The sequence below is a fragment of the Aminobacter sp. DSM 101952 genome, from assembly GCF_001424795.1.
GTDB lineage: Bacteria > Pseudomonadota > Alphaproteobacteria > Rhizobiales > Rhizobiaceae > Aminobacter > Aminobacter aganoensis.
On record NZ_LMCL01000034.1, the window covers coordinates 110,483 to 166,312 of the forward strand.

The 55,830-nt window shown below is 64.8% G+C and carries 55 protein-coding genes and 1 tRNA gene (2 of these 56 only partly in view); 34 read left to right on the plus strand and 22 right to left on the minus strand.

The window, feature by feature from the left end:
• Together raiA and ptsN are read left to right on the plus strand one after the other, a co-directional pair.
• Positions 1-564 carry the 3' portion of a ribosome-associated translation inhibitor RaiA gene (gene raiA / locus ASC75_RS23470; protein WP_055981365.1) on the plus strand. Its footprint begins 21 nt before the window's first position, so 564 of the gene's 585 nt are visible here — the last part of the coding sequence; the start codon falls outside the window, past its left edge; the stop codon is at positions 562-564.
• A 65-nt stretch (positions 565-629) separates the two neighbouring features.
• Entirely contained in the window at positions 630-1,094 is a 465-nt protein-coding gene (ptsN, locus tag ASC75_RS23475) for a PTS IIA-like nitrogen regulatory protein PtsN (RefSeq protein ID WP_055981369.1), read from the plus strand.
• Between the two features lie 99 nt (positions 1,095-1,193).
• On the opposite strand, the gene ASC75_RS23480 is transcribed toward ptsN, so the two are convergent.
• Both ASC75_RS23480 and ASC75_RS23485 read right to left on the minus strand, forming a co-directional pair.
• Complete coding sequence (locus tag ASC75_RS23480) at positions 1,194-1,451, minus strand: DUF1150 family protein (protein WP_055981371.1); 258 nt, start codon at positions 1,449-1,451, stop codon at positions 1,194-1,196.
• 61 nt (positions 1,452-1,512) lie between these two features.
• The gene (locus ASC75_RS23485; RefSeq protein ID WP_055981374.1) at positions 1,513-1,938 is read right to left on the minus strand and encodes an Hsp20 family protein; all 426 of its coding nucleotides are present in this window, start codon (positions 1,936-1,938) and stop codon (positions 1,513-1,515) included.
• 131 nt (positions 1,939-2,069) lie between these two features.
• Between ASC75_RS23485 and ASC75_RS23490 the strand changes: the two genes are divergently transcribed.
• On the plus strand, positions 2,070-3,011 hold the full coding sequence (locus ASC75_RS23490) for a nucleoside hydrolase (protein WP_055981703.1): 942 nt from the start codon (positions 2,070-2,072) through the stop codon (positions 3,009-3,011).
• 83 nt (positions 3,012-3,094) lie between these two features.
• Here ASC75_RS23490 and ASC75_RS23495 read toward each other — a convergent pair whose 3' ends face one another.
• The 4 genes from ASC75_RS23495 to ASC75_RS23510 form a co-directional block, all read right to left on the minus strand.
• Positions 3,095-3,709 carry a LysE family translocator gene (locus tag ASC75_RS23495; protein ID WP_055981377.1) on the minus strand — a complete coding sequence of 205 codons (615 nt, stop codon included), beginning with the start codon at positions 3,707-3,709 and terminating at the stop codon, positions 3,095-3,097.
• A gap of 67 nt (positions 3,710-3,776) precedes the next feature.
• Entirely contained in the window at positions 3,777-4,676 is a 900-nt protein-coding gene (locus ASC75_RS23500; RefSeq protein WP_055981380.1) for a ribokinase, read from the minus strand.
• Positions 4,677-4,773: 97 nt separating this feature from the next.
• Complete coding sequence (locus ASC75_RS23505) at positions 4,774-5,667, minus strand: methylated-DNA--[protein]-cysteine S-methyltransferase (RefSeq protein WP_055981383.1); 894 nt, start codon at positions 5,665-5,667, stop codon at positions 4,774-4,776.
• A 62-nt stretch (positions 5,668-5,729) separates the two neighbouring features.
• A complete protein-coding gene (locus tag ASC75_RS23510) occupies positions 5,730-6,224 on the minus strand; it encodes a DUF2244 domain-containing protein (protein ID WP_055981386.1) in 495 nt (164 codons plus the stop codon).
• A 22-nt stretch (positions 6,225-6,246) separates the two neighbouring features.
• Between ASC75_RS23510 and nth the strand changes: the two genes are divergently transcribed.
• Complete coding sequence (gene nth, locus ASC75_RS23515; RefSeq protein ID WP_055981389.1) at positions 6,247-7,056, plus strand: endonuclease III; 810 nt, start codon at positions 6,247-6,249, stop codon at positions 7,054-7,056.
• Here nth and ASC75_RS23520 read toward each other — a convergent pair.
• The gene (locus tag ASC75_RS23520) at positions 7,050-7,490 is read right to left on the minus strand and encodes a DUF2214 family protein (protein WP_055981392.1); all 441 of its coding nucleotides are present in this window, start codon (positions 7,488-7,490) and stop codon (positions 7,050-7,052) included. The genes nth and ASC75_RS23520 overlap by 7 nt on opposite strands.
• A gap of 59 nt (positions 7,491-7,549) precedes the next feature.
• Between ASC75_RS23520 and ASC75_RS23525 the strand changes: the two genes are divergently transcribed.
• Together ASC75_RS23525 and ASC75_RS23530 are read left to right on the plus strand one after the other, a co-directional pair.
• Positions 7,550-7,840, plus strand: a complete 291-nt coding sequence (locus tag ASC75_RS23525; RefSeq protein WP_244487923.1) for a YdeI/OmpD-associated family protein — start codon at positions 7,550-7,552, stop codon at positions 7,838-7,840.
• Positions 7,841-7,927: 87 nt separating this feature from the next.
• Complete coding sequence (locus tag ASC75_RS23530) at positions 7,928-8,461, plus strand: GNAT family N-acetyltransferase (protein ID WP_055981395.1); 534 nt, start codon at positions 7,928-7,930, stop codon at positions 8,459-8,461.
• 13 nt (positions 8,462-8,474) lie between these two features.
• Here the strand turns inward: ASC75_RS23530 and ASC75_RS23535 are convergent, their stop codons facing one another.
• The 6 genes from ASC75_RS23535 to ASC75_RS23560 all read right to left on the minus strand — a co-directional run bounded on the left by ASC75_RS23535 (position 8,475) and on the right by ASC75_RS23560 (position 16,070).
• Complete coding sequence (locus ASC75_RS23535) at positions 8,475-9,047, minus strand: transglutaminase-like cysteine peptidase (protein WP_055981399.1); 573 nt, start codon at positions 9,045-9,047, stop codon at positions 8,475-8,477.
• Between the two features lie 166 nt (positions 9,048-9,213).
• Positions 9,214-9,846, minus strand: a complete 633-nt coding sequence (locus ASC75_RS23540; protein WP_055981402.1) for a ribbon-helix-helix domain-containing protein — start codon at positions 9,844-9,846, stop codon at positions 9,214-9,216.
• Complete coding sequence (locus ASC75_RS23545; RefSeq protein WP_055981405.1) at positions 9,836-11,125, minus strand: HlyD family type I secretion periplasmic adaptor subunit; 1,290 nt, start codon at positions 11,123-11,125, stop codon at positions 9,836-9,838. Before ASC75_RS23545 ends, ASC75_RS23540 begins: the two co-directional genes overlap by 11 nt.
• A 56-nt stretch (positions 11,126-11,181) precedes the next feature.
• Positions 11,182-13,317 (minus strand): type I secretion system permease/ATPase, encoded by a 2,136-nt coding sequence (locus ASC75_RS23550; RefSeq protein WP_055981408.1) that lies wholly within the window; start codon positions 13,315-13,317, stop codon positions 11,182-11,184.
• A gap of 32 nt (positions 13,318-13,349) precedes the next feature.
• Positions 13,350-14,738, minus strand: coding sequence for a TolC family protein (locus ASC75_RS23555; protein WP_162244955.1), 1,389 nt, complete (start codon positions 14,736-14,738; stop codon positions 13,350-13,352).
• Between the two features lie 402 nt (positions 14,739-15,140).
• The gene (locus ASC75_RS23560) at positions 15,141-16,070 is read right to left on the minus strand and encodes a transglutaminase-like cysteine peptidase (RefSeq protein ID WP_082496732.1); all 930 of its coding nucleotides are present in this window, start codon (positions 16,068-16,070) and stop codon (positions 15,141-15,143) included.
• A gap of 273 nt (positions 16,071-16,343) precedes the next feature.
• Here ASC75_RS23560 and ASC75_RS23565 point away from each other — a divergent pair, with 273 nt between their 5' ends.
• From ASC75_RS23565 to ASC75_RS23600, 8 genes are all read left to right on the plus strand, one after another.
• Complete coding sequence (locus ASC75_RS23565) at positions 16,344-17,030, plus strand: thermonuclease family protein (RefSeq protein ID WP_156381374.1); 687 nt, start codon at positions 16,344-16,346, stop codon at positions 17,028-17,030.
• Positions 17,031-17,185: 155 nt separating this feature from the next.
• Positions 17,186-17,974 (plus strand): GGDEF domain-containing protein, encoded by a 789-nt coding sequence (locus tag ASC75_RS23570; protein ID WP_055981413.1) that lies wholly within the window; start codon positions 17,186-17,188, stop codon positions 17,972-17,974.
• Between the two features lie 363 nt (positions 17,975-18,337).
• The gene (locus ASC75_RS23575; protein WP_156381375.1) at positions 18,338-19,459 is read left to right on the plus strand and encodes a hypothetical protein; all 1,122 of its coding nucleotides are present in this window, start codon (positions 18,338-18,340) and stop codon (positions 19,457-19,459) included.
• A gap of 240 nt (positions 19,460-19,699) precedes the next feature.
• Complete coding sequence (locus tag ASC75_RS23580) at positions 19,700-20,371, plus strand: amino acid ABC transporter permease (protein ID WP_055981417.1); 672 nt, start codon at positions 19,700-19,702, stop codon at positions 20,369-20,371.
• Positions 20,371-21,042: an amino acid ABC transporter permease gene (locus tag ASC75_RS23585; RefSeq protein WP_055981420.1), complete on the plus strand. Its 672-nt coding sequence runs from the start codon at positions 20,371-20,373 to the stop codon at positions 21,040-21,042. Before ASC75_RS23580 ends, ASC75_RS23585 begins: the two co-directional genes overlap by 1 nt.
• Positions 21,042-21,773, plus strand: coding sequence for an amino acid ABC transporter ATP-binding protein (locus tag ASC75_RS23590; RefSeq protein ID WP_055981424.1), 732 nt, complete (start codon positions 21,042-21,044; stop codon positions 21,771-21,773). The genes ASC75_RS23585 and ASC75_RS23590 overlap by 1 nt, the downstream gene beginning before the upstream one ends.
• 1 nt (position 21,774) lies before the next feature.
• Entirely contained in the window at positions 21,775-22,698 is a 924-nt protein-coding gene (locus ASC75_RS23595; RefSeq protein ID WP_055981432.1) for an isoaspartyl peptidase/L-asparaginase, read from the plus strand.
• A 20-nt stretch (positions 22,699-22,718) separates the two neighbouring features.
• A complete protein-coding gene (locus tag ASC75_RS23600) occupies positions 22,719-23,516 on the plus strand; it encodes a transporter substrate-binding domain-containing protein (protein WP_055981435.1) in 798 nt (265 codons plus the stop codon).
• 180 nt (positions 23,517-23,696) lie between these two features.
• Here the strand turns inward: ASC75_RS23600 and ASC75_RS23605 are convergent, their stop codons facing one another.
• Positions 23,697-24,695 carry a LacI family DNA-binding transcriptional regulator gene (locus ASC75_RS23605; RefSeq protein WP_055981438.1) on the minus strand — a complete coding sequence of 333 codons (999 nt, stop codon included), beginning with the start codon at positions 24,693-24,695 and terminating at the stop codon, positions 23,697-23,699.
• Positions 24,696-24,780: 85 nt separating this feature from the next.
• Between ASC75_RS23605 and ASC75_RS23610 the strand changes: the two genes are divergently transcribed.
• Both ASC75_RS23610 and ASC75_RS23615 read left to right on the plus strand, forming a co-directional pair.
• Positions 24,781-25,695, plus strand: coding sequence for an ROK family protein (locus tag ASC75_RS23610; RefSeq protein WP_055981441.1), 915 nt, complete (start codon positions 24,781-24,783; stop codon positions 25,693-25,695).
• 7 nt (positions 25,696-25,702) lie between these two features.
• Positions 25,703-26,434 carry a copper homeostasis protein CutC gene (locus ASC75_RS23615; RefSeq protein ID WP_055981444.1) on the plus strand — a complete coding sequence of 244 codons (732 nt, stop codon included), beginning with the start codon at positions 25,703-25,705 and terminating at the stop codon, positions 26,432-26,434.
• Here ASC75_RS23615 and ASC75_RS23620 read toward each other — a convergent pair.
• From ASC75_RS23620 to ASC75_RS23630, 3 genes are read right to left on the minus strand one after another with little or no spacing between them, the layout of a single operon-like run.
• Positions 26,431-27,987 carry a SpoVR family protein gene (locus tag ASC75_RS23620; RefSeq protein WP_055981447.1) on the minus strand — a complete coding sequence of 519 codons (1,557 nt, stop codon included), beginning with the start codon at positions 27,985-27,987 and terminating at the stop codon, positions 26,431-26,433. The genes ASC75_RS23615 and ASC75_RS23620 overlap by 4 nt on opposite strands.
• A gap of 9 nt (positions 27,988-27,996) precedes the next feature.
• Entirely contained in the window at positions 27,997-29,313 is a 1,317-nt protein-coding gene (locus tag ASC75_RS23625) for a YeaH/YhbH family protein (protein WP_055981450.1), read from the minus strand.
• Positions 29,314-29,325: 12 nt separating this feature from the next.
• On the minus strand, positions 29,326-31,275 hold the full coding sequence (locus ASC75_RS23630) for a PrkA family serine protein kinase (RefSeq protein WP_055981454.1): 1,950 nt from the start codon (positions 31,273-31,275) through the stop codon (positions 29,326-29,328).
• A 404-nt stretch (positions 31,276-31,679) separates the two neighbouring features.
• Here ASC75_RS23630 and ASC75_RS23635 point away from each other — a divergent pair, with 404 nt between their 5' ends.
• From ASC75_RS23635 to ASC75_RS23675, 9 genes are all read left to right on the plus strand, one after another.
• Entirely contained in the window at positions 31,680-32,117 is a 438-nt protein-coding gene (locus tag ASC75_RS23635; protein WP_055981716.1) for an OsmC family protein, read from the plus strand.
• 137 nt (positions 32,118-32,254) lie between these two features.
• Positions 32,255-33,205 carry a sugar-binding transcriptional regulator gene (locus tag ASC75_RS23640; protein WP_055981457.1) on the plus strand — a complete coding sequence of 317 codons (951 nt, stop codon included), beginning with the start codon at positions 32,255-32,257 and terminating at the stop codon, positions 33,203-33,205.
• Between the two features lie 201 nt (positions 33,206-33,406).
• A complete protein-coding gene (locus ASC75_RS23645) occupies positions 33,407-34,717 on the plus strand; it encodes a sugar ABC transporter substrate-binding protein (protein ID WP_055981460.1) in 1,311 nt (436 codons plus the stop codon).
• A 91-nt stretch (positions 34,718-34,808) separates the two neighbouring features.
• Positions 34,809-35,681 (plus strand): sugar ABC transporter permease, encoded by an 873-nt coding sequence (locus ASC75_RS23650; RefSeq protein WP_055981466.1) that lies wholly within the window; start codon positions 34,809-34,811, stop codon positions 35,679-35,681.
• 10 nt (positions 35,682-35,691) lie between these two features.
• Positions 35,692-36,516, plus strand: coding sequence for a carbohydrate ABC transporter permease (locus tag ASC75_RS23655; protein ID WP_055981469.1), 825 nt, complete (start codon positions 35,692-35,694; stop codon positions 36,514-36,516).
• Positions 36,517-36,536: 20 nt separating this feature from the next.
• On the plus strand, positions 36,537-37,535 hold the full coding sequence (locus ASC75_RS23660; protein ID WP_055981472.1) for an ABC transporter ATP-binding protein: 999 nt from the start codon (positions 36,537-36,539) through the stop codon (positions 37,533-37,535).
• Entirely contained in the window at positions 37,532-38,308 is a 777-nt protein-coding gene (locus tag ASC75_RS23665; RefSeq protein ID WP_055981474.1) for an L-iditol 2-dehydrogenase, read from the plus strand. Before ASC75_RS23660 ends, ASC75_RS23665 begins: the two co-directional genes overlap by 4 nt.
• Before the next feature lie 184 nt (positions 38,309-38,492).
• Positions 38,493-39,971: a mannitol dehydrogenase family protein gene (locus ASC75_RS23670; protein WP_055981477.1), complete on the plus strand. Its 1,479-nt coding sequence runs from the start codon at positions 38,493-38,495 to the stop codon at positions 39,969-39,971.
• 155 nt (positions 39,972-40,126) lie between these two features.
• On the plus strand, positions 40,127-41,698 hold the full coding sequence (locus ASC75_RS23675) for an FGGY-family carbohydrate kinase (protein WP_055981719.1): 1,572 nt from the start codon (positions 40,127-40,129) through the stop codon (positions 41,696-41,698).
• A 53-nt stretch (positions 41,699-41,751) separates the two neighbouring features.
• Here ASC75_RS23675 and ASC75_RS23680 read toward each other — a convergent pair whose 3' ends face one another.
• Together ASC75_RS23680 and ASC75_RS23685 are read right to left on the minus strand one after the other, a co-directional pair.
• The gene (locus ASC75_RS23680; RefSeq protein WP_055981480.1) at positions 41,752-42,336 is read right to left on the minus strand and encodes a hypothetical protein; all 585 of its coding nucleotides are present in this window, start codon (positions 42,334-42,336) and stop codon (positions 41,752-41,754) included.
• Positions 42,337-42,531: 195 nt separating this feature from the next.
• Positions 42,532-42,774: a DUF1344 domain-containing protein gene (locus ASC75_RS23685; protein ID WP_055981483.1), complete on the minus strand. Its 243-nt coding sequence runs from the start codon at positions 42,772-42,774 to the stop codon at positions 42,532-42,534.
• A gap of 520 nt (positions 42,775-43,294) precedes the next feature.
• On the opposite strand from ASC75_RS23685, the gene ASC75_RS23690 reads away from it, so the two are divergent.
• Both ASC75_RS23690 and ASC75_RS23695 read left to right on the plus strand, forming a co-directional pair.
• Entirely contained in the window at positions 43,295-44,530 is a 1,236-nt protein-coding gene (locus tag ASC75_RS23690) for an efflux RND transporter periplasmic adaptor subunit (RefSeq protein ID WP_055981486.1), read from the plus strand.
• The gene (locus ASC75_RS23695) at positions 44,527-47,721 is read left to right on the plus strand and encodes an efflux RND transporter permease subunit (protein WP_055981489.1); all 3,195 of its coding nucleotides are present in this window, start codon (positions 44,527-44,529) and stop codon (positions 47,719-47,721) included. The genes ASC75_RS23690 and ASC75_RS23695 overlap by 4 nt, the downstream gene beginning before the upstream one ends.
• A 3-nt stretch (positions 47,722-47,724) precedes the next feature.
• Here ASC75_RS23695 and ASC75_RS23700 read toward each other — a convergent pair whose 3' ends face one another.
• Positions 47,725-49,383 carry an FMN-binding glutamate synthase family protein gene (locus ASC75_RS23700; RefSeq protein WP_055981492.1) on the minus strand — a complete coding sequence of 553 codons (1,659 nt, stop codon included), beginning with the start codon at positions 49,381-49,383 and terminating at the stop codon, positions 47,725-47,727.
• A gap of 257 nt (positions 49,384-49,640) precedes the next feature.
• Positions 49,641-49,730 (minus strand) — tRNA-Ser (locus ASC75_RS23705).
• A 438-nt stretch (positions 49,731-50,168) separates the two neighbouring features.
• Here ASC75_RS23705 and ASC75_RS23710 point away from each other — a divergent pair.
• From ASC75_RS23710 to ASC75_RS23730, 5 genes are all read left to right on the plus strand, one after another.
• The gene (locus tag ASC75_RS23710) at positions 50,169-50,873 is read left to right on the plus strand and encodes a hypothetical protein (protein WP_055981495.1); all 705 of its coding nucleotides are present in this window, start codon (positions 50,169-50,171) and stop codon (positions 50,871-50,873) included.
• Positions 50,874-50,964: 91 nt separating this feature from the next.
• Positions 50,965-51,285: a hypothetical protein gene (locus ASC75_RS23715; protein WP_055981498.1), complete on the plus strand. Its 321-nt coding sequence runs from the start codon at positions 50,965-50,967 to the stop codon at positions 51,283-51,285.
• 59 nt (positions 51,286-51,344) lie between these two features.
• Complete coding sequence (gene msrA / locus ASC75_RS23720; RefSeq protein ID WP_055981501.1) at positions 51,345-52,010, plus strand: peptide-methionine (S)-S-oxide reductase MsrA; 666 nt, start codon at positions 51,345-51,347, stop codon at positions 52,008-52,010.
• A gap of 194 nt (positions 52,011-52,204) precedes the next feature.
• Entirely contained in the window at positions 52,205-53,194 is a 990-nt protein-coding gene (locus ASC75_RS23725; RefSeq protein ID WP_055981504.1) for a BMP family ABC transporter substrate-binding protein, read from the plus strand.
• A 102-nt stretch (positions 53,195-53,296) separates the two neighbouring features.
• A complete protein-coding gene (locus ASC75_RS23730; protein WP_055981507.1) occupies positions 53,297-53,668 on the plus strand; it encodes a VOC family protein in 372 nt (123 codons plus the stop codon).
• Positions 53,669-53,686: 18 nt separating this feature from the next.
• Here the strand turns inward: ASC75_RS23730 and ASC75_RS23735 are convergent, their stop codons facing one another.
• Positions 53,687-53,896 carry a SlyX family protein gene (locus ASC75_RS23735; protein ID WP_055981511.1) on the minus strand — a complete coding sequence of 70 codons (210 nt, stop codon included), beginning with the start codon at positions 53,894-53,896 and terminating at the stop codon, positions 53,687-53,689.
• A 163-nt stretch (positions 53,897-54,059) separates the two neighbouring features.
• Here ASC75_RS23735 and ASC75_RS23740 point away from each other — a divergent pair, with 163 nt between their 5' ends.
• Positions 54,060-55,592 carry an ABC transporter ATP-binding protein gene (locus ASC75_RS23740; RefSeq protein ID WP_055981514.1) on the plus strand — a complete coding sequence of 511 codons (1,533 nt, stop codon included), beginning with the start codon at positions 54,060-54,062 and terminating at the stop codon, positions 55,590-55,592.
• Positions 55,589-55,830: the 5' portion of an ABC transporter permease gene (locus ASC75_RS23745; protein ID WP_055981517.1), read on the plus strand. It continues 901 nt past the right edge of the window; only the first 242 of its 1,143 coding nucleotides appear in the window; the start codon lies at positions 55,589-55,591; the stop codon falls past the right edge of the window. The genes ASC75_RS23740 and ASC75_RS23745 overlap by 4 nt, the downstream gene beginning before the upstream one ends.

Consider the following 55,830-nt stretch of genomic DNA (forward strand, 5'->3'; position numbering starts at 1 on the left):
AAGCACATGGATGTTGGCGATGCGTTTCGTGCGCGCATCGAAGGACGTATCGGCGAAGCGATCGGTAAATATTTTGATCGTGGATTCTCCGGACACGTCAACGTCGTGAAGGCTGGCTCGCGCTACACCGCCGATTGCGTGGTGCGGCTCGATTCGGGCATGTCGTTGCAAGCGACCGGAGACGCCCAGGAACCGACTGCCGCGTTCGACGCGGCGGCCGACAAGCTCGAAACCCGCTTGAGGCGCTACAAGCGCCGGCTCAAGTCGCACAATCTGGGTGCAGGCAACGGCGAGTTGACCGATGTTGCCTACTCGGTGGTCGCAGCCCTCGTCGACGACGACGAGGATGTGCCCGAGGATTTCGCCCCCGCCATCGTCGCCGAATCGACGATGGTCCTGAAGACAATGTCGGTGGCTTCCGCGGTCATCGAGCTCGACACCAAGGACAGCCCGGTTGTGGTTTTCCGCAATGCCGGCAACGAGCATCTCAACATCGTCTACCGCCGGTCTGATGGAAACATCGGCTGGATAGATCCCTCGACCGCAAAGGTCGCCCAGGGATAGTCGCCGCCGACCGCATGTGGGGTTTTGGGGTAATGCGGCGGTGAGCACAGCAAGGGAATTTCAGCATGGATCTGAGTGATCTGATCGAGGTACCGGCAATCCTGCCGGCCTTGAAGGCGAACTCGAAGAAGCAGCTTTTGCAACTTCTCGCCGAAAGGGCCGCAGCGATTTCCGGCATCCCCGAGCGGGAGGTGTTCGACACCATCCTACAGCGCGAGCGTCTTGGCTCGACGGGTGTCGGCAATGGCATCGCCATCCCGCATGGAAAGCTCGCAGGGGTAAAGCGCATCACCGGCGTCTTTGCGCGCCTGGAAACGCCTGTCGACTTCGAGGCGTTGGACGACCAGCCGGTCGACCTCGTTTTCCTGCTCCTGGCCCCTGAAGGCGCCGGTGCCGACCATCTCAAGGCATTGTCGCGGATCGCGCGCGTGCTGCGCGATGCCGACACCGTTGCCAAGATTCGCGGCACGCGCGATGCGTCGGCCATCCACGCGCTTCTGTCGGAAACGCCTGCGTCGCACGCTGCCTGATTTCGATTGTTGGAAAAAAGCTTGGTAAGGGCCGCTTCGTGCGGCCCTTTTCCGTTTCGCCCGTCACCTCGGCCTGTGCAGCCGATGCCCTTTGCAGGGTCAGTGGATGGCGACGGTCGTCAGATCGTTTTCCATGGCGCCGGCAAGGGCGCGGTCACGGGCATCCGACAGCAGGATCGGCTCGCCATTGGCGGCAAACAGCGCCCACAGTTCGAGGCCGGGATCGATCTGCGTCAGGCCGGGGAAGCGGCCGAGCAGGTCGTCGCTGGACACCTTCCGGAGATAGGCGACGGAGCCTTCGCCGAGATGAGCGAGTTCACCCGTGGTCATGGTGTTTCTCTGGGCAGTATTGGGCATGGTAGCCTCCTTCTAGCCAGGATGCCGTCACGGCCATCCCGCATGAGAGCCATCGGCAGTGTCAGTCTGCTACCGATATGTTTATTTTCCGTACTAGGCGTTCGGCTTCCGGTCGGTCGAGATCGACCGACAGCAGGCCGTTCTTCAGATCGGCCGCGATCACCCGCATCCCGTCGGCCAGCACGAAGCAGCGTTGGAACTGCCTTGACGCAATGCCGCGATGCAGGAACTCGCGCTCCTTCTCGTCACCCTGTCGGCCACGCACGATGAGCTGGTTCTCTTCGACGGTGACTTCGAGATCGTTTTCGGCGAAACCGGCCACCGCGAGCGTGATCCGCAGCCTTTCGCCCCGTTCGTCGGCATCCCTGATGCGTTCGATGTTGTAGGGCGGATAGCTGTCGCCCGACTTGGCAAGGCGCTCCAGCGTCTTTTCCATCGTGTCGAAGCCCAGGAGAAGCGGGCTCGAGAAGGGCGTCATACGGCTCATGTTACAGCTTGTCCTCCGAGAGCGACATAATGCGGAAAAACCCGGATGGCATTTTCCCGACTGTTGTTGATATGGTCCGCCCCGTCGGCAACTTCAAGACTGCAAAAAAACCTGCCCAACAAGGAAAGAAAATGCCCGTACCGCGCAAGATCATCATCGACACCGACCCCGGTCAAGACGATGCCGTCGCCATTCTGCTGGCGCTCGGAAGCCCCGAATTCGATATCCTCGGAATTACCGCTGTTGCCGGCAACGTGCCGCTGAAGCTGACTGAAAAGAACGCCCGCAAGATCTGCGAACTCGCCGGCCGCCCCGACATCAAGGTCTATTCCGGCGCCATCCGCCCGCTGATCCGCGAACTCGTCACCGCCGAGGAAGTCCACGGCAAGACCGGCCTCAACGGCCCCGAACTGCCCGAACCCACCATGAAGCTCGAGGAGCAGCACGCCGTCGACTATCTGGTCGAGACGCTGATGCGCGAGGAAGCCGGCACCGTCACGCTGTGCCCGCTCGGCCCGCTGACCAACGTGGCGCTCGCCCTCATCCGCGAACCCAGGATCGCGCCGCGCATTAAGGAAATCGTCCTGATGGGCGGCGGCTTCTTCGAAGGCGGCAATGTCACGCCTTCGACCGAGTTTAACATCTATGTCGACCCGCACGCGGCCGACGTGGTGTTCCGCTCGGGTGTGCCGATCGTCATGATGCCGCTCGACGTCACCCACAAGGCGCTGACCACCACCAAGCGCATCGACGCCTTCCGCCAGCTTGGCACCAGGGTTGGCCTCGCCACCGCCCAGATGCTGGAGTTCTTCGAGCGCTATGACGAAGGCAAATACGGCACCGACGGCGGTCCGCTGCACGATCCGTGCGTCATTGCTTACCTTATCAAGCCCGAATTGTTCCAGGGTCGCCACTGCAACGTCACCGTCGAAACCGCTTCGGAGCTCACCATGGGCATGACTGTCGTCGACTGGTGGGGCGTCACCAAGCGGCCGAAGAATGCCATCGTCATGCGCGACATCGACCATGACGGCTTCTTCGCCCTGCTGGTCGAGCGTCTCGGCCGTCTGTAGTCACGTTTCCGCTCCGGACATGACGGGCGAAAGCAAAAGGGGCGGCGCGAGCCGCCCCTTTCATGTCCAACGGTGTCTTTGCCTTACTTGGCCCGCGAAAACGCCAGCCACACGCCGCCGCCGACCAGGAACGTGCCCGATATCCGGGTCATCAGCTTGAGGCGCCTGGCTGACAGGAACCTGCCGGCGCGGCCAGCCGCCACTGCATAGGTTGAATCCGACAGCGCGGCGAACACCATGGCGGTGATGCCCATGATGACGATCTGCCGGGCGTAGTTGGCGGTCGGGTCGATGAACTGAGGAATGAACGCGCCGAAGAAGATCAGCGTCTTTGGATTGCTGATGGCGACCAGGAATCCCTGCAGGAAGAAGCCGCCACGCGGGCGCTTCGGCGAACCGTCCGCTTCCAGCCTGCCGCTGGAACGGAACATCTGGATGCCGAGCCAGATCAGGTAGGCCGCGCCCAGCAGCCGCACCCACTCGAACCAGTGTCCCATCGTTTCGATCATCTGGTTGAGCCCGATGCCGACGATGGCGATCATGACGGCCACGCCGAGCTGCGTGCCGGCGACATTGGCAAGCCCGGCGCGGGTGCCGTGCCGGATGCTCGAGGCGATGATCAACGTGACGGTCGGCCCCGGTATCAGCACGATGACGATGCAGGCGACGACATAGGCGGCGTAAAGTTCGAGCGACATGTCCGTTCCTCCGGCGGTCGCCCGGCAGTAAGCACGCAGAATTTGCGCGTGTCCAGCGAAGGGAAGCTCAACCCTTGAGCGCGGCATCCACCTCGGCTGCGAGCGGGATCGCCGGCTGGGCGCCCGGCTTGAGGCAGGCGAGCGAACCGGCTGCCGCGGCGCGGCAAAGCGCGTCTTCGAGTCCAAGCCCGGCCGACAGGCCGGCGGCTAGATAGCCGCAGAAGGTGTCGCCGGCGCCGACCGTGTCGACCGGCGTGATCTTCAGCGCGTCGACACGGCTGAGGTCGTCGCCCTTGGCCGCCAGCACGCCGTCGCCGCCGAGCGTGACGATGACGGTCGCACCCGTTCGGCGGGCGAACTCGCTCATCCGGGCGGACCGTTCGCCGGCAGGAAGGTTCAGCGCGTCGGCATAGAGGTCGAATTCGGTTTCGTTGGCCACCACATAGTCGGCCTTGCCGACGAAGCTTGCGGCCTCCGCCCGGAAGGGGGCGGTGTTGAGCATGGTCACCGCGCCGGCCTTGCGCGCCGCATCGAGCGCTGCATCGACCGTGGACAGCGGGATTTCGTGCTGCAGCAGCACGACGTCGCCCTTCTTGAACTGCGCCTTGGCGAGGTCGCCCTGCACCACCGAGCCGTTGGCGCCGGGCACCACGGCGATCATGTTCTCGCCGTCGCCGCCGACCAGGATCAGGGCGATGCCGGTAGCTGCCTGGATTTCGGCGACGCCGCCGAGGTCGACGCCGCCCTCCTTGAGATAGGCTGTGGCCTCGCCGGCGAAGGCGTCCTTGCCGACCGCGCCGACCATCCGCACCTTGGCACCCGCACGCGCCGCCGCGAGCGCCTGGTTGGCACCCTTGCCGCCGGGCGCGGACTTGAACTCGTTGCCGGGAACCGTCTCGCCGGGACCGGGGAGGCGGCCGACGGTTGCGATGAGGTCGAGGTTGATGGATCCGACAACGGTAATCACGACAGTCTCCTGAAAACTCGGCGGAAACTATCCTGTGTCGCCGGCACTTGCCAGATGGCCGCGTGTCATTTGCCGGGCGAAAAGGCGATGTTCCGCCCTATCGCGCCACCTGGCCGGCCTCCCAGCCGAGGATCGCGCGCTTGCGCGTCAGGCCCCAGTGATAGCCGGTGAGCGCGCCGGATTTGCCGAGCGCGCGGTGACAGGGCACCACGAAGGAAAGCGGGTTGGCGCCGACGGCGGCACCCACGGCGCGGCTGGCTTTCGGCGCGCCGATCTCGGAGGCAATCGACGAGTAGGTGCAGGCCCGGCCCATCGGGATCTTGAGCAGGGCTTCCCAGACGCGGACCTGGAAATCGGTGCCGATCATCACCACCCTGAGCGGCTGGTCCTGGCGCCAGCGCGCCGGGTCGAAAATGCGGGCCGCGTAAGGTGCCGTGGCGCTCATGTCCTCGACATAGCTGGCGTTGGGCCAGCGGTCGGACATGTCGGCAAAGGCTTCCCGCTCTTCGCCGGCATCATTGAAGGACAGGCCGGCAAGGCCACGGTCTGTGACCATGACGAGCGCCACGCCGAAAGGCGAAATGTGGTAGCCGTAGCGGATGGTGAGCCCGGCGCCGCGCGTCTTGTAGTCGCCCGGCGACATCGCCTCGTGGGTGACGAACAGGTCGTGCAGGCGCCCCGGGCCGGACATGCCGAGTTCGAACGATGTTTCGAGCAGCGGCAGCCCCTCGTCCAGCAGCTTGCGTGCATGGTCGAGCGTCACTGCCTGCAGGAAGGCCTTCGGCGACAGGCCGGCCCAGCGGCTGAACAGCTTCTGCAGGCCGGTCGGCGTCTCGCCAACTTCGTCGGCCAATGCGTCGAGCGAAGGCTGGTCGCGATAGTCGAGGCTGATCTTTTCGATCACCCGGCGCACGGTCTCGTATTCGGCGCCGACGGGCGTGATGTCCTGCTGCAGGGTGGCGATGGGGCTCATTCTCGTCTGGGCGTTCATGGCGATGTCTCCTTGAACGCCAATATCGGCTGCCTCACCGGCAATTCCCACCCGATTCCTGCTCACCGCGTCCGTGCCGTGGCCAATGCGCGCGAAAATGCGGTGGCAAAGCTCTCGCGGTCGTCGGGATTGAGGAAACTGCCGATCGGCACGCTCTTTTCGCGCGACTCGACTGCCATGCCGGTGATGCCGATCTCGTCATGGCGGGACACGGCAAACCGTGCCCAGAACGGGTTGAAGTGGAAGCGCTCCGATTTGCCGGACGGCGCGGTCTTCAGGATGTCGAGGCTGGTGCGCGACACGCTCACCTCCTCGCGGGCAAGGGCGGCGCGGTAGTTGAGCCGGAAGGCGACGTAGATCGCGACCACGTCGAGGCCGAAGAAACCGAAGATCGGCCAGGCGCCGTGGCTGAGGAAGAAGACGCCGGTGACGATCCAGCCAAACAGCAACGCCCCCATAAGGATCATGAAGCCGGTGCGGCCGAGCGACCGGTGCGGCAGGAGCAGCGCCTTGAAGAAGGGCTCGTCAGCGGCAAAAGTGGCGTTTGTCTCGCTCATGCCGGTTAATTATAGAGAGGCGATGAAAAACCCCAAGCCCAAAGATAGCAGCAAGACTTCGACAGGTGGTCGCAGCACCGGCGCCGGCAAGAAGAAGCCGTCGGCCCGCCGCCCCCGTTCGCTCTATTCGGTGGATGAGGTCCGCGAGATCTTCCGCCGCTTCTCCGTCCAGCGGCCGGAGCCGAAGGGCGAACTCGAGCACGTCAACGCCTTCACCTTGCTGGTGGCGGTGGTGCTGTCGGCCCAGGCCACCGACGCCGGCGTCAACAAGGCGACGCGGGCGCTCTTCGCCATCGCCGATACGCCGCAGAAGATGCTGGCGCTGGGCGAGGAAGCGGTCGGCCAGCACGTCCGCACCATCGGCCTGTGGCGCAACAAGGCCAAGAACGTGATTGCGCTGTCGCAGGCCCTGATCCGCGACCATGGCGGCGAGGTGCCCGACGACCGCGACCAGCTCGTCGAGCTGCCGGGCGTCGGCCGCAAGACCGCCAACGTCGTGCTCAACATGGCCTTCGGCCGGCACACCATGGCGGTCGATACCCATATCCTGCGCATCGGCAACCGCATCGGGCTAGCGCCCGGCAAGACGCCCGACCAGGTCGAGGCGATGCTGGTGAAGATCATCCCCGACGAATTCATGCGCCATGCCCATCACTGGCTGATCCTGCATGGGCGCTACGTCTGCAAGGCGCGCAAGCCCGATTGCTGGCGCTGTGTCATCGCCGACATCTGCAAGTCGCCGGAAAAGAGCACGAGCGAGCCGGCGCCGCTGGTGCCTTTGGACGACATCGACCCGATCGAAGTCGCCGAAGCGGAGGTTACGGCTCAGTAACCGCGCGCCATCGTTGCGGCGAAGATCGGGATCAGCGCGAAAACGGCGACCTCCGCGGTGATGAAGCGGCGCACATGCGCGATCTCCGCGTCGGGCACGACATATGCCTCGCCACCTCCGGCCGTGCGCCAGCGGGCAATGCGTATCGTGGGGGCGACGGACAGCAGTCCCACTGCGGTGAATGCCGCCATCTTGGCCCAGAAGGTTGGGTTGTAGATGAAGAATTCCCAACCCTTGAGGCCGAAATAGACCCGCGCCGCACCGATGAGCACCAGCAGTCCGGCCAGGGCGCCATAGGCGGCGTCGACCCTGCCGAGCAGGGCGAGGCCACGCCGGCCGAGGCCGGGACGCACCAGGACGGCTTCCACGGCAATTACGCCGGCGAGGGTGAAGGCGAGCAGGTGGTGGACGATCGTGAGCAAGAGGTCGGTCATAGCTGCCTCGCGAAATCGTTTTCTGGGCGCCACGTTAGCAAAGCCAGGCCGATGTCGATATGACGGCGGTGATTGTCGCCGCATCGGTTGACGATCGGGCACATTGCCCGCAGATTCCGGCGATGGCCCTGACGCGCGACATCAACCCGATGCCGGACTGGATCCGCAGCGAACTCGTTTCGCGCGGGCTGCTTGCAGCCTATGAGGCGCGACCGGACTATCAGCGCAACGACTACCTCGGCTGGATCGGCCGCGCCAGTCGCGAAGAGACGCGCCACAAGCGGCTCGACCAGATGCTTGACGAACTCGAACGCGGCGGGGTCTATATGCGGATGGCCTGGAACGGCTAGCTGGCGGACATTGTCGGCGCTTTCTGGCCTGCTGCCTCGGCTGTCATCCGTGCTAGACCGGCGTCCTGTTTTCACGGAGCCTGATCGATGACCGTCTTTTCCCTTGCCGACATTCCCGTCATCGAGACCGAACGCACCATTTTGCGCGCGCATCGCATCGATGATTTCGACGCCTATGCCGCGATGTGGGCGGATCCCGTGGTCACGCGCTTCATCGCCAAGCCGCGCACGCGCGAGGAAAGCTGGCAGCGCTTCCTGCGCCATGCCGGCTCATGGTCGCTGCTCGGCTATGGTTTCTGGGCGATCGAGGACAAGGTGACCGGCCGCTTCATCGGCGAAGGCGGCTTCCACGACCTGAAGCGCGACATCGTGCCTTCGATCGAAGGCATTCCGGAAGCAGGCTGGGGTTTTGCCGCGGACATGCACGGCAAGGGCATTGCCAGCGAGGCGGTGGCGGCCTTTGTGCGCTGGGCCGACAGCCGCTTCGAGGGCCGCACGGTCTGCATCATCGATCCGCTCAATGGTGCTTCGCTGCGGGTCGCCGAAAAGCACGGCTACCGTGAAATCGGCCGCACCACCTATCACGGCGAGCCGACGATCCTGCTCGAACGCCAAGGCTGACGTTCGAAGGGGATCAGCCGCCGACCGCGGTCGACAGGATCGGCTTGGCAGTGCCGATGCGCTCCCAGCGGCTGCCGTTGCCTTGCGCCTGGCGGGCGAAATAGTCGTAGGGCGTGCTCGACCAGTCGCGGACCGAACTTGTCAGGTTGTCGAGGATGAGGTCGCCCTCGCTGGTGCGCACCGTCAGCACCGTATGGCCCTGGCCGCGATAGCGTGCGACCGTCAGCAGCAGCGCCGACGCCGGCCAGCCGCGCTTCAGCAGTTCGCGCTTCTTCAGGATCGCGAAGTCCTCGCAATCGCCATAGGCGACAGGCACGCGCCAGTCGTCGCCAACGTCGTTGCGTTCCTTGATGCGCGAGTTGACGGCGCGGTTGACCTGCTTGAGTTCCGACTTGAGGTCGGCCTGCAGCGCCACGACCTTGCTTCCGCCCGACGTGCTGCACAGGCCGGGTTCACGGCCGCAGAAGGAGGCGAAGGCGGGCGGCGCGAAGGCTTTGCCCCTGGTTTCCATGATGGTTCCGGCCTGGGCTGCCTGGATTCCGGCAAGCAAAGACGAGAATGCGATCAGCGCAATGAAGCGTTTCACAGCAGATATCCCCGATGTGTGGATTTCAGAATGACGTAAGGTGATTAATGAGGGGTTGCTAAAATAAAACGTCGGGAAAGGCGATAGCGGTTCGGCTGACAAATTGTTGCGGAGGTCGTTACAATTTGAACTATTCCGCCTCCGGATCGACGCTTTTGTCGCCAGCCTATCCGTTGACCACGAAGCAAAGCAGCAGTTCTGGCGTCCTTATCGGGGCACGGACGATGTTGAGTTGGCCACGGTAGCGTCGCTCGGCGGCGCTGATGACGAATCCGCTGGCGATAGGCACGCCGTCATTGGCATCGAGCTTGGCGAAGATGTCCGCGACGTTGAGATCGAGCGACAGCCGGAGATCGCGATGCGCGTCCTCGCCGAACCCGACGGGCAATTGCCTCCTGACCAGATGCTGGAAGGCGGGATTGAACGTCAGGATCTTCTTGGTCGACGACAGCGCGAAAGCAGGCGCCGGGCATGCGCCGAGAATGGCGTTGATCGTGCGTAGCGAGGCGAGCTTGCCGAGTGCCGCACCCTGGTCGGACATCCAGCGCAGGCAGGCCACGCGGATCGCCGAGGCCAGGTTCGCGGTATCGCCATTGGCCTGTGCGATCACCTCCACCATCTCGCCGATGGTCAGGTGGTTGTGTTCTGCGAGTTGCCGCAGCGTGTTCCAGAACAGGCGCTCGAGCCGGATGCCGCGGCGGGTGCCCAGGCGGACGACGACGCGAAAATCGGTGGTCAGATCGTCGGTCGAAAAGACGTGGATACCGTGGCTGTCGGGCTCGGTGGCGCTATCGTTCACGAAGCGCCTCGTCGCGTGCCTTGTTGATGGGCTTGAGCAGGTAGTTCAGGATGGTCTTTCGCCCGGTGATGATTTCCACGGTGCTGATCATACCGGGAATGATCGAGTAGGACTTGCCGTCCCTTTCCAGTGCCGAGCGGTCGGTCGAGACGCGGACCTGATAGTAGGGTTCGCCGGTGTTCTGGTCGACCAGGCTGTCGGCGGTGATGTTCTGCACCTTGCCGTCGAGGCCGCCGAAGACCGAGAAATCATAGGCCGAAACCTTGATCAGCGCCTTCTGGTCGGGGCGGATGAAGGCGACGTCGCGCGGCGAGACCCGCGCCTCGACCAGCAAGGTCTCGGATGTCGGCACGATGCCGGCGACCACGGCGCCGGGCTGCACGAACGCGCCGAGCGTGTTGACGTCGAGCGTGTTGACGATGCCGTCGACGGGCGAGCGGATGTCGGTGCGGGCAACGCGGTCGCTGGCGCCGCGGATGGTTTCATCGACGACCGAAAGCTCGGCCAGCGCCTGGGTCAGCTCGTCCAGGGCTTCCTGCTGCAGCTGCAGGCCGAACTCGTCGACCTGGAGCTTGGCTTCGACGATCGCGGCCTCGGTCCGCTTGATCGTCTCGTCGGCGAGGTTGAGCTGGCCGCGCATTTCCGTCTGCTCGCGGTCGACGCGGATCTGCTCGGTCTTGGCCATCAGGTTGCGCTTGACCATGGATGTGACCAGGGCTGCCTCGCGGTCGCTGACCTGCAGGCTTTCCGTCAGCCTGGTCACGTTGACCTTGGCCTCGTTGAGTTCCTTTTCGCGCTGGTCGAGCCGCGATTTCAGCACGTTGAGCTTGGTGTCGAAATTCTGCCGGCGCGCCACCAAGAGCTTCTGCTCGTTCTCGCAGATCTCGGGCGCGGTCTGCATCAGGTTTTCAGGGCAGGCCAGCGGTTCGCCGATCCGGCCTTCCTGTTCCTGCTTGAGGCGGGCGATGCGCGCGCCGAGCGTGCGCGCCTTGGCCTGCTGTTCGCCCAGGCTGGAGGTGCTGACGGTGTTGTCGAGCCGGACGATGAGGTCGTTCTTCTTGACCACCTGGCCGACCTTGACGGCGATTTCCTGGACCACGCCGGCCTCGCTCGCCTGCACGATCTGGGTCTTCGATGCCGGGATGACCTTGCCCTCGCCGCGCGCGATCTCGTCGACCTCGGCAAACGAGGCCCAGGCTACGAACGCCACGAACAATGCTGCGATGATCAGCACCGCGGCCGACGCGAAAAATGGCGGTCTGTCTTCTCTGGCTATCATGATGCCCCGTTATATTGAACGTGTTCAATATAATCATCCTGTCAAGCGGACTGCCTTCAGCTATTTGGCTTCTGCAGTGCCTGAATGACTTTTTCCTTGGGACCATCCGCAACTATACGGCCCTGTTCGACGACGATGAGGCGGTCGACGATTTCGAGCATACTGTAGCGGTGGGTCGATATGATCAGCGTGGTCTTGTCGTTGAACGCCGTCTTCAGCTGCCGTATCAGCTGGCGCTCGGACGCCAGGTCCATCGAGCCGGACGGTTCGTCGAGGAACACGATCTTGGGTTTCGTCATCAGCAGCCGGGCGATCGCCACGGCCTGCCTCTGGCCGCCCGACAGGTTGGTGCCGCGCTCCCCGACATTCATGTCGTAGCCGCGCGGATGGCGCGAGACGAACTCGTCGACGCCGGCCAGCTTTGCCGCGTCGATGATCTCTTCGTCGGTGGCCTCTGGCCGCGCCATCAAGAGGTTTTCCTTGATCGTGCCGGAAAACAGGTCGCCGGCCTGGGCGACGATGCCGACGGCGGCGCGCACCTCGGAAGGGTGGTACTGGCGGATGTCGATGCCGTCGAGCAGCAGCTCGCCGGTCGTCGGCAGGTAGAGCCGGCCGACGAGCCGCCCGAACGTCGTCTTGCCGGAGCCGATGCGCCCGATGATGCCGACGCGCTCGCCCGGTTTGATCGTCAGGTTCACCCCGGTCAGCACTTCGGTCTCGGTACCGGGATAGACGAAGCCGACATTGCGCATCGTCAGCGCGCCGACCCGGATCGGGCGGTTGACGAAGCCGACGGTGTCGGGCCGGTCTTCCGGCTGCTGCATGATGGTGTTCAGCACTTTCAGCGACAGCGTTGCCTGGCGGAAGCGCGATAGCGTCATGGCCAGCTGGCCGAGCGGTGCCACAGCGCGGCCCGACAGCATCACCGCCGCGATGATGGCGCCTGTCGAGATGGCGCCGCTGTCGAAGGCGTAGGCGCCAGCCACCACCAGTGCCACGGTCACCATCTGCTGGATGAATTGCGTCATGTTGGCCGCGGCCGCCGACAGCTCCTTGATCTTTTCGGAGGTGTTGGCGGCATTCTTGGAGTGCTCGCGCCACTTGCGCAGCAGGTAGGCTTCGGCGCGCAGCGACTTGATCGTCTCGATCGTCGAGATCGATTCGACCAGCAGCGACTGGCGCTGCGACGCCTCGTTCAGCGATGCCGCGACCCGCTTGCCGATGCGCTGCTGCGCCACCAGCCCGATGACGACGGCCGCGATGAAGGCGATGATCGGAATGACCACCAGCCAGCTTGCCACGGCGTAGATCACCAGCAGGAAGACGAAGACGAAGGCGGTGTCGATGAAGGTGCTGACCGTGTTGGAGGTGAAGAATTCGCGCACGAACTCATACTGCGTCACCCGGTTGGCATACTCGCCGGTCGAGGCGGGGCGCGAGCTGAGCGAGGTGTTCAGCACCTTCTCGAACAGCATGTAGGAGATGCGCAGGTCGGCCTTGCGTCCGGCATGGTCGATGAGCGCGGCGCGCGCCGTCTTCAGCAGCAGGTCGAACAGGATGGCGGTTGCCACGCCGATCGCCAGCACCCACAGCGACGAGATCGACTTGTTGGGCAGGATGCGGTCGTAGACGTTCATCGTGAAGATGGGCGAGGCGATCGCCAGCAGGTTGATGAAGATCGCCGCCAGCGCCACGCGCGAATAGGACCGCCAGAACGAGCCCAGCGTGCCGTACAGCCAGTGCGGCCGCTCGATCTTCGCCGCGGTGCCGACGGTCATGTCCTCGGCGGCATTTGCATAGGTGATGGAGAAGCCGACGCCGCCGGTGATCGGCACGCCCATCAGTTCGGCGCGCGAGATCGAGGTGCGGCCATCCTCCTGCGGTCCCGTCAGGAACTCCGCGCCTTCCCTCTGCTCCGCCAGGATGGCGATGGGCAGCCGGTTGGGCCGGAAGACGATGGCCGGCAGGTCGAAGCGGCCGCGCACGAAATCGCGATGCTCGAACTCTTGCGTTTCCAGGCCGATGCGCTCGGCCAGGTGGCGTATTTCCTGAACTTCGATCCTGGTCGCCGAGATCGGCACGCCGGAAAACAGCACGGTTTCGGCGCTGGGGCGGCCGAGATAGGCAGCCACCGCCGAAAAACAGGATTTGAACGCCTCGACCGGAGTCTGGATATGCGTCTGCTGGTTCATGACGGACGGGGGCTGCCGTCAGGCAGACACCCCTACTTCTTTCTGACCGGAGCGAGCAGGTCGAATGGCATGTCGTTGACTTGCTCCGACGGCGTCCGCGCATAGGTCTCGGTGTCGGCGGTCGCCGGCACGTTGAACTCGCTGCGGGCGTAGGCGGCAGCCTGCTTGGCCGGTGCGATGTTCATGGTCTTCAGCAACTGGCCCGTCGCGGCCAACAGCCGGTATTCGGCGAACAGCGACGCGAATGATGCGGTGTTTGCCAGCGTCTCGGTGTTGAAGCGCGTGTTCTGCGCGTCGAGCACGTCGAGAAGCGAACGCTGGCCGACCTTGAACTGCTCGCGATACGAGGTCACCAGCCTGTCATTGGCGACGGCCTGCTGGCGCAGCGTCTTGGCGAGGTCAGCCTGGCGGAAGCGGCGATCCCAGGAGATGCGCACGGCTTCTTCGATCTCGCGCTGCACCTGATGCATGGCAAGGCGCTGCTCGCTGACGCGGCGGATCTGTTCCTGCTCGTTGGCCTTGTCGATGCCGCCGCGATAGAGGTTCCAGCGCAGCACCAGGCGGGCCTGCAGGTCGTTGGTCTCGTCGGCCGAGCCGTCGATGTCGTTGCCGACGCGGGCGCGGCCTTCAGCCACCACTTCCGGGCCGTACTTGGCGCGCGCTGCATCGACCAGCGACGCCGCGGCGTCGATGTCGCTGCTGGCCATGTGGATGCGCGGATTGTTGCGGCGGGCGAGGCCGATCGCATCGTCGAGCGAGCGCGGCAGCGCCTTGGCCACCGAACCGGGCTTGGACGGGCTGACCAGCGGCTTGCCGACGGTCTTGAAGAAGCGGATCTTGGAGGCTTCCAGCTCTTCGGACGCCTCCTGCACGCGCGCCTTGGCGGCGAACAGGCGTTCTTCGGCCTGTTGGCGGTCGGCGTCGGTCAGGGCGCCGCCCTGGATGCCTTCGCGAATGTCGCCGAGGATCGACTGGTGGAAGCCGAGATTGCGCTTGGCTTCGCCCACGATCTGGGCCTGGAGCACGTATTCGAGATAATCCTGGACGACCGAAAGGCCGATGAATTCGGAGCGTTCGAGCACGCGGAAGGACGCGCCGTCGACGCGCGAGGCCTGCCGGGTGAGCTCGGCGCGGCGGGCGCCGTTGTCGAACAGCTTCTGGGTGACGACGACGCCGGCTTCAGACGGATAGAGCGCATCGTCTTCGATCGACAGGGCGCGGCGCGAGGGATTGTCGAGCCGGCGTACGCCGGTCGAGGCTTCCAGGTCCACGCTGGGGAGGTAGAGACCCTTTGCCTGCCGCAGTTCGAACTCGATCGCTTCGCGGTTCTCGATGGCCTGGCCGATCTCGGGATTGGATTCGACGGCCACCGCCATCGCTTCCTTCAGCGACAGCGCGCTTGCTCCGTTGCCCGACAGCATGGTCGCCGCCAACAACACCGCCAGCCGCTGCGCCAGGCGCCCAAAATTCAACTGCATCTAAACTCTCCCCACTCCATCCCGTGCATCTAAACTCTCCCCACTCCATCCCGACATTCGTCGCAGCCGGGATCCCAATCCGTACCCGCCGTGAGCAATTATCCAGCGGCGCATGAAAATCGACAGCTATTTGATAGTCCAGAACCTGAATCGGGGGGCATTGTGCTATTTGGTCAAAGCACTGATGCAAAAATACTACATTTCCGGCTGCAAAATTTGAATTTGTTAATGAACGTCGAGGTTGTGCACAGAGGGGCCGCGTGCCCGGCATGTCAGGCCAACCTGTAATTGTCCGGCAGGCGCGCGGGCGATTCCATGCTTCATCGTCTTTGGGCCGCCGGTCCACTATTGCCGCACCGGGCCTTCGCCGGGCGCGATCGTTGTGAAATCGTTGCCGACAGAGGCGATTTGCGCCGATCCTGACCGTGCGCCATGGATCCAGGCGCGGTCGGTGCTGAACGAATAGAGCGGGACGTAGCTCCTGTAGACGTCGTCGCCGGCCACGGTGTTGCTCAGATTGTCGAGGATGAAGTTTCCACTTTGGGTGGCAACCGACAGCACGGCATGAAACACGCCGCGGCCGGTGTCCTTGAGTACAACCAGGGACATGCTCCGGGCCGGCACGCCGGCCTCGATCAGTGCCGCCATCTTGAGGATGACATAGTCTTCGCAGTCACCGACGCCGCGCGACAGTATTTCCGCAGGCTTGGCCCAGTAATCCAGGTTGCCGTAGACTGCGTCGTCCTGACGGTAGGCGATCATCGTGTTGACGGCGCGGTTGACGCTGGCAAGCTTGTCCATGAACTTCTTGTCGCGGGCGCCCGTCGCGACGGCAGCAAACTCGGCGCCCCTCTTGCCGCAGTTCGCCTCGGCGCAGTCGTTGATCTTGCTGTAGACCTTGGCCCAGCGGCCTGCGACCGGGAAGTTGCGCATCGGAATGGCAACCGAGCCGAACACGCCTGGCACGATGGCAGCGGTCTTGATCGGATCGATGCCCGCGGGAACGTCATCCTTCTGCGAAGCGGTGCGCACCGCCAGGCTGTAGCCATCGAAGTTCGGGCCGAACTGGAAAGGTTCGCTTGTGGCGGCCGCTGCCGGCGGTTGCGGCAGCATCAGGCCGCCGAGGAGCTGCATGGCGCTTGGCTGGTTCAGTGTGGCCGCTTCGGCGTCGGAACCTTCGCTTGCATGGGCGCCGGGCAATGCGATGGCAAGAAGAGTTGCTGCCGCAAATATGTTCAATCCGAGCTTCGAAACGTTGGTCGATGTTGCTTTCATGTCGCCCACCTATTTTGGTGAAAGCTAGCAACATCGTCTCAAATTATCGGAAAGGAACAAAGGTAATCGGGAGATAATCTTCAATATACGCTTTAAATCGAATTTTATGCGAATTTTATACTTTGTCTCGGAAGGGCTGGCGCTGCGCCGCGATCCGTGGCCTTGTTGGCCCCGAGCGGAGGAGTGCGGGCAGCCTGGCATGGCAAGTGGCAGATCTGAATTCTGGATGGTCTGGTGCGGGCGAGGGCGGGTTCGATGACGCCGGCGCGGAAAATGCTGGTTCATGCCGGGGCGGCCCTGGGCATCGGCGCCGTCGCACTGACCATCATGGCGGCGAAAAGCGCCCATCGGCCGTCGCAGCCGATATTCGATCCCGTGTCGACCCAAGTGCGGGCGCTGCCGCCGCCTCGGCATCAGGGTGCGGCCGCCGCCGTGGCGCCGCCGAGCCCGGCCCGACCGATCTCGCCCGAGGTGGTCGCGCCTCCCGAGATCGCCAGGCTTGAATTGGAGCGTATCGAGGCAAGGCCGCCTCTCGGCGATCTCGGGCTTGCCCCGCCGCCCAAGCGAATCGAGCCGGACGACTGGGAGGGCACGCTGCTCTATCGTCCCGTGGTGACCTCCTCGGCCTCGTTCGAGGCGATGGGCTACACCATTCTCCTTTCCGGCACGAAAGCCATCGGCAGCGACCAGGATTGCGAGTTCGAAGGCATCTCCTGGCGTTGCGGCGAGCGCGCCATGCTTGCCTTCAGATATTGGCTGCGCGGACGCGCGCCCCTGTGCCAGGTATTGCCGCCGGCCGAACGTCAGCCGGTGGCGGCCGCCTGCAGGTTGGGAAAACAGGACGTCGGCGCCTGGCTCGTCTCCAATGGCTGGGCCCATGCGCTGCCCGGTGGTGGCTATGAAAAGGCCGAAGAGGTGGCGCGGAAGGCCGGCATGGGCATGTTCGGCCCACCGGATTGATCGGCATAAATCGACGCAGCAAGTGGCTTCGGCCTGTTCAAAAGCACTGGTTTCGCCTAGTTTCCGGCAGATCCGTCAAATTGTTCGTATTCACAGAGGGAATGTTTCATTCTCCCCGGATAGATCGATTCGACATGAGAGCGGAGGGATCTGGCGTGGACAATTCGGGTGCGGGGAATGCGGGTCGTGGCTGGGCGCCGGTCGCCCGCTATGCGTTGATGGGCTCGGCCGCATGCGCAGTGGTTGCGGCGGGCGCCGCGGCACTTTTGTTTCAGGGCCAGGGCGATCCCGTGTTCTGGCGTGGCGTCATTGGCGCCGGCGCCGTAGCCGGCCTGGTCGCCGCACCGCTGCTCGCCATCGTTGCCAATGAACGGCGCAAGTTCGGCGCGCTGAAGTCCGAGGTCAGCCGGCTGTCGTCGACCGACGCGCTCACCTCCTGCCTCAACAGCGGCGTCTTCGCCAATCTGATCGATGCTTTCCGCGGCAACTCGACGTCGGGCGGTCGCCGCCAGGGCGCCCTGCTCGTTGTGGAGATCGATGATTTCCGTGCCATCAACGCCAAGTTCGGCCATGCCTGGGGCGACGAAGTGCTGAAGAGCGTCGCCGGAACGATCAAGTCCTCGGTGCGCGCCGGCGACCTGGTCGGCCGCATCGGCGGCGAGGAATTCGGCATCTTCCTGCCCGGCACCAGTCGCGAGAACGCCGAGCGCGTTGCGGAGCGTATCCGCGGCACGGTCTCCGACACGGTGCTCGAGCCGGGTGCCCGGCAGTTGCCCCTGTCGGTCAGCGTCGGCGCGGTGCTGTTCGAGGACCAGGTCGAGTTCGATGATCTGTTCCGTCATGCCGACGACCGCCTCAGCGAGGCCAAGGCGCGCGGCCGCAACCGCATCGAGTTCGCCGACATGCCGGCGCAGCCGGAGGCACGGCCGGGCCTCGACTCCTGAGGCCCATGCGGCCTTGCAGGCCTATTTGCGAAACCGGTAGAATCTTAACGGTTCGCGCAAGAATTCCTGAAATCTCAGCATGTCCTGATGTACCTGCTTTTCATCTGGCGGGGCAGGTACGTGGAAAATCCTTCGGGCGAAACGCGGCAACTTCGGCGCCTGGCGGCGATGGCCATGTGTCATGGCTGGCGCGCCGAGGCGATGCCGGCCGGGGTGACCCTGCAGCTTGAGTCCGCCTCGCCAATGGCAATCGGCGCACCCAATGTCTCGGCCTGCAACAGTTGGTTGCTGGCGCATATATCGCCAGTCTCTAATCTGTGGTGGGGCTTGATTCGCACACCGAACGGAGAGGGAGAATACCCGGTGTTCACAAGCAGAAAGTTCCTCGTCAGCGCAGTCTCGGCATTCGCCATCAGCGTTTTGCCGATCACCTTCGATTCTTCGTCCATCGTCAATTTCGCCAAGGCCCATGCCAAGGGTGGCGATCATGGCGGTGGCAACGACAGGGGCGGTGGAAACGACAAGGGCGGCGGGAACGACAAGGGCGGTGGCGGCTCTGATCGCGGCAACAGCGGCGGCAAGGGCAAGGGTAAGGACGGCAACTCGTCGAAATCGGGTGGCAAGTCGGCCTCGTCGGGAAACCTGATGGACTCGCTGTTTGGTGGCGGCAACAAGCCTTCTGTCCAGAAGGCGAAGCCCGGTGCTGCGAAGAGCGCCAAGTCCAGGCAGAAATCGAAGACGCCCGAGGTTCTCACGGCGTCGGTCGGCAAGACCGCGAAGGAAAAGAACCTCAACGCACGGCTGGCCGGCCTCAATTCGCTCAATCGCAATTATCACGCCTATCTCAACTCCCAGTCGCCCAGGATGGCGCTCGTCCGCGAATTCGTGCTGCAGTCTGCGAAGGCCGACCTGGCGGGTGAAGCGCTGGCAGCAGCCACGGAAAAGGCGGCGCAATCGCAGTCGGCGTTGGATGCGGCCCTTGCCGCGATCGAGCCGTTTGACGGCAGCGCGCCGATCGCCGATCCGACCGCCGATGCGCTCCAGGCGCGACTGGACGAGCTGAACGGCATGGAGCCGCCGCTCGACGCAGCCGAGTTCGATGCCTTCAACGCCGAAAAGCAGGCTCTTTCGGATGCGCTGGCGGCTTCCGACCAGCTTGTTGCTGACGATCAGGCCGTGGCGGACGCCCAGGCGGCTGCCGACGCGGCAGCCGAAGGCACCACGGACGCGGACCTCAAGGAAGCCCTGATGGCGGCCGCCAACAAGAACCGCGTTGCCGAGTATGGCGACGACTACGTCAACGACGAGGTGATGGATTGGGCCAAGGGCGTCCTTGGTGTCGGTGACGCCTACGGCAAGATCGACCAGATCAAGGAAACCCTTCCGGTCGAAACGGCGGAAGCCGGGCCTGCGCCTGCTCCGGTGGTCGAGCCGGCGCCCGAGACCGCGCCGGCCGTCGTTCCCGTGGTGTTGCCGGCCAACTGATCGAGGCCGCGGGCCGGCAAACGGCCATGGCTGGCTTCAAGCGTTTTCAACCGCCGTCGGGTATCCCGGCGGCGGTTGTGTGTTGAAGTCCTTGCGGCGAGCCGTGCGCCAGCATGTTTGCACGCCGCCAGGACCGTTCGTCGGCATGAGAAAAACAGCCTGAAGTCCGTCGGCACCCGTTGACACGGGGGTGTCCGTTTTGCAGAGTGAAACCGGTTTCACTTTCCGGGAACGTGCCGCTTGAAGTTCGACCTGTCGATCCTCGCCAAGCATATCCCCTTCCTGATGGAAGGGGCCTGGCTGACGTTGCAGGCCTGCACGCTGGCCGTGATCGGTTCGCTGGTGCTCGGCCTGGCCGTCGGTGCCATGCGCACGTCGGCCTCGCCGCTGCTCAACAGGCTGGCGGCGGTCTATGTCGACATCTTCCGCAACATCCCGTTCATCGTGCAGCTGTTCTTCTTCTATTTCGGCCTGCCCGAGATCGGCATCTACATCGATGCCTTCACGACGGGCGTCGTTGCGCTTTCGATCGCCGGCGGCGCCTTCACCTCGGACGTCATCCGCTCGGGCATCTTGGCAATCGACCCGGGCGTCATCGAGGCAGCGCAGGTCAGTGGGCTGAAGAAGAGCACGATCTTCCGCAGGATCATCCTGCCGATTGCCCTGCGCGCCTCGATCCGGCCGCTCGGATCGGTGTTCATCAACCTGATCCTGACGTCCTCGATCCTGTCGACGATCACCCTCAACGAACTGACCGGTTCGGCCAAGATCGTGGCGTCGAACACGTTCAGGCCCTTTGAGGTCTATTTCGTCCTGCTCGTCGCCTACGCAGCACTGACCTATACGGTGTCGATCCTCATCGGCATGCTGCACCGCCATCTCAACCGTCACCAGGCGGAGGGGGCGGTCTGATGCGCTACGGGGATTTCACGCCGTTCGACATCGTGCTGCTGCTTCAGGGCCTCGGCGTCTCGCTGGCGCTGTTTGTCTCGACGACGCTGATTGGCCTGGTCATCGGCACGGCCTGGGCGGTGATCCGCTTCTATCGCGTGCCGGTGCTGGCCCAGATCGTCGCCTTCATCGCCGAGCTGCTCAAGAATTCGCCGGTTCTGGTGCAGCTGTTCCTGGTCTTCTTCGGCCTGCCGGCCTTCCTCAAGATCAACGTCACGCCGACCGAGGCCGCCGTCATCACGCTCTCGGGAAACAGCGCCGCCTTCATCTATGTCATCGCGGTGTCGGCCATCGAGTCGGTGGGGCGCGACCAGATCGAGGCGGCGCGGGTCTTCGGCCTCACCCGCTGGCAGATCCTGCGCCGGGTCATCGCGCCACAGGCGGCAGCCTTCGCCATTGGCCCGCTCACCGGGCTCCTGGTCAACCAACTGCAGGTGACCTCGCTGATCTCGGTCATCGGTGTCATGGACCTGACCAAGGTCGGCAATATCCTCAACCTGCGCACGCTCAAGCCGTTCATCGTCTGGACCGCCGTCGGCGCGCTCTATTACCTGACCGCAAAGCTGGTCGCCTACGCCGGAGGCCGTTTCGAGAAGCGGCTCAGGGCGCACACGGCATGGAGAGGCCTCTGATGATCAGCGTATCCGGCCTACGCAAATCCTTCGGCGCGGCAACCGTGCTCAATGGCGTCGATCTCGAAATCCGCCAGGGCGAGGTCGTCTCGGTTCTCGGCTCCAGCGGCTCGGGCAAGTCGACGCTCATCCGCTGCATCAACGGCCTGGAGAAGATCGACGCCGGCAAGATCACGGTCGACAATTTCGACGTCTCCAAGCCGCGCGAGCTTTCCGAGGCGCGCAAGCGCTCCGGCACCGTCTTCCAGCTCTTCAATCTCTATCCGCACATGACCGCGGTGCAGAACGTGGCACTTGCCCCCGTCGAGGTGTTGAAGGTGCCGCGCAAGCAGGCCGAGGCCGAGGCGCGCGAGCTGTTGAAGTCGGTCGGGTTGAGCGATCGGGCCGACGCCTATCCCTCGCAGCTCTCCGGCGGCCAGCGCCAGCGCGTCGGCATCTGCCGGGCATTGGCCATGAAGCCGAGCTACCTCCTGCTCGACGAGGTCACCAGCGCGCTCGACCCCGAGATGACCTCGGAGGTGCTGTCGATCCTGGCCAAGCTCGCCAAGGGCGGCACGACGATGGTGTTCGTCACCCACGAGATCGAATTCGCGCGCTCCATCTCGTCGCGCATCGCCTTCCTCGACAAGGGCCAGCTCATCGCCGACCTGCCGACCGAGCAGTTCTTCTCCGACAAGGGCATGGCGCTGCCGCGCGTGGCTCAATTCCTCTCCAAGATGCGTAAAGACTGAAATGATCCTGCTTGCCAATTCCGAGGCCTGGCCCGGCTTCTCCAAGAGCGTCGACCTTCTGAAGGCTGGCAGCCACGGCATCGACGCCATGGTCGCCGGCATCAGTGAGGTCGAGCGCGAGGTCAAGGTCCGTTCGGTCGGCTTCGGCGGTTGGCCGAACATGCTGGGCCGTATGGAATTCGACGCCGGCGTCATGGACGGCACGACGCGCGACGTGGGTTCGGTCGGCGCGGTGCCGGACACCATTCCGGTCGCCGCCCTTGCGCATGAGGTGATGAAGCGACTGCCGCATGTCATGCTGACCGGCGACGGCGCGCGCCGCTTCGCCACCGAGATCGGCTTTGGCGTCGACGAGACGCTCTACGAAGACAGCAAGCGTGTCTGGTGGAAGCGGCTCGAAAAGGAGCTTTCGCCGGATGAGCTGGCGAAATTCCCCGACGTTCCGCTGGCGCCGCTGAGCCGCACCATCACCGATCCCGAGCGGGTGCGCGACACCACCGTGTTCCTGTCCAAGGACAGTGCGGCCGGGCTCAACGTCGTCACCTCGACCTCGGGCTGGGCCTGGAAGTATCCGGGCCGCTTGGGCGACTCGCCCATCCCCGGCGCCGGCTTCTATGCCGACAGCCGCTTCGGCGCCGCCGCCTGCACCCATACCGGCGAGATGACCATGCGCTGCGGCACCGCCCGCACCATCGTGCTGGCCATGCGCCTCGGCCATTCGCTGGAGCAGGCCATCGCGCTTGCCATCGAGGAACTGCGCGAACTGAAAAGCGGGTTCCTCGCCGGCGTCGTCATCCATGCGCTGGATGCCAAGGGCAACCACAAGGTCGTCAGCCTGAATTGCGAAGAGCAGATCAAGTACTGGTTCTGGGACGAAAGCCTGCCCGAGCCGGAACATCGCTTCGCTGAACCATTCACATCCTAACAACCCGAGGGAGAGGGAAAATGAAGAACCTGATCACGAAACTGGCCGGCATGGCGCTTGCCATCGGCATGGCGGCCACGGGCGCTGCCCAGGCCGGCAAGATCGACGAGATCCGCGAGCGCGGAACCGTCCGCATCGGCGTGTCGCTCGGCGGCGAGCCGATCGGCTTCCGCGACGCCCAGAACAATCCCGTCGGCTATGACGTCGATGTCGCCACCATGCTCGCCGAAAAGCTCGGCGTGCCGGTCGAATTCGTCGACGTGTCGGGCGATGCCCGCATCTCGATGCTGGTCTCCGGCCAGATCGACATCGCCGTCGCCAACACCTCGGCGACGCTCGAGCGCGCCAAGTCGGTCGACTTCTCGATCCCCTACAACCGCGCCGGCCTGCGCATCATCGTCCAGAAGGACGCCGGCATCACCTCGCTCGAAGGCCTCGCCGGCAAGAAGATCGTCGTCGGCCGCGGCTCGACGGGCGAAACCTTCATCAAGACTGCGGCGCCTCAAGCCGAACTGGTCTACACCGACAACTTCTCGCCCGAAGGCGTGCTGCTGCTGCAGCAGAAGCGCGTCGACGCGGCCATCGAGGACTCCTCGCTGCTCGACTACCTTGCTACCAAGAACGAGAACCTGGTGACGCTGCCGGGCCTGCACTCCAACGACCCGATCGGCATCGCTGTCGCCAAGGGCGACGAGGGCTTCGTCCGCTGGATCGACATGTTCGTGTCGGACTACATCCAGAGCGGTGCCTACGAGACCAACTACAAGAAGTGGTGGGGCGAAACCGCCAATCCGCCTGCGCTCACCCCGCTCTGGTAAGGCATGCAACGGGGCGCGCTGCGCTGCCCCTCATCCGCCTGCCGGCACCTTCTCCCCGTGAAGAACGGGGAGAAGGACGAAGCGGCAACGCCGATGCCCCCCTCTCCCTGTCCTTCACGGGGAGAGGGTAAGGGTGAGGGGCGACTTAGTTCTTACCCGGCGAGTTCGACCATTTTCGCCCTACGACGTCGCCCGGGGCACGAAGAAGGTCGGCACCGTCACGTCGGCCTTGCCGTCGGCGAATTCGCCCGGACGGCTGAGGAAGCGCAGGATCTCGCCGACATAGGCTTTCTTGTCGTAGCCGATGGACGAGATCGGATAGGCTTCGAAGTCGGTCAGCGACAGATTGTCGAAGCCGTAGAGCCTGAAGCGCCTGGGTTGGTTTTGCGGGAAGCCGTCGCGATGAACGTCCATCACGCCCATCGCCATCGCGTCCGACGTGCAGAACACCGCGTCGACATCGGGCCAGTCGCCCGATTGCGCCATCTGCCGGCCGCTGGCGTAGGAATAGTCGCCGCGCAGCTCGGCAACGAGCCGGATGCCGTGCCGCTGCATCTCGGCCTTGTAGGCGGCGACGCGGATCTGCTCGACCGGCGAGGACACACGGCCGGTGACGAGGGCCGCAGTGGCGACCCCTTTGCCGGCGGCGTCGGCCACCGCTTCGGCGATGCCGATCGCCTCGTCGGGAACGACCGAAGGCGAGGAGCCGTCATGCATGCCGTTGAGCATCAGCACGTCGTCGCTGCGGAACATCTTGCGCACGCTTGCGGCGTCGGCAAAATCGGAGAACACCAGTGCTGCATCGACATGGTAGGCAACGCCGTTGCGCAGGAATTCCTCGATGCGCTCGACCGAGCCGACGCGCAGGAAGATGACCTGCTTTCCGATCGACTGGATCTCTCCGATCAGAAGGTCGAACAGGTCGAGGTCGGAGAAATCGTGGATGTGGTTGACGATGACCGCGATGAGATTGACCGTCTTGGTGGTCAGGCTGCGCGCCAGCAGATTGGGCTTGAAGCCGAGCTTCTCGGCTGCTTCGAGCACACGCGCCCGCTTGTCGGCCGACACCGGGCGGCTTTCGCTCGACAGCGCCCGCGAGGCGATGGCGCGCGACACGCCGGCAAGCTCGGCGACATCGGCGATGGTCGGCGACGTCCGTCGTTTGCGCGAACTGTCCATTGCTTCCTTTGCGCGGTATCGGTCATGAAATCCGGCGCGTCCGGCCGGATGCCCCGCCGCGGAATTTCTTTCGGGAACTGATTTGATGATTACCTGCTTCGACATTGGCGGTTCAACGATAAAAAGCGCACGCGCCCGTTCGGCCGGCGAAATCGAGATCATCGACAGGGTGGCGACGCCGCTCGACGACTTCGATGCCTTCGCCGCCGTCATCGCCGGGCGCGTCGCGGCGGACAGGGGCCGCACGAAAGGCGTGTCGATCTCGATCGCCGGCGTCGTCGACCCCGCTTCGGGCAGCCTGAAATGCGCCAACATCCCTTGCCTCGACGGCCGGCTGATCGAAGCCGACCTTGAGCGTGTCATCGGCCTGCCGGTCCGTATCGCCAACGACGCTGACTGCTTTGCATTGGCCGAGGCGACCAGTGGTGCCGGCAAGGGCCACCGCAACGTCTTCGGCGTCATCTTGGGCACCGGCGTCGGCGGCGGGCTGGTCATCGACGGCCGCATCGTTGCCGGTGCCGGCGGCTATGCCGGCGAGTGGGGCCATGGCAAGGCGCTGCAGACCGCGGTCGGCAAGCCGCCGGTCGAGGTCCCCCATTTCGCCTGCGGCTGCGGCCAGTCCGGCTGCGTCGACACCATCGGCGGCGCCCGCGGCATGGAGAAGCTGCATCACCGGCTCTGCGGCGAAGTGCTGTCGAGCACCGAGGTCATTGACCGCTGGCGCGCCGGCGAGGCCAGCGCCAGCCGCACCATCGACATCTATCTCGAACTGGTCAGCGTTCCCCTGGCGCTGACGCTCAACATCATCGGCTCGTCGGTCGTTCCGGTCGGCGGTGGCCTGTCCAACGTGCCCGAACTTATCGAAGCGCTCGACCGCGAGGTCCGCGGACGCACCCTGCGTCGCGCCGCCGGTCCGCTGGTGGTGAAGGCCGCGCTGACCACCGAGCCCGGCCTGCTCGGCGCCGCCGCCCTCGGCCTCCAGGAGATCGCCCGTGTCTGAAGCGACAATGCCTGAAAAGATCCTGCTCGAAGTCTGCGTCGACAGCCCCGAAGGCCTCGCCTCGGCGATTGCCGGCGGCGCGGACCGCATCGAACTTTGCGCCGCGCTGGAGACCGGCGGCCTGACCCCGTCGCCCGGCCTGATGGCGCTCGCCGCCAAGGCGCCGATCCCGGTCTATGCCATGATCCGTTCGCGACCCGGCGACTTCGTCTATGGCGACAGCGACATGGCGGCATTGCTTGCCGACATCGACGCCGTGCGCGCCTCGGGCCTCGAAGGCGTCGTGCTCGGCGCCAACCATGCCGATGGCAGCCTCGACCGCCAGGTTCTGGCCGGGCTGGCGACCCAGGCCAGGGGCCTGGGCATGACGCTGCACCGTGCCTTCGATCTCGCCGGACCGGACTTCGCAGGCGCCATCGACCTCGCCGTCGAACTCGGCTTCGAGCGCATCCTGACCTCGGGTGGGGAAACGACGGCGCTGAAGGGGCTCGACGCGCTTGCCGCCTGCTTTGCCCACGCCGGCGACCGCATTGCCATCATGCCGGGATCGGGCGTCAATCTCGAAACCCTCGCCGCCATCCAGGCGCGGCTGCCCTTCCGCCAGATCCACTCGTCTTGTTCGATGGCGGTCGACGCGCCCGCCGGCAAGGCGCGGGAACTCGGTTTCGTCGCGCCGCGGCCGAAGCGCACCGATGCCGGCGTCGTGGGCAGGATGAGGGCTGCACTGGACAGGCCCTAGGTCTTTTCGCCCAGGTCCTTGGTCGAGACTTCGTAGAGCGTCTTGTCGGTGGTGCCGTCGATGCCGACCATGCTGACCTCGTGGCCCCACAGGCGTTGGATATAGCGCAGCGTCTCGTTGCGCGTATCTTCCTGCAGCGTGGTGCCGTGGTGGACCGTGTGCTTGATGCGCAGCTTGCGGTCGCCCTTGAGATCGGCGTCGACCGCCTGGATGTCGGGCTGCGTCACCCCGACATCGTAATTGTCGGCGAGACGCGAGCGCACGCGTTCATAGCCGCGTTCGTCATGGATCGCCGTGACCTCGTAATAGGGGTCCGAGGCCTCTTCCTGCAGCGAGAACAGCCGCATGTCGCGGATCAGCGCCGGGCTCAGGAACTGCCGGATGAAGGACTCGTCGCGGTGCGTCGCCCATGCGTCGAGCAGCGTGCCGCACCAGTCGCCATTGCCGGCAAAATCCGGGAACCAGTCGCGATCCTCTGCCGTCGGCTCGGTGCAGATGCGCTGGATGTCGCGCATCATGTTGAAGCCCAGCGTGTAGGGGTTGAGGCCGCCGTAGCGCGGGTCGTCGAAGGAGGGCTGGAACACCACGTTGGAGTGGTTCTGCAGCACCTCCAGCATCGTGCCTTCGCTGATCTGACCCTTGTCGAACAGGCGGTTCATGATGGTGTAGTGGGTGAAGGTGGCGCAGCCTTCGTTCATCACCTTGGTCTGCCGCTGCGGGTAGAAATACTGCGCGATGACGCGGACGATGCGCAGGATCTCGCGCTGCCAGGATTTCAGCACCGGGCTGTATTTCTCCAGGAAATAGAGCAGGTTTTCCTCGGGGTATTCGATCGCCGACTGCCGCTCCGACATGTCGGTCTCGACGCCGCGCGGCGCCTCGGCCTCGGGCGCCTGCGGCAATGTCCGCCACAGGTCGCTGAAGGTGCGCTCCTCATGCTCCAGCCGCTCGCGGATGCGCGCCTGCTCGCGTTCGACCGACAGGCGCGGACGGCGGCGATAGCGGAACACCGCCTGCGGCATCAGCGAATGGGCGGCATCCAGGACGGCTTCCACTGCCGCCGGTCCGTAACGCTCCTCGCAGCGCGCAATGTAGCTCTTGGCGAACTCCATATAGGCGAGGATGGCGCCGGCATCGGTCCATTGCTGGAACAGATAGTTGTTCTTGAAGAAGTGGTTGTGGCCGAACGAGGCGTGCGCGATGACCAGCGTCTGCAGCGCCATGGTGTTCTCTTCCATGAGATAGGTGATGCAGGGATTGGAATTGATCACCAGCTCATAGGCGAGCCCCATGCGGCCTTTGCGGTAGAGGTTCGATTCGTGGACGAAATGCTTGCCGAAGGACCAGTGCTGGTACATCAGCGGCATGCCGATCGAGGAATAGGCGTCGAGCATCTGCTCGGATGAGATCACCTCGATCTGGTTGGGGTAGAAGTCGAGGCGAAGCTCGTCGACCGCGATCTCCTTGATCGCCTCATAGGCGCGCGACAGGTCGTCGAAGTTCCAGTCGGAACTGGTGAAGAGCAGTTGGGAGCTTTTGGCGCGATTCTCCACGTGGTGTCCTCATCCGCGTTTTGCCGGCGCTGGTGCCTTGGCGAACAACTCATGAAAGACGGGATAGATGTCCGACGGCTTGGCGATGCGCGTCATGGCGAAATTCGGCCACTCGGCGCCGACCTCGCGATAGGCGTTCCATAGCGACGTGCCGTTGTCGGCATGGCGGAACATCTCGCTTTCGCGCTCGTCGATGATCTCGACATAGGCGTAGTACTGGCAAAGCGACATCAGCGTCTTGTCGAGGATCGACACGCAACGTTCGGAGTCGTTGGGGATGTTGTCGCCGTCCGAGGCCTGGGCCGCGTAGATGTTCCAGTCCTTGCTCGGATAACGTTCGCGGATGACGCGCAGCATTTCCTCCAATGCGGTGGACACTACGGTGCCCCCGCTTTGGGTGCTGTAGAAGAACGTATCCTCGTCGACCTCCGAGGCCTCGTGGGTGTGGCGGATGAAGACGATGTCGGTCTTCTCGTAGCGGCGTTTGAGAAACAGGTGCAGCAGCACGAAGAAGCGCTTGGCGAGGTCCTTCTCGCGCTCGCCCATCGAGCCCGAAACGTCCATCAGGCAGAACATCACGGCATTGGCGTTGGGGACCGGCTGCGGCTCGAACCGGTTGAAGCGGATGTCGATGGGGTCGATGTAGGGGATCAGCTTGCGCCGCCGCGCCAGCGTTGCCAGGTCCTCGCGCAGGACCATGATGCGTTGCAGGGTGGCGGCGCTTGGCCGCCTCTCACCCTCCAGTTTCTTGAGTTCCGCCGCGAGATCGTCGATCTCGGCCTGTTTCGGCCGCCTGAGCGCGATACGCCGGCCGAAGCTGTTGAACATCGTGCGTCCGACGCTGATGCTGGTCGGGTTGCCGCTCATCGTGTAGCCGGCCCGGCGCGGCCGGAAGGTCACCACCTCCTTGAGGTTGTGCTTGACCAGGTCGGGCAGTTCGAGGTCCTCGAAGAACAGGTCGAGCACCTCTTCGCGCGACAGCACGAACTGGAAATCGTCCTCGCCGTCTCCCGATGATGACGGGTCCGAGCCCTTGCCGCCGCCGGCGGCCGGGCGGGGAATGCGGTCGCCCGTGCCGAAGGTCTTGTTGCCGGGAAGCACTTCCTCCCGGCGGCCGGTATGCGGCGCGCGCTGGAACGTCGGCTCGCCGATGCCCTTGCGCGGGATCGGGATGATCTGGTCCTGGTCCGCGGTCTCGATCTTGCCGGACCTGACCCGATCGTTGATCGCCCGTTTCAGCTCGTCACGTGCGCGCCTCAGGAAACGCTGCCTGTTGCCAAGGCTCTTGTCCTTGGGGTTGAGGCGCCGATCGATGAAGTTCGGCATGTGTGTCCCCGATCAGCCCGCCTTGTTAACCCGCATGTACCAGTCGACAAGCCGCCGGACCTGGCGCTGCGTGTAGCCGCGCTCGGTCATGCGCTCGACGAATTCGGCATGCTGTTTCTCGGTCGTGCTGTCGCGCTTGGCGCCGAAGCTGATGACCGGCAGCAGGTCCTCGACCTGGCCGAACATGCGCTTCTCGATGACCTCGCGCAGCTTCTCGTAGCTGGTCCACGACGGGTTGCGCCCGTTGTTCTTGGCGCGTGCCCTGAGCGTGAACTTCACCACCTCGTTGCGGAAGTCCTTCGGGTTGGCGATGCCGGCAGGCTTCTCGATCTGCGACAGCTCGGAATCGAGGATGCCGCGGTTGAGGATCTGGCCGGTGTCGGGGTCCTTGTAGTCCTGGTCCTCGATCCACGCGTCGGCATAAGCGATGTAGCGGTCGAACAGGTTCTGGCCGTATTCGCTGTAGCTTTCGAGATAGGCCTTCTGGATCTCGTGGCCGATGAACTCGGCATAGCGCGTGGCGATCTCCGACTTGATGAAATCGAGATAGGACTGCTCGATCTCGTTGGGGAATTGCTCGCGCTTGATCGCCTGTTCGAGCACATACATCAGGTGCACCGGGTCGGCGGCGATTTCCTTGGTGTCGTAGTTGAACGTCTCCGACAGCACCTTGAAGGCAAAGCGCGTGCTGACGCCCGTCATGCCCTCGTCGACGCCGGCGGCATCGCGATACTCCTGCATCGACTTGGCCTTGGGATCGACGTCCTTCAGGTTCTCGCCGTCATAGACACGCATCTTGGTGTAGAGCGGCGAGTTCTCGTGTTCGGTCAGCCGGGTCGAGACGGTGAAGCGGCTGAGGATGTCGAGCACCTCGGGCGCGCAGGGATTGCTCACCAGTTCGCTCTCGCGCAGCAGCTTCTCGTAGATCTGCCGCTCTTCGGTGACGCGCAGGCAATAGGGCACCTTGACCACCAGGATGCGGTCGAGGAAGGCTTCGTTGTTCCTGTTGCTCTTGAACTGCAGCCATTCGGATTCGTTGGAATGCGCCAGCACGATGCCCTGGAAGGGGAAGGCGCCGAAGCTTTCGGTGCCGTTGTAGTTGCCTTCCTGGGTCGCGGTCAGCAGCGGATGCAGCACCTTGATCGGCGCCTTGAACATCTCGACGAACTCCAGCAGTCCCTGGGTCGTGCGGTTCAGGCCGCCGCTGTAGGAATAGGCGTCGGGGTCGGCCTGGCTGAAATTCTCGAGCTTGCGGATGTCGACCTTGCCGACCAGCGCCGACACGTCCTGGTTGTTCTCGTCGCCGGGCTCGGTCTTGGCGATGCAGATCTGGCGCAGCCGCGACGGCGTCAGCTTGACCACGCTGAATTTGGAAACGTCGCCGCCGATTTCTTCGAGGCGCTTGGCCGCCCAGGGCGAAATCAGGCCGGTCAGCCGGCGCCGGGCGATGCCGTACTTGTCCTCGAGCAGGTCGGCCATGCGCTCGGGATGGAACAGGCCGAGGGGTGATTCGAAGATCGGGCTGATCTGGCCGTTGATCTTGAGCGTGTAGATCGGCCGCTCTTCCATCAGCTTCTTCAGCCGCTCGGCCAGCGACGACTTGCCGCCGCCGACGGGCCCGAGCAGATACAGGATCTGCTTGCGTTCCTCGAGCCCCTGCGCGGCATAGCGGAAGTAGCCGACGATGCGCTCGATCGTGTCTTCCATGCCGTAGAACTCGGCAAATGCCGGATAAATCTTGATTGTTCGGTTTGCGAAGATGCGCCCCATCCGGGGGTCCGCGCTTGTGTCGATCAGCGTGGGGGCGCCGATGGCGTCCACCATTCGCTCCGCGGCCGTGGCATACATTGCCGGCTGGTCGCGGCAGGCGAGCAGATACTGCTGGAGGCTCATCTCCTCGGTTGTCTGACTGCTGTAGATTTCCGAGAAGAGATTGAAGACGTCGGTTTCACGTGTTTGCATGGCACCCTCACAATGCCGAAGTCGGTGGGAGTGTAACACCACTTCGACCTTTTGCCTTCATCTCAACTTTCGTGAACAGCCAAAGTTCCCCACAGAATGTCGTGATCGAAGATTTAGTTTGCATGCATGGAATTGTGGCGGCGCATTCGGCCTGGCGAACGGCGCGAGCGCACTGTCCATGGCGGTTTTCTGCCTGCGCTGAAGTTCAACTACGGGCTGTTTCCACGAGAGGCTGACCGCTCGAATGGATCGCGGCCAGTCGCCGGGTTTTTCGGCAGGCCGCCAGGCTCCATGTCGAAATCGCGGCCGCGACACAAGGCGGCACTCGACGCTGCGACCTTCGCCCGGCTATGAACGACGACCGCATGGAGGCGGACAGTTTTTGCAGGGAAGGGATGGCTGTCATGAAGGCACGCATCAAATGGGTTGAGGATCGCACCTTCGTTGGCCAGTCCGGCAGCGGGCACAAGATCGTGCTCGGCACTTCCAAGGAGCCGGGCGGCCAGACCCCGGGGCCGAGCCCGATGGAGCTGATGCTGATCGGCGCCGGCGGCTGCTCCGCTTACGACGTCGTCCACATCCTGGAGAAGGGCCGCGAGGCGATCGAGGACTGCACCGTCGAGCTCGATGCCGACCGCGCCGAGACCGACCCCAAGGTGTTCACCCGCATTCACATGCATTTCGTGGTCAAGGGCCGCGGCCTGGCGCCCGCCAAGGTCGAGCGCGCCGTCAACCTGTCGATCGAGAAGTACTGCTCGGCCTCGGCCATGCTCGCCAAGTCGGCGATCATCACCCACGACTTCGAAGTCGTCGATACCGCTGTCCCTGCCAGCGCCGGCTGACCCCGCTCCGACAAGGCACGGTCTCGATCGGACTTGCCTTGTCCAATTGCGATATCGAGTAAATGCGCGAATGCCGGGCAATTGCGCATTTCCGAAAACCCTGCGAAACTGCCTCGGCAGATGATGAGGCACGACGCATGAGCTCCCGGAGCGAAAACCCAAGGCTCGACGAGGCCGCCCGCGCCGGCTGGCTCTATTATGTCGCCGGCAACACCCAGGACCAGATCGCGACCAAGCTCGGCGTCTCGCGCCAGACCGCGCAGCGCCTGGTGTCGCTGGCCATGTCGGAGGGCCTGATCAAGGTGAGGGTCGACCACCCGATTGCCAACTGCCTCGATCTTGCGGCCAGGCTCCGCTCGCGCTTTGCGCTCGACCTCGTCGAGGTCACGCCGAGCGATCCGGATTCGTCGTCGACGACGATCGGCATCGCCCAGGCCGCGGCCGCCGAGATCGAGAAGTGGCTGCGTTCGCCCGAGCCGATCGTCATGGCCATCGGCACCGGCCGCACGCTCAAGGCGGCGATCGAGCAGCTGCCGCCGATGGAGTGCCCGCAGCACAAGGTGGTGTCCTTGACAGGCAACATCTCGCCGGACGGTTCGGCCGCCTTCTACAACGTCATCTTCACCATGGCCGACACCATCAAGGCACGTAGCTTTCCCATGCCTTTGCCGGCGATTGCCTCCTCGCCGGACGAGCGCCGTATGCTGCATGGCCAGCCCCTGATCCAGCCGACCTTGGCGCTTGCCGCCCAGGCCGACGTCACCTTCGTCGGCGTCGGCGACATGGGCCCCCAGGCGCCGCTCTACGAGGACGGCTTCATCACCGAAACCGAACTCAAGGCGCTGCAGAAGGCGGGGGCCGTCGGCGAGATCGTCGGCTGGGCCTTCGACCGCGACGGCAAGCTGATCGACGGCATCACCAACGACCGTGTTGCTTCCGCGCCGCTGCCGTCTCGTGAACGCTCGCTGGTCGTTGCGCTCGCCATGGGCGAGCGCAAGCTGCCCGGCATCCTTGCCGCCGTCACCAGGCGTCTCGTCAACGGCCTGATCACCGACGAACGCACTGCGGCAGCCTTGCTGGCCGCCTGAGTCGAATCTCGCGAAGCCGCGCCTTTCGACGCTTGGCCTGCCCCACGGCCGAGCGCGCTTTCCCCGTTTTGCTTGCCATATCGGCCGCCAATCCGGCGGCGGGATCGCCGTGTCCAGATTCGTGCTTGACATAAATCACTGCAGATGAATAATTGCCCACAGCCAAGGCAAATGCTCACTTTGGCTTTTGGGAGGAATTCGATGAAACTGAACACGCTCTTCCTGGGCCTGTGCGGAGCGAGCGCGCTTGCGTTTGCCGCCCATGCCGAGACCATCACCATCGCCACGGTCAACAATGGCGACATGGTCCGCATGCAGAAGCTGACGGACGACTTCACCGCCAAGAACCCGGACATCCAGCTCGAATGGGTCACGCTCGAAGAGAACGTGCTGCGCGAGCGCGTCACCACCGACATCGCCACCAAGGGCGGCCAGTATGACGTCATGACCATCGGCACCTACGAGGTTCCGATCTGGGCCAAGCAGCAATGGCTGCTGCCGCTCGACGGTCTCGGCGCCGACTACGACGCCGCCGACATCATCCCGGCCATCGCCGGTGGCCTGTCGGCGGACGGCAAGCTCTATGCCGCGCCCTTCTACGGCGAAAGCTCGTTCGTCATGTACCGCAAGGACCTGATGGAAAAGGCCGGGCTGACCATGCCCGACGCCCCGACCTGGGAATTCATCGCCGACGCGGCCCGCAAGATGACCGACCGTGCCGCCGACATCAACGGCATCTGCCTGCGCGGCAAGGCCGGCTGGGGCGAGAACATGGCCTTCCTGACCGCCATGTCCAACTCCTTCGGCGCGCGCTGGTTCGACGAGAAGTGGCAGCCGCAGTTCGACCAGCCCGAATGGAAGAACACGCTGCAGTTCTATGTCGACCTGATGAAGGATGCCGGCCCGTCCGGTGCTTCCTCCAACGGCTTCAACGAGAACCTGGCGCTGTTCCAGCAGGGCAAATGCGGCATGTGGATCGATGCCACCGTCGCCGCTTCCTTCGTCTCCAATCCGAAGGACTCGACCGTCGCCGACAAGGTCGGCTACGCGCTCGCTCCCGACACCGGTCTCGGCAAGCGCGGCAACTGGCTGTGGGCATGGTCGCTCGGCATTCCGGCCGGCACGCAGAAGGCGGAAGCGGCGCAGAAGTTCGTCTCGTGGGCAACCAGCAAGGGCTATCTCGACCTGGTCGCCTCGAAGGAAGGCTGGGCCAACGTGCCGCCCGGCACCCGCACGTCGCTCTACAACAACCCCGAATACCAGAAGGCCGCGCCCTTCGCCAAGATGACGCTGGATTCGATCAACTCGGCCGACCCGACCAAGCCCACCGTCAAGCCGGTGCCTTATGTCGGCGTCCAGTTCGTCGCCATTCCCGAGTTCCAGGGGCTGGGCACGACCGTCGGCCAGCTGTTCTCGGCAGCACTCGCCGGCCAGTCGAGCGTCGATGACGCGCTTGCCGGCGCCCAGACCGCTTCGGTCCGCGAGATGACCCGGGCCGGCTACATCAAATAGGCAGATCCTCCCTGCCTGGCCGTCCGGTCTCCCAGTCCGGACGGCCTCTTTCCAGACCTGACCTCATCTGCTCGAACGCAGGGTGAACGCCATGGCTACTCGACAGACCAGCACGCTGGCGCGCTTCATGATGGCGCCTTCGGTGATCCTGCTCTTCATCTGGATGATCGTGCCGCTGGCGATGACCCTGTGGTTCTCGTTCCAGAACTACAATCTGCTCAATCCGGCCAATGTCAGCTTCGCCGGCCTGTTCAACTACAAGTTCTTCTACACCGACCCGGCCTTCTTCCAGTCGATCTGGAACACGCTGGTGCTGGTCGTCGGCGTGCTGTTGATCACCGTCATCGGCGGCATCGCGCTGGCGCTGCTGCTCGATCAGCCGATGTTCGGCCAGGGCATCGTGCGCATCCTGGTGATCTCGCCGTTCTTCGTCATGCCCCCGGTGGCGGCACTGGTGTGGAAGAACATGATCATGCATCCGGGCTACGGCGTCTTCGCCGACATCGCCAAGTTCTTCGGCGCCCAGCCGGTCGACTGGTTCGCGCAGTTTCCGCTGTTTTCGATCATCATCATTGTTGCCTGGCAGTGGCTGCCTTTCGCGACGCTGATCCTTCTCACCGCACTGCAGTCGCTCGACGGCGAGCAGAAGGAAGCCGCCGAGATGGATGGCGCGGGCTTCGTCAGCCGCTTCATCTACCTGACGATCCCGCACATCTCGCGCGCCGTCACCGTGGTCATCCTGATCCAGACCATCTTCCTGCTCGGCGTCTATGCGGAGATCCTCGTCACCACCAATGGCGGCCCGGGCTACGCCTCCACCAACCTGCCGTTCCTGATCTACCGCACGGCCCTGCTCGGCTACGACGTCGGCGGCGCATCGGCCGGCGGCATCATCGCGGTCATCCTTGCCAACATCGTCGCCTTCTTCCTGATGCGCGCAGTCGGCAAGAACCTGGACAAGTGAGGAGCAACCGATGGCACGCGCAGTTTCGACACGCCGCAAGATCGGCTTCACCGTTGCAGCCTGGGTCGTGGCCCTGCTGATCTTCTTCCCGATCCTCTACACCATCATCACCAGCTTCAAGTCGGAGACCGAGGCGATCGCCGGCTTCAGCCTGGTGCCGTCGGGCACGCTGGAGAGCTATGCCGAGGTCCAGGCCCAGAGCAACTATTTCAAATTCTTCCTGAACTCGGTGATCATCGCCGTTGGCTCGACCATCCTCGCGCTGGTCGTTGCCGTGCCTGCCGCCTGGTCGATGGCGTTTTCGCCGACCAAGCGCACCAAGGACATCCTGATGTGGATGCTCTCCACCAAGATGATGCCGGCGGTCGCCGTGCTGGTGCCGATCTACCTGATCTTCCGCGACACCTACCTGCTCGACACCCGCATCGGCCTGACCGTCATGCTGATGCTGATCAACCTGCCGATCGTGGTGTGGATGCTCTACACCTACTTCCGCGAGATCCCCGGCGAGATCCTGGAAGCCGCGCGCATGGACGGCGCCACGCTGTGGGGCGAGATCGTCTACGTGCTGACGCCGATGGCGGTGCCCGGCATCGCATCCACCATGCTGCTCAACATCATCCTGGCGTGGAACGAGGCCTTCTGGACCATCCGCCTGACCACCACCAACGCAGCCCCGCTGACCGCCTTCATCGCCTCTTTCTCCAGTCCGCAGGGGCTGTTCTGGGCAAAGCTGTCGGCGGCCTCGACGCTCGCCATCGCACCGATCCTGATCATGGGCTGGTTCTCCCAGCGCCAGCTCGTCCGCGGCCTGACTTTCGGCGCCGTGAAATAGTCGACCCGCGGGAGGAAACCATGGGCAACATCACTCTCAACAAGGTGTCGAAGTCCTTCGGCACGACCACCATCATCCCCGAGCTCGACCTCGAGATCGAGGATGGCGAGTTCGTCGTCTTCGTCGGCCCGTCCGGTTGCGGCAAGTCGACCTTGCTCAGGCTCATCGCCGGGCTGGAGGACACGTCCGCCGGCAAGATCAGCATCGATGGCCGCGACGTCACCGGCGAGGCGCCGGCCAAGCGCCGGCTGGCGATGGTGTTCCAGTCCTACGCGCTCTACCCGCACATGACCGTCTACAAGAACATCGCCTTCCCGCTGAAGATGGCCGGCGAGGATGCCGCCGTCATCGACAAGAAGGTCAAGGATGCCGCGCGTGTGCTGAACCTGACCAACTATCTCGAGCGCCGCCCGGGCCAGCTCTCCGGTGGCCAGCGCCAGCGCGTCGCCATCGGCCGCGCCATCGTGCGCCAGCCCTCGGCCTTCCTGTTCGACGAGCCGCTGTCCAACCTCGACGCCGCGCTGCGCGGCACGATGCGGCTGGAGATCAGCGAACTGCACCACCAACTCAAGACGACGATGATCTACGTCACCCACGACCAGGTCGAGGCGATGACGATGGCCGACAAGATCGTGGTGCTGAATGCCGGCAACATCGAGCAGGTCGGCTCGCCGATGGAGCTCTACAAGACGCCGAAGAACCTGTTCGTCGCCGGCTTCATCGGCTCGCCGAGGATGAACCTGATCAACGGCACCGCCGCCGCCAGGCATGGCGCGACGACGATCGGCGTCAGGCCCGAGCATCTCGGCATCTCCACCACGGCGGGCGAATGGAAGGCGACGGTCGGCGTCGCCGAGCATCTTGGCTCCGACACCTTCCTGCATGTCCAGGCCGGCGATGTCGGCACGCTTACTGTGCGCGCCGACGGCGAGCTTGGCGTGCGCCATGGCGAGACCGTTTATCTCACCCCGAGCCCGAACAAGATCCATCGCTTCGGTGCCGACGGGAGGGCCATGTGAACAACAGGCTCCAGGGAAAGTCGGCGCTGATCACGGGCGCCGCGCGCGGCATCGGCCGGGCTTTCGCCGAGGCCTATGTCGGAGAGGGCGCCGTCGTCGCCATCGGCGACATCAACCTCGAAGCGGCTGAAAAGACCGCCGCCGAGATCGGCCCGTCCGCCTATGCCGTCAAGCTCGACGTCACCGACCAGGCCTCGATCGAAGCGGCGGTCAAGGCCGTCGAGGCCCGGGCAGGCGGCCTCGACATCCTGGTCAACAACGCCGCGCTGTTCGATCTCGCCCCGATCGTCGAGATCGGCAAGGCAAGCTTCGACAGGCTGTTTGCAGTCAACGTCGCCGGCACCCTGTTCACCATGCAGGCTGCCGCCCGCTCGATGATCGCGCGTGGCGAGGGTGGCAGGATCATCAACATGGCGAGCCAGGCCGGCCGTCGTGGCGAGGCGCTCGTCGCCGTCTACTGCGCCACCAAGGCCGCCGTCATCAGCCTGACCCAGTCGGCCGGCCTCGACCTGATCAGGCATGGCATCAACGTCAACGCGATCGCCCCCGGCGTGGTCGAGGGTGAGCACTGGGAGCACGTCGACGAGCTTTTCGCCCGGTACGAAAACCGGCCGCGCGGGGAGAAGAAGCGCCTCGTCGGTGAAGCTGTCCCCTTCGGTCGCATGGGCACGGCGCAAGACCTCGTCGGCATGGCGATCTTCCTCGCCGGGCCGGAGAGCCGATACGTCGTCGCCCAGACCTACAACGTCGATGGCGGCAACTGGATGAGTTGAAGTTTCCTTCTCCCCTTGCGGGAGAAGGTGGCCGAGCGGAGCGAGGCCGGATGAGGGGTGTTCCACGATGGCGCTCCGTCCAGCACCCCTCATCCGTCTCGGCGCTGCGCGCCGATCCACCTTCTCCCGCAAGGGGAGAAGGTGTCGCGAATGCCCGCGCCCAGGAAAGGAAAGCGTCGAACCCATGACCGTGAAGCTCTCCCTCGCCACGCTGCCGGATTTGCCCGCCAATGTCGCGCGCCCGGATTACGACCGCGCCTCGCTCCGGGCAGGCATCGTCCATTTCGGCGTCGGCAATTTCCACCGTTCGCACCAGGTGGTCTATCTCGACGAACTGCTCAATTCCGGCCAGGGCCATGACTGGGCCATCGTCGGCGCGGGTGTCTTCGATGGCGAGAAGGCCGGCCGCGCCAGGCTGGCCGAGCAGGATTGGCTCACCACCGTGGTCGAGCAGGACAGTGGCCACATGAGCGCCCGCGTCACGGCGGCGATGGTCGATTTCCTGATGCCCAGCGATGCCGCCGCCATCATCGAGCGCCTTGCCGATCCGGCGATACGCATCGTCTCGCTGACCATTACAGAGGGCGGCTATTTCATCGATCCGGCGTCGGGCCTGTTCAACCCGACCCATCCCGACATCGTCGCCGATGCCCGCAACATCGCCGCGCCGAAGACCGTGTTCGGCATCATTCTCGCCGGCCTCCGCCGTCGGCGCCAGGACGGCATCGTGCCCTTCACCGTCATGTCTTGCGACAACATCCCCCACAATGGCCGGGTTACTGCCGATGCGGTGATCGGCCTGGCAAGACTCGTTGATGAGAGCTTCGCCGACTGGGTTCGCGACAACGTCGCCTTCCCCAACTCCATGGTCGACCGCATCACTCCTGCCACCTCCGACCGCGAGCGCGGCATCCTCGCCGCCGAGTTCGGCGTCGACGACAACTGGCCGGTGTTCTGCGAGCCGTTCAAGCAATGGGTGATGGAGGACCGGTTCACCGATGGCCGGCCGGCGCTGGAAAAGGTCGGCGTCCAGTTCGTCCACGACGTCGCCCCGTTCGAGCTGATGAAGATCCGCATCCTCAATGGCGGCCACGCCACCATCGCCTATCCGGCCGGACTGATGGACATCCACTTCGTCCACGAGGCCATGGAAAACCCGCTCGTGCGTGCCTTCCTGGCCAAGCTCGAGCGCGAGGAGATCATGCCCACCGTGCCGCCGGTGCCGGGCGTCGTGCTCGAGGAATATTGCCAGCTCATCGAGCGCCGCTTCTCCAACCCGAAGATCGGCGACACGGTGCGCCGGCTTTGTCTCGACGGCTCCAACCGCCAGCCCAAGTTCATCATCCCGACCATCGCCGACCGGCTCGAGGCGGGCGGCGGCATAACCGGCCTCGCGCTCGAATCGGCGCTCTGGTGCCGCTACTGCTTCGGCACCACCGACTCAGGCGCCGTCATCGAGCCCAACGACCCCAACTGGACCCGCCTGCAGGCGACGGCCAGGGCGGCCAGGGAAGCGCCCGGTGCCTGGCTCGCCATGGAAGACATCTATGGCGAGGTCGGCAAATCGGCGGCCTTCGCCGCGGCCTTCGCCCATGGCCTGGACGCGCTGTGGACTCTGGGCACCGGGGAAACCCTGACGCGTTACCTCGGCGACAGCCTCTGAGGCCGGGTCGCCGCTGCCCGCTGGCATTGGCCATGGCGCGCATATAGACTGCGCGTCATGGTTTTGATCGCGGCATTTTCAGACCTGTCGGACTTGCGGCAAACGCTGCCGGTGGCGCGCCTGTGCGCTGGCCGCAGCCGGACATTGTCGTCCTGATGGCGGCCCATCTTTGCGCCGTCGACGTGGGCACGGGCAGCGCGCGCGCCGGCATTTTCGACCCCGCCGGCAAGCTGCTCGGCCGCGCCGAGCATGCCATCGCCATGAACCGCTCGACCTCCGGCCAGTGCGAGCACGACTCCGAGCAGATCTGGTCGGCGGTCGGTGCTGCCGTGCGTGACGCGCGTGCTGCCGCCGGCGTCGATGCACGCGACGTCGCCGGCATCAGCTTCGACGCGACATGCTCGACCGTGTTCAGGACCCGGAACGGCGAGCAGGTCGGCGTTTCCGCCGGCGGCGGCGACCGCTGGGACACCATCGTCTGGCTCGATCATCGCGCCTTGGCCGAGGCCGACGAATGCACCGCCACCGGCCACGCGGTGCTCGGTTATGCCGGCGGCGTGATGTCGCCGGAAATGGCCACGCCCAAGCTGATGTGGGTCAAGCGCCACCTGCCGCAAAGCTGGGCCCGCACCGGCCAGCTCTTCGACCTCGCCGACTTCCTTTGCCACAAGGCATCGGGCTCGCTCGCCCGCTCGCAATGCACGCTGACCGCCAAATGGACCTATCTCGCCCATGAGCGCGAGGCCTGGCGGCACGACTTCTTTGCCGCGGTCGGCCTCGCCGACATCTTCGACCGTGCCGCCCTGCCGGAGCGCGCCAGCCCGGTCGGCACCGATCTCGGCCCGCTCACTCCGGCCGCCGCCGAAGCGCTCGGCCTCACCACCGCTTGCCGCGTCGGCGCCGGCATGATCGACGCCTTCGCCGGCGCGGTCGGCGTCATCGGCGGCCTACCGGGCATCGAGCGCCACCTCGCCCTGATCGCCGGCACCTCGAGCTGCGTCATGGCGATGTCGCCGGAGCCGCGCGCCTTTGCCGGCGTCTGGGGGCCGTATTTCGGCGCCGCCCTTCCTGCGCTGTGGCTGAGCGAGGGCGGCCAGTCGGCCACCGGCGCGCTGCTCGATCACATCGTCCGCTGGCATGGCGCCGGCGGCGAACCCGATGCCGCGCTGCATCGCAAGATCACCGAGCGCATCATGCAACTGCGTGCCTGCGAAGGCTTAGACCTCGCCGGACGCCTGCATGTGCTGCCCGACTTCCACGGCAACCGCTCTCCGCTGGCCGACCCGCATGCGCTCGGCGTGATCAGCGGCCTGACGCTCGATTCGTCCTTCGACAGCCTGTGCCGGCTGTACTGGCGCACCGCCGTCGCAATCGCACTTGGCCTGCGCCATGTGCTCGATGCGCTCAATGCCAACGGCTACGGCATCGACACGCTGCACGTCACCGGCGGCCACACCCGCAATCCGCTCCTGATGGAGCTCTATGCCGACGCCACCGGCTGCACCGTCGTCGAACCGGTCGGCGGCGACGCCGTGCTCCTGGGCACGGCCATGGCTGCTGCCGCCGCCGCCGGCCTTTACCCCAACCTCACCGAAGCCTGCGCCGCGATGCGCCAGGAAGGTCGCGCGCGCCGTCCCAACCCGCAGGCATGGCCGCGCTTCGACCGCGACTATCGCGTCTTCCTCGAAATGCACCGCCAGCGCAGGGCGCTCGACGACATCGTCTGAACCCTGCGCCGTTCCCATGCAAAGAAGGCGGCGCGGCTAGTCGTGCGGCTGCCTCAGGGCGCGTGCACCATCTTGGTCGGCGTTTCCAGCAGGCTGAAATCGGAGCCGTCGCATGTCACGTCGGGGTTGGTCGGGCTGAACATCCCGAGCGGGTTGTCCTTGAACAGCCAGGCGTGCAGGTCATAGTGGACGAAGTCCTTCGGGATCAGCGGTTCATGCCCCTCCATCGGGCCCTGGAATGGCTGGCCGAAAAGGCTCGGCCGCTCCTTGGCTGCCGCGAGCGGGACCAGCCATTCGACCGCGACCAGGCGCAGCTTCTTGCCGTCGGGCTCGTAGATCAGCACGTTCGGACGCTTCGGATCCGGCGGGCCGCTGACGGTGACGTTGACGAAGTGGATGCCCATGGCTCCCTTCGGATACTCCATGTGCCCTTCGATCTTTTCGCCGTTGTAGTGAACGCACCCCACCGTCGACAAATAGAGGTCGCGGATCGCATTGTAGGGGTCCTGGTATTTTTCCAGCGCCTGGCGAATGGCGTCGATTTCGGCCTTGTTCGGCTCTTCTGCCGGGGCCTGTGCGACGCCCCAGAAACCAGCCAGAGCAATGACCACGCAACGAGCGAGACTTGCAGTCCTCATGGCAGTTCCTCCAATTTGTGTTTCGCGTAAAAGCTGTACAAATGGACGACGCCTGAATGTCGCTCCGATCACTCCAATTGTAAATTCCTCGAAGCGGGCCGATGCGAGCCGCGCAAGGGAGTACCGCACAAAACGACAAACGCCACGGGTGGGGGATCCCGTGGCGCTGCCTTGTCGACGTTGGAGCCGAGCCGGCTAGTTCGACTTCAGCACGGCGGTCACGCGGTCGCCTTCGTCGTTCAAGATGATCGACACCGTCTCGCCGGCCTGGAGCGGCGGCAGCGCGACGTGGTGCGGCACCGTATAGCTCTTGCCGTTCTCGAGCGTGATGACACGGACGTCGTGATTGTACCTGGCGACAACGCCGTTGGGGGACGACGCGAATGCCGCGCCGGCAAGGAATACGAGCGGTGTTGCGATGAGGAGGATGGTCTTCATTTTGGGGTACCTTCTGTTTTTGGACAAAGGCAGGGGCGTACCCGGCATCGCTTGATGCCTGGATTGTCCACGCCGGTGTTTTTTAAGGATTTGACTTCGGTCCGGTGACCGGTGATGCGGGCATGCAGGCTGGCCGCAAGCCATTTCGATTATCGGTAGCGCATTTTTGTCTCCTGCCTGTTTGGCGGCTTTTCGAGCCGTAGTTGAAGGCTGCTCTTTCCAGTTGCTGGAAAGTCAAGCGTCGCGATGGACAGCTGTGTCTGACGGTTTTGCGGGGCAGAAACCTCGTTGCACAGCAGCGTCGTGCACCCTCGATGCGCGGGCGTTTTTGGCCAGCCTGCGAGGCTGCGAGCGCGGTTGATTCGGTGCCGGTCGCAGGTTTGCTGCGGCGATGCATACAATTTCGCTGCAGGCATCGGAACACGGTTGACCTTCCAGTCACGGGAAGCCCTAGCGTCGCCGAAATTCATCCAGCGGGGTCGTCGCAGGCCTCGCATTTTTGTCGACGGGACCGTTTCGAATGACTGGGAAGACGAGAACACTATTGGTGGCTGTTGCGGCGTTGAGTGGCGCCGCATGGTTTGCCTATTCCGATGGCGCGCCGGCCTATGTCAGGCAGGCCCTGGCGTCCGGCGAGGCCAACCCGGCCGCACCCGTACCTCCGCCTCCACAGGTGCCGGTGGCGGAAGTCGTCACCCGCGTGCTCGCGCCGTCGTCCCAGTTCACGGGCGTCGTCGCAGCCGCCAGGACCGTCGAACTGCGACCTCGCATAGGTGGGGTCATCGAGGCGGTCAGCGTGCCCGAGGGCGGGCTGGTCGAACGTGGCCAGCTTCTGTTCCAGATCGATGCCAGGCCGTTCGAGGTCGCGCTCCAGAGTGCCGAGGCGCAATTGCGCCGGGCCGAGGTTCTGCTCGATCAGGCCGGCGTCGACCTCGACCGCTCGCGACGCCTGGCGCCAAAGGGCGCCATCTCCGAGAAGACGTTCGACGACGATGTCGCGCGCAAACGGGAGCGGGAGGCGCAGGTCGAGGAGGCGAGGGCGGTGGTTGCCGCGGCCAGGCTCGATCTCTCCTACACGCGGGTCACCGCACCCATCTCCGGTCGCGTCGACCGCGTGCTGGTGACCGAGGGCAATCTCGTCGCCGGCGCCTCGGGTGCGGCCACGCTGCTCACCACTATCGTCTCCGTCGACCCGGTCCATGTCCATTTCGACATCGACGAGGCGACCTATCTTGGTTTCCAGGGACAGGGCAGGCCCGACGCGTCTGGCGAGGCGGCCTCGGCGGTTCCCGTCGCCGTCGGCCTGACGGGAGAGGCCGGCTTCCCCCACATGGGCAGGCTGGATTTCCTCGGCAATCGCGTCGACAGCACGACGGGTACGATCAGGGCCCGCGCCGTGCTCGCCAATCCGGCCGGCGCGCTGATGCCCGGCCTGTTCGCACGGGTGAATCTCGCCACCAGTGCTGCCCGCGACACCGTCCTCATCGACGATCAGGCAGTCGGCACCGACCAGGGCCGCCGCTACGTCCTGGTGCTGGGCGCCGGTGACATGGTCGAATACCGGCCGGTCGAACTGGGCGCGATGAACGACGGGTTGCGCGTCGTCGAAAGCGGCCTGAAGGCCGGTGACACGATCATCATCAAGGGCCTCGTCCGGCCCGGCATGCAGGTTACCCCGAACCGCATCGCGATGGCGCCCGACCGGCGCTCGGTCGACGGCGTTGCCGATGGCAGTGCGCAGGAGGCACGTCGATGAACCTGCCCCACTTTTTCATCAAGCGCCCGATCTTTGCGATCGTGCTGTCGGCCCTCATGCTGATCGCCGGCGCGATGGCGCTGTTCCGTCTCCCCCTCAGCGAATATCCGTCCGTCACGCCGCCGACCGTGCAGGTGACGGCCAGCTATCCCGGCGCCAACCCCGAGGTGATCGCCGAGACGGTCGCATCGCCGCTCGAACAGTCGATCAACGGCGTCGAAGGCATGCTCTACATGAGCTCGCAGGCCGCGACCGACGGCCGGATGACGCTGACCGTCACCTTCGCCCAGGGCACCGATCCGGATATGGCCCAGATCCAGGTCCAGAACCGCGTGTCGCGGGCGTTGCCGCGCCTGCCCGAAGAGGTCCAGCGCATCGGCGTCGTCACGCAGAAGACCTCGCCCGACATCCTGATGGTGGTGCACCTGGTATCGCCCGACAAGCGCTATGATCCGCTCTACATCTCCAACTTTGCCACCCTCCAGATCCGGGACACGCTCGCCCGTCTGCCAGGGGTCGGCGACGTCATCATCTGGGGCGCCGGCGAATACGCCATGCGCGTCTGGCTGGATCCGGCCAAGGTTGCTGCGCGCGGTTTGACCGCGAGCGATGTCGTTGCCGCCATCCGCGAGCAGAACGTTCAGGTCGCAGCCGGCTCGGTCGGCCAGCAGCCGTCGGCGGCGGCCAGCTATGAGGTCACCGTCAGCACGCTCGGGCGCCTGTCCAGCGAGGAGCAGTTCGGGGAAATCGTCATCAAGACCGGCGATGACGGGCAGATCGTGCGTCTGCGCGATGTTGCGCGAATTGGCCTGGGCGCCGATGGCTACGCCTTGCGCAGCCTGCTCGACGGCGAGCCGGCCGTGGCGATCCAGATCATCCAGCGGCCCGGTGCGAACGCGCTCGACGTTTCCAGCGCCGTGCACGCCGAGATGGCGCAGCTGCAGCGCAGCTTTCCGGAGGGCCTGGAATACCGGATCGCCTACGATCCCACCGTCTTCGTGCGCGCCTCCCTGTCCGCCGTCATGACGACGCTGCTCGAAGCGATCATCCTCGTCGTCATCGTCGTCGTCCTGTTCCTGCAGACGTGGCGTGCGTCCATCATTCCGCTGGTCGCCGTGCCCATATCGCTCGTCGGCACGCTTGCGGTCATGTATCTGATGGGCTTCTCGCTCAACACGCTGTCGCTGTTCGGCCTGGTCCTTTCGATCGGCATCGTCGTCGACGACGCCATCGTCGTGGTCGAGAACGTCGAACGCCACATCGGCCTTGGCGAGACGCCGAAGGAGGCGGCGCGCAAGGCGATGGATGAGGTCACCGCACCGATCATCGCGATCACCTCCGTCCTGGCTGCCGTGTTCATTCCGTCCGCGTTTCTGTCGGGCCTCCAGGGTGAGTTCTACCGCCAGTTCGCGGTGACGATCGCCATCTCGACGATGCTTTCGGCGATCAACTCGCTGACGCTCTCGCCGGCACTCGCCGCCATGCTGTTGAAACCGCACCATGGCGCCCGCCGCGATTGGCTGACCCGCGGCATCGACTTTGTGTTCGGCAGGTTCTTCCGGCTGTTCAACCGTTTCTTCGACCGAGCATCCAGCGCCTATGTTGGCACCGCGCGCCGCGCCATCCGCATCAGCGGCGTGGTGTTCGTCATCTATGGTGGCCTGCTGGGCGCGACCTATCTCGGCTTCCAGAGCATCCCCAGCGGTTTCGTGCCGGCGCAGGACAAGTATTACCTCGTCGGCATCGCGCAACTGCCCTCCGGCGCCTCGCTCGACCGCACCGAAGCCGTCGTCAAGGAGATGTCCAGGATCGCGCTGGCCGAGCCCGGCGTCGAAAGCGTCGTCGCCTTTCCCGGCCTCTCGGTGAACGGCTTCGTCAACCTGCCCAACGCCGCCGTGGTCTTCGCCATGCTCGACCCGTTCGACCAGCGCAAGGACCCGGCACTTTCGGCCAACGCCATCGCCGGGCGTCTGATGGGCAAATACAGTCAGATCCCCGACGGCTTCGTCGGCATCTTCCCGCCGCCGCCGGTTCCCGGGCTCGGCACGACAGGTGGCTTCAAGCTCCAGCTCGAGGATCGCGCCGGCATGGGGCTCGAAGCCCTGGCCAGGGTGCAGGGCGAGATCATGGCTAGGGCCGCCGCCGCACCTGAACTCGCGGGCATGATGGCCAGCTTCCAGGTCAATGCCCCGCAGGTCCAGGTCGATCTCGACCGGGTCAAGGCCAAGGCGCAAGGTGTTCCGCTGACGGCGATCTTCGAGACGCTGCAGGTCAATCTCGGCTCGCTCTACGCAAACGACTTCAACCGCTTCGGCCGCACCTACCGCGTCATCGTCCAGGCCGACGAGCCGTTCCGCGCGCAGGTCGACGACATTGCACGGCTGAAGGTTCGCAATGCCGCGGGTGAGATGGTTCCGCTTGCGGCCCTTGCAACCGTCGTGACAAGTTCGGGACCGGACCGGGTGATGCACTACAACGGCTATCCCTCGGTCGACATCACCGGAGGTCCGGCACAGGGCTATTCGTCCGGGCAGGCGACGGCGGCGATCGAGCGGATCATGCGCGAGACACTGCCGGCCGGCATGGCGTATGAATGGACCGATCTGGTCTTCCAGGAAAAGCAGGCTGGCAACACGGCCATGATCGTGTTCCCGCTCGCGGTCCTGCTGGCCTTCCTGATCCTGGCTGCGCAATACAACAGCTGGTCCTTGCCGTTTGCGGTCCTGTTGATAGCGCCGCTGGCGGTGCTCTCGGCGATCGGCGGGGTCTGGCTCTCCGGCGGCGACAACAACATCTTCACCCAGATCGCGTTTGTCGTCCTCGTCGGGCTTGCGGCCAAGAACGCGATCCTCATCGTGGAGTTCGCCCATGAGGAGGAAAAGAAGGGCAGCGATCCGCTGGCGGCGGTGCTCGAAGCCGCGCGCCTGCGCCTCAGGCCGATCCTGATGACGTCGCTCGCCTTCATCGCCGGTGTCGTGCCCCTGGTCATCGCGACCGGCGCCGGCGCCGAGATGCGCCATGCCATGGGCATCGCCGTGTTCGCCGGCATGCTCGGCGTCACGGTGTTCGGACTGGTCCTGACGCCCGTCTTCTACGTCGTGATCCGGCGGCTCGTGCTGCGCCGCGAACGCAGCAAAGGGGAGATGATGGCCGTCTCCCCGGCGGAGCGCTCGCCGCGATCTCCAGGGTAGCGGTCAGGCAGCCTTGCGCCGCTGGAAGGGTCCGTGCGGGATCTCCGGCGGCGCGAAGCTTTCGGCGTTGGCGCGGTCCCAGCGGCTGTACCAGTCGGCCAGTTCGGGAATTTCCTCGCCGGCGACGAGAAAGCCCTCCGGCAGGTACGGATAGGCCTCGTTGCCGTCGAGGAACTCGTTGTCCTTCTGCCGGAACATGAAGTGATAGGGCATGAAGTCGCTGGGATCGCTCAGGCCGGCCGACCCGGCGATTTCGCCAAGTGCCTTCATCGTGTTGCGGTGGAAGCGCGCGACGCGATCGCTCTTGTCGCCGACATCGAGCGCCCGCTGGCGGCCCGGGTCCTGCGTCGCAATGCCGACCGGGCACTTGTTGGTGTGGCAGGCCTGAGCCTGGATGCAGCCGATGGCGAACATGAAGCCGCGCGCTGCATTGCACCAGTCGGCCCCCAGCGCCACCACGCGGGCGATGTCGAAGGCGGAAACGATCTTGCCGGCCGCGCCGATCTTCACCTCATGGCGGATTCCGGCGCCGCGCAGCGTGTTGTGCACGAAGGTCAGCCCCTCCAGCATCGGCATGCCGACCCGGTTGGCGAACTCGACGGGCGCCGCGCCCGTTCCGCCTTCCGCGCCGTCCACCACGATGAAGTCGGGGATGATCCCCGTCTTCAGCATCGCCTTGACCATGCTCATGAATTCACGGCGATGGCCGATGCACAGCTTGATCCCGACCGGCTTGCCGCCCGACAGGATGCGCAACTGGCCGACGAACCGCATCAGGCCGACCGGCGTCGAGAACGTGCTGTGGGCGGCCGGCGAAACGCAGTCGACGCCCATCGGGATGCCGCGCGCCTCGGCGATCTCCGGCGAGATCTTCGAGGCCGGCAGCATGCCGCCGTGGCCCGGTTTGGCGCCCTGGCTCAGTTTGATCTCGATCATCCTGATCTGCGGATCGGCGGCGAGCTCGGCGAATTTCGCGGGCGAGAAGCTGCCGTCGTCGTTGCGGCAGCCGAAATAGCCCGACGCCACCTGGTAGATCAGGTCGCCGCCGCCCTGGCGGTGATGACGGCTGATGCCGCCTTCGCCGGTGTCATGCGCGAAGCCGCCCTGCTTCGCCCCGGTGTTCAGGGAAAGAATGGCGTTGGCAGACAGCGAGCCGAAGCTCATCGCCGAGATGTTGTAGAGGCTGGCATCATAGGGCTGCCTGCAGGCGGAGCCGCCGATGCGCACCCGGAAGTTGGTGTCGCTGATGGTAACGGGCGAGGCCGAATGGGTCAGCCAGGCATAGCCGGAGCCGTAGACGTTCTCGATCGTGCCGAAGGGCCGTTTGTCCTCGGCGCCCTTGGCGCGCTGGTAGACGAGGCCGCGCGCCTGCCGGCTGAACGGCACCTCCTCGTGGTCGGCCTCGATCAGATATTGCCTGATTTCCGGCCGGAAGCCCTCGAGCAGGAAGCGCAGGTGCCCCACCACCGGATAGTTGCGCAGGATGGAGTGCCGGCGTTGCAACAGGTCATGCACGCCGAGCAGGAAGAGCCCGCCGCAGAGCGTGGCGACGACCAGCAGCCACGTGCTGTACAGCGCCGCCCCCGCAAGGGACGCGAGCGCAATGAGCCCGACGCTCACGAATATCGTATAGCGCTGGTGCGAGAGGATGATGCTCACCATTTTGGGATTTTGTCCGGAAAGTCCGCGAGAGGCGGTTGTGGCATTGCGTAGCGAGGGTGGTCCGGAACGGAATGCCGCGAACGGCAAATCACTCCGGCGACGCGCCTATAGCATCGAATTCATGACATTGCAGCGAATGTCGGCGGCGTTGCGGCGCGTGCGACAGCAATGTGGGGAACATCAGGACGCGCCAAGAAGTCCGCCAGGATACGGCGGTGTCGTAGGAATTTAGGAGTTGGGGGGCACTGGTGGTTAGCTGGCGGAGAGAGCGGGATTCGAACCCGCGATACGGTTCCCCGTATACACACTTTCCAGGCGTGCGCCTTCAACCACTCGGCCACCTCTCCGCATCGCGCGCTTTGCGCCGGCCGGTTTCGCCGGGCAGGTTGGGAGTGCGTGCATCTCCTGGGGCGTGGCTGCGGCCGCTGGGGCCGGCAATCGGGGCGCAGTCAACCTGCCTGCGCCTTCCGCCTGCGGCCGAACACAATCGCTTGCATTCCACCGCCGGGCTCATCTAGTCGATCCCGCGACGCTTGCCAAGCGGTCGCGTGCAAATCTTGCCGGCGAATTGGCCTTGCCGGCAAAATAGGACGTGATGCGCCCCGTGCGGCCGGCCTGCCCCCTGCCGGCGCGCCATGCCACAAAGCTCAGTCGACGACCCTTCTGTGGTCTGAGGGGGGATTTTCCGCGGGCGGGCGCCTGTGGAGCTGCGGCGCCGGCACCTTGCCAGCGCCGGCCGGCCCGAGCAGACTGGTCGCGGGACGAACAATGGGCGGGGCGGAACGATGACCACCGAAGGCGGCACGACAGGCAACAGGAGCATGCTTGGCTGGCTGCCGGTCGCATGGCTCTGCCTGGTCATGGCCCTTTCCGCCCGCGGCATTGACGGCAGCCTGGCCGTCGTCCTGAGCTATGACTTCCCCGGCCCGGTGCTCTATTTCATCTGGTTCACCATGCTGTTCGGCGCGGTCACCATCCTGTGGGGCCTCTACCTTCTGTTCTTGGCCTACGACCGGTCGCAGCGCTTCGCCGTCCAGTTCATTCGCTGGCAGAGCGTCATCATCCTGGTCCTCGTCGCCCGCGAGCTTTACGTGCTCGCCGCGCCCGACTTCGCCTTCTCTCTGGCCTCGTTTGCCTGGACCGCCGGCGAGGTCGTCGTCGGCGCGGCGATGATCGCCCTGGTCAGGCGCGAGCGCCAGGCCGGGCCGGTTGTTGTCGCAGCGGCCGGGGCGCCGCGAGCGCCCGTGTCGGTCCCCGCAGCGATCGCGCTCACCCTGCTCGGCATCGTCCTGGGCGGCGCGCTGGGTCTGGCGCTCGGCCTCGGCGGCGGCCAGCTCTATGCCGAGGCGACCGACATGAGCTGCTTCGAGGGCGGCTGCGGTTACTTCGTCATTTTCATGGGTCTGGGCGGGACCGTGGCCGGCGCCATATCGGGCGGCGTCTTCGCGCTCTGGCGTGTGCTGAGCCGCCGCGCCAGCCGGCCGGTCTAGGCATTTGCCTGTCAATTCGGCGTGTCCGTGATTGCGCCGCGGCGTCGCACGCCCTATTTCTGCTGTCGAAACCGGTATCCCAGGGCCTCGCATGATCCGCTTCGTGTTCCGACTTGCCGCAGCGATCGCGCTTTCGGTGGCCGTCATCATGGCAGTGCTCGACGCCACCCGCACGGTCGCCGTCTCGCGGCTCGTGATGACCCCGCTCGACACCAGCTGGCAGACGGCCTCGCCGAGCACGCTGGCGGCGACCGAGACTTTCGTCCGCGACAAGACGGGCCCCGTCCTGTGGGATGCCGCCATCGTGCCCGTGCTCAATCTTCCTGGCTTCGCGGTCTTCGCCGTCCTGGCCTTCCTGCTCTACGCAATAGGCCACAGGCGGCGCCCGGGCCGCTTCACTGCCGAGGTCTGACCGCCGGCCGCTGCCGCGGCGCGACAGGGTTTCGGCTCACCGAGAAAGGCAGACTCCCGATGTTTTTCCTGAGCGACATGCTGAACAAGAAGCTCAAGCTGCCGGTGCCCGGCGAGGCGCTGCCCGGCCGCGAGCGGGCGATCCCGACGGCATCGAAGCACTTCGTCTCCAGGCGCCCGCTCAAGGGGCCATACCCCGAAGGTCTCGAGCAGGCGCTGTTCGGTCTCGGCTGCTTCTGGGGTGCCGAGCGGCTGTTCTGGCAGACGCCCGGCGTCTGGGTCACCGCCGTCGGCTATGCCGGCGGACTCACCCCCAACCCGACCTACCAGGAGACCTGCACCGGCCTCACCGGCCATGCCGAGGTCGTGCTCGTCGTTTTCGATCCCACGCAGGTCGCCTATGCCGACCTGCTCAAGATTTTCTGGGAGAGCCACGACCCGACGCAAGGCATGCGCCAAGGCAACGATGTCGGCACCACCTACCGCTCGGCGATCTACACTTTCTCCGACGCCCAGCAGGCCGAGGCGATCGCCTCGCGCGATGCCTACCAGGCGGCACTGAAGGGGGCCGGGCGCGACAAGATCACCACCGAGATCGCGGCCGCGCCGGAGTTCTATTTCGCCGAAGAGGATCACCAGCAATATCTCGCCAAGAATCCCGGTGGCTATTGCGGCCTCAAGGGCACCGGCGTTGCTTGCGCGATCCCGCAGAAGGCCGCCATTTAGGCATTCGTTTCACACACCATTTGCAACGCCTGTGCATTTTTCCAAAAGGTCAAGATTCCGCGTGAATTTTGTCTTGGCCCGTGCAAGAAATGGCTATGCGTGGGGGGATAGGGCCCTCGCCATGCGCTGTGCGGCAACCGGAGGAACGGGGCGCGCGGCGATCGCAAAAAGACAACCGACAGGGTGTGGATCACATGAAACGTATCGTTCTCGGCCTTCTGGCGGCCACCGCCATGTGTCTTCCGGCGTTTGCCGCTGATGTCCAGCCGGCGCTGCTCTACGATCTCGGCGGCAAGTTCGACAAGTCGTTCAACGAGGCGTCCTTCAACGGCGCCGAAAAGTTCAAGACCGAGACCGGCATTGCCTATGTCGAGTTCGAGGTTTCCAACGCCTCGCAGCGCGAGCAGGCGCTGCGCCGCTTCGCCGAGGATGGCCGCAACCCGATCGTCATGGCCGGCTTTGCCTGGTCCGAGGCGCTCGACAAGGTGGCCACCGACTATCCCGACCTGAAGTTCGCCATCATCGACATGGTCGTCGAGAAGCCCAACGTGAAGTCGATCGTCTTCAAGGAGCATGAAGGCTCCTACCTCGTCGGCGTCATGGCGGCACTCGCCTCGACCTCCAAGAAGGTCGGCTTCGTCGGCGGCATGGACGTTCCGTTGATCCGCAAGTTCGGCTGCGGTTATGTCGGCGGCGCCAAGGCCGCGGGTGCGACCGAAGTCATCCAGAACATGACCGGCGACACGCCGGCCGCCTGGAACGACCCGACCAAGGGCGGTGAAATCACCAAGACCCAGATCTCGCAGGGCGCCGACGTTGTCTACGCCGCGGCCGGCGGCACCGGCGTCGGCGTGCTCCAGGCTGCGGCGGACGCCGGCAAGCTCGGCATCGGCGTCGATTCCAACCAGAACGGCCTGCAGCCGGGCAAGGTGCTGACCTCGATGCTCAAGCGCGTCGACGTTGCCGTCTACAACGCCTTCATGGATGCCAAGAACGACAAGTTCGAAGGCGGCATCAACAATCTCGGCCTCAAGGAAGGCGGCGTCGACTACGCCATGGACGACAACAACAAGGCGCTCGTCACCGACGAGATGAAGGCTGCGGTCGAAAAGGCCAAGGCCGACATCATCGCCGGCACCGTCCAGGTCCACGACTACACCTCGGACGACAAGTGCCCCTATTGATCGGCTGAACACCGGACTGCGAACCACCGGGCGGCTGCCTGGTGGTTCGTTTCGTTGAGGCAGGAGAATGTCACGGAGCTCGCCCGTCGGCGGGAGGATGCGATGGCTAAGGTCACCGGCATAGGCGGTTTCTTCTTTCGGGCCAGGGATCCGAAGGCGCTTGCCGCCTGGTACGAAACGCATCTCGGCATCGTCGACATCGCCAGGGAAGTCTGGAAGCAGCAGGCCGGTCCGACCATCCTGGCGCCCTTCAGCCACGACACCGACTATTTCGGCCGCGCCGAGCAGCAATGGCTGATCAACCTGCGCGTCGACGATCTCGATGGCATGATGGCAGAACTTTCGGCGGCGGGAATAGCGGTCGAGACACGGGCCGAATGGGATTCCGAGGTCGGGCGGTTCTGCCGCATCCACGATCCCGAGGGCAATCCGATCGAGCTTTGGCAACCTTCCGATGCGGCCGGACTGACCTGAGCTTGGCGGCCCGCGCTTCTACCAGTGCGGAGGTTTCGTCACCGGCGTGTCGGGCAGGGTCTGTTCTTCGAGGACGAGGAAACGGTCGGTCAGCGCGTCGAGCTTCTTCTGCAGCCGTTCGATCACCTTCCACTGCTCGGCAAGCTGGCCCGAAAGCTCCTCGATCACCTGCTCCTGTTCGGCGAAGCGGATTTCGAGCGTCGTCAGCCGGTCGTCGGACGTGGTCATGGTCGTTCTCCTCGGTCCGCAACGGTCCGGACCAGTTGAAAGTGGGCGTCCGCGCCCGGTTTGTCGAGTACGGCAGCCGAGCCGATTGGCAGGGCAGGGCGACCGTGCTAGCTCTTCGGACAAGCCATAACAAGAACATAAGAACCTGAGGTGGGACGGTCGAATGGCTGAAAATGCGATCGAGCTGATCGGCATCAACAAGAGTTTCGGCGCCGTGCGCGCCAACCGCGACATCGCGCTCGAAATTCCGCGCGGCACCATCCATGGCATCATCGGCGAGAACGGCGCCGGCAAGTCGACGCTGATGTCGATCCTCTACGGCTTCTACCAGGCCGACAGCGGCGAGATTCGCGTCAACGGCAAGACGGCCGCGATCAAGACGCCCAACGACGCCATCGCCGCCGGCATCGGCATGGTCCACCAGCACTTCATGCTGGTCGAGAATTTCTCGGTGCTGGAAAACGTCATCCTCGGCGCCGAGGGCGAGGCCCTGCTGACGAAGTCGATCGCCAAGGCGCGTTCGGAGCTGCGCCGGCTGGAGAAGGAATACGGCCTCGAGGTCGATCCCGACGCGCTCATCGAGGAGCTGCCCGTCGGGCTCCAGCAGCGTGTCGAAATCCTCAAGGCGCTCTATCGCGGCGCCGAGATCCTGATTCTCGACGAGCCCACCGGCGTGCTCACCCCGGCCGAGGCCGACCATTTGTTCCGCATCCTCGAGCAGCTCAAGGAGCAGGGCAAGACGGTGGTGCTGATCACCCACAAGCTGCGCGAGATCATGGCCATCACCGACAACGTTTCGGTCATGCGCCAGGGCACCATGGTGGCCACCCGCAAGACCAGCGAAACGACGGTCGAGGAACTGGCCGAACTGATGGTCGGCCGCCGCGTGCTTTTGCGCGTCGAAAAGGGCGAGGCGCAGCCCGGCGCGGTCAAGCTTGCGGTCAAGAACCTGACGGTCAGGGATTCGCGCGGCGTTACCATGGTCGACGACGTGTCCTTCGACATCCGCGCCGGCGAGATCGTCGGCATCGCCGGCGTCGCCGGCAACGGCCAGTCGGAACTGATGGAGGCCGTCTCCGGCATCCGCAAGGCGGTCTCCGGCACCGTCATGCTCGACGGCAAGCCGATCGACCTGACCGGGCAGGCCGACCCGGGCGAACTGCGCGACCGTGGCCTCGCCCATGTGCCGGAAGACCGGCACCATGTCGGTCTGGTTCTCGCCTTCGACGAAAGCGAGAACTCGATTCTCGGCTACCACGACAAGCAGCAATATCTGAAGGGCCCGTTCCTCAATCTCGAGGCGATCCAGAAGGACGCCCAGGAGAAGATCGAGAAATACGACATCCGCCCGGCCAACCCACGGCTCAAGACCGCCAATTTCTCCGGCGGCAACCAGCAGAAGATCGTGCTCGCCCGCGAGATCGAGCAGGATCCCGGCGTGCTGATCGTCGGCCAGCCGACGCGTGGCGTCGATGTCGGCGCCATCGAGTTCATCCACAAGCGGCTGATCGCCATGCGCGACCAGGGCAAGGCGGTGCTGCTGATCTCGGTCGAGCTCGACGAGATCCGCTCGCTCTCCGATCGCATCCTGGTGATGTTCGCCGGCCGCGTCGTCGGCGAGCGCGGCCCCGAGGCGACCGAAGGCGAACTCGGACTGCTCATGGCAGGCGTCGAACACAAGGAGGCCGCCGAATGAGCACGCCTTACGCAAAACTCCCGGCCTGGGCCGACTACGGCCTCATTCCCCTGATCAACCTGCTCGTCGCCTTTGCCGTCGCCGGCCTCGTCGTGCTGCTCGTCGGCGAAAACCCGCTGCGTGCCGCCGTCATCCTGGTCGAGGGCGCCTTCGGCAGCGGCCAGGGCATCGCCTACACGCTGTTTTACGCCACCAACTTCATCTTTACCGGTCTTGCGGTCGCGGTCGCCTTCCACTG

What these genes read in the sequence shown, in the direction of transcription:
- ptsN (WP_055981369.1), top strand. Translation starts at nt 630, where the DNA reads ATGGATCTGAGTGATCTGATCGAGGTACCGGCAATCCTGCCGGCCTTG.
- ASC75_RS23480 (WP_055981371.1), bottom strand. Translation starts at nt 1,451, where the DNA reads ATGCCCAATACTGCCCAGAGAAACACCATGACCACGGGTGAACTCGCT.
- ASC75_RS23485 (WP_055981374.1), bottom strand. Translation starts at nt 1,938, where the DNA reads ATGAGCCGTATGACGCCCTTCTCGAGCCCGCTTCTCCTGGGCTTCGAC.
- ASC75_RS23490 (WP_055981703.1), top strand. Translation starts at nt 2,070, where the DNA reads ATGCCCGTACCGCGCAAGATCATCATCGACACCGACCCCGGTCAAGAC.
- ASC75_RS23495 (WP_055981377.1), bottom strand. Translation starts at nt 3,709, where the DNA reads ATGTCGCTCGAACTTTACGCCGCCTATGTCGTCGCCTGCATCGTCATC.
- ASC75_RS23505 (WP_055981383.1), bottom strand. Translation starts at nt 5,667, where the DNA reads ATGAACGCCCAGACGAGAATGAGCCCCATCGCCACCCTGCAGCAGGAC.
- ASC75_RS23510 (WP_055981386.1), bottom strand. Translation starts at nt 6,224, where the DNA reads ATGAGCGAGACAAACGCCACTTTTGCCGCTGACGAGCCCTTCTTCAAG.
- nth (WP_055981389.1), top strand. Translation starts at nt 6,247, where the DNA reads ATGAAAAACCCCAAGCCCAAAGATAGCAGCAAGACTTCGACAGGTGGT.
- ASC75_RS23520 (WP_055981392.1), bottom strand. Translation starts at nt 7,490, where the DNA reads ATGACCGACCTCTTGCTCACGATCGTCCACCACCTGCTCGCCTTCACC.
- ASC75_RS23525 (WP_244487923.1), top strand. Translation starts at nt 7,550, where the DNA reads ATGACGGCGGTGATTGTCGCCGCATCGGTTGACGATCGGGCACATTGC.
- ASC75_RS23530 (WP_055981395.1), top strand. Translation starts at nt 7,928, where the DNA reads ATGACCGTCTTTTCCCTTGCCGACATTCCCGTCATCGAGACCGAACGC.
- ASC75_RS23545 (WP_055981405.1), bottom strand. Translation starts at nt 11,125, where the DNA reads ATGATAGCCAGAGAAGACAGACCGCCATTTTTCGCGTCGGCCGCGGTG.
- ASC75_RS23550 (WP_055981408.1), bottom strand. Translation starts at nt 13,317, where the DNA reads ATGAACCAGCAGACGCATATCCAGACTCCGGTCGAGGCGTTCAAATCC.
- ASC75_RS23555 (WP_162244955.1), bottom strand. Translation starts at nt 14,738, where the DNA reads ATGCTGTCGGGCAACGGAGCAAGCGCGCTGTCGCTGAAGGAAGCGATG.
- ASC75_RS23560 (WP_082496732.1), bottom strand. Translation starts at nt 16,070, where the DNA reads ATGAAAGCAACATCGACCAACGTTTCGAAGCTCGGATTGAACATATTT.
- ASC75_RS23565 (WP_156381374.1), top strand. Translation starts at nt 16,344, where the DNA reads ATGCTGGTTCATGCCGGGGCGGCCCTGGGCATCGGCGCCGTCGCACTG.
- ASC75_RS23585 (WP_055981420.1), top strand. Translation starts at nt 20,371, where the DNA reads ATGCGCTACGGGGATTTCACGCCGTTCGACATCGTGCTGCTGCTTCAG.
- ASC75_RS23590 (WP_055981424.1), top strand. Translation starts at nt 21,042, where the DNA reads ATGATCAGCGTATCCGGCCTACGCAAATCCTTCGGCGCGGCAACCGTG.
- ASC75_RS23595 (WP_055981432.1), top strand. Translation starts at nt 21,775, where the DNA reads ATGATCCTGCTTGCCAATTCCGAGGCCTGGCCCGGCTTCTCCAAGAGC.
- ASC75_RS23600 (WP_055981435.1), top strand. Translation starts at nt 22,719, where the DNA reads ATGAAGAACCTGATCACGAAACTGGCCGGCATGGCGCTTGCCATCGGC.
- ASC75_RS23605 (WP_055981438.1), bottom strand. Translation starts at nt 24,695, where the DNA reads ATGGACAGTTCGCGCAAACGACGGACGTCGCCGACCATCGCCGATGTC.
- ASC75_RS23610 (WP_055981441.1), top strand. Translation starts at nt 24,781, where the DNA reads ATGATTACCTGCTTCGACATTGGCGGTTCAACGATAAAAAGCGCACGC.
- ASC75_RS23615 (WP_055981444.1), top strand. Translation starts at nt 25,703, where the DNA reads ATGCCTGAAAAGATCCTGCTCGAAGTCTGCGTCGACAGCCCCGAAGGC.
- ASC75_RS23625 (WP_055981450.1), bottom strand. Translation starts at nt 29,313, where the DNA reads ATGCCGAACTTCATCGATCGGCGCCTCAACCCCAAGGACAAGAGCCTT.
- ASC75_RS23630 (WP_055981454.1), bottom strand. Translation starts at nt 31,275, where the DNA reads ATGCAAACACGTGAAACCGACGTCTTCAATCTCTTCTCGGAAATCTAC.
- ASC75_RS23635 (WP_055981716.1), top strand. Translation starts at nt 31,680, where the DNA reads ATGAAGGCACGCATCAAATGGGTTGAGGATCGCACCTTCGTTGGCCAG.
- ASC75_RS23640 (WP_055981457.1), top strand. Translation starts at nt 32,255, where the DNA reads ATGAGCTCCCGGAGCGAAAACCCAAGGCTCGACGAGGCCGCCCGCGCC.
- ASC75_RS23645 (WP_055981460.1), top strand. Translation starts at nt 33,407, where the DNA reads ATGAAACTGAACACGCTCTTCCTGGGCCTGTGCGGAGCGAGCGCGCTT.
- ASC75_RS23650 (WP_055981466.1), top strand. Translation starts at nt 34,809, where the DNA reads ATGGCTACTCGACAGACCAGCACGCTGGCGCGCTTCATGATGGCGCCT.
- ASC75_RS23655 (WP_055981469.1), top strand. Translation starts at nt 35,692, where the DNA reads ATGGCACGCGCAGTTTCGACACGCCGCAAGATCGGCTTCACCGTTGCA.
- ASC75_RS23660 (WP_055981472.1), top strand. Translation starts at nt 36,537, where the DNA reads ATGGGCAACATCACTCTCAACAAGGTGTCGAAGTCCTTCGGCACGACC.
- ASC75_RS23670 (WP_055981477.1), top strand. Translation starts at nt 38,493, where the DNA reads ATGACCGTGAAGCTCTCCCTCGCCACGCTGCCGGATTTGCCCGCCAAT.
- ASC75_RS23675 (WP_055981719.1), top strand. Translation starts at nt 40,127, where the DNA reads ATGGCGGCCCATCTTTGCGCCGTCGACGTGGGCACGGGCAGCGCGCGC.
- ASC75_RS23680 (WP_055981480.1), bottom strand. Translation starts at nt 42,336, where the DNA reads ATGAGGACTGCAAGTCTCGCTCGTTGCGTGGTCATTGCTCTGGCTGGT.
- ASC75_RS23685 (WP_055981483.1), bottom strand. Translation starts at nt 42,774, where the DNA reads ATGAAGACCATCCTCCTCATCGCAACACCGCTCGTATTCCTTGCCGGC.
- ASC75_RS23690 (WP_055981486.1), top strand. Translation starts at nt 43,295, where the DNA reads ATGACTGGGAAGACGAGAACACTATTGGTGGCTGTTGCGGCGTTGAGT.
- ASC75_RS23695 (WP_055981489.1), top strand. Translation starts at nt 44,527, where the DNA reads ATGAACCTGCCCCACTTTTTCATCAAGCGCCCGATCTTTGCGATCGTG.
- ASC75_RS23700 (WP_055981492.1), bottom strand. Translation starts at nt 49,383, where the DNA reads ATGGTGAGCATCATCCTCTCGCACCAGCGCTATACGATATTCGTGAGC.
- ASC75_RS23710 (WP_055981495.1), top strand. Translation starts at nt 50,169, where the DNA reads ATGACCACCGAAGGCGGCACGACAGGCAACAGGAGCATGCTTGGCTGG.
- ASC75_RS23715 (WP_055981498.1), top strand. Translation starts at nt 50,965, where the DNA reads ATGATCCGCTTCGTGTTCCGACTTGCCGCAGCGATCGCGCTTTCGGTG.
- msrA (WP_055981501.1), top strand. Translation starts at nt 51,345, where the DNA reads ATGTTTTTCCTGAGCGACATGCTGAACAAGAAGCTCAAGCTGCCGGTG.
- ASC75_RS23725 (WP_055981504.1), top strand. Translation starts at nt 52,205, where the DNA reads ATGAAACGTATCGTTCTCGGCCTTCTGGCGGCCACCGCCATGTGTCTT.
- ASC75_RS23730 (WP_055981507.1), top strand. Translation starts at nt 53,297, where the DNA reads ATGGCTAAGGTCACCGGCATAGGCGGTTTCTTCTTTCGGGCCAGGGAT.
- ASC75_RS23735 (WP_055981511.1), bottom strand. Translation starts at nt 53,896, where the DNA reads ATGACCACGTCCGACGACCGGCTGACGACGCTCGAAATCCGCTTCGCC.
- ASC75_RS23740 (WP_055981514.1), top strand. Translation starts at nt 54,060, where the DNA reads ATGGCTGAAAATGCGATCGAGCTGATCGGCATCAACAAGAGTTTCGGC.